At 54.6% G+C, this 55,219-nt stretch carries 56 protein-coding genes and 9 pseudogenes; 34 read left to right on the top strand and 31 right to left on the bottom strand.

The genetic code is table 11. The annotated features are described in order from the left end of the window. Window positions 1–561 carry an LbetaH domain-containing protein gene (locus HKD28_RS09695; protein ID WP_077804060.1) on the top strand — a complete coding sequence of 187 codons (561 nt, stop codon included), beginning with the start codon at window positions 1–3 and terminating at the stop codon, window positions 559–561. 294 nt (window positions 562–855) lie between these two features. On the opposite strand, the gene HKD28_RS09690 is transcribed toward HKD28_RS09695, so the two are convergent. The 3 genes from HKD28_RS09690 to HKD28_RS15725 form a co-directional block, all read right to left on the bottom strand. Continuing rightward, window positions 856–1,158: a ferredoxin reductase domain-containing protein gene (locus HKD28_RS09690; protein WP_063904072.1), complete on the bottom strand. Its 303-nt coding sequence runs from the start codon at window positions 1,156–1,158 to the stop codon at window positions 856–858. Between the two features lie 9 nt (window positions 1,159–1,167). Next, a complete protein-coding gene (locus HKD28_RS09685) occupies window positions 1,168–2,016 on the bottom strand; it encodes an MOSC domain-containing protein (protein ID WP_063904071.1) in 849 nt (282 codons plus the stop codon). A gap of 181 nt (window positions 2,017–2,197) precedes the next feature. Beyond that, window positions 2,198–2,293 (bottom strand): hypothetical protein, encoded by a 96-nt coding sequence (locus tag HKD28_RS15725; RefSeq protein WP_232309402.1) that lies wholly within the window; start codon window positions 2,291–2,293, stop codon window positions 2,198–2,200. A gap of 296 nt (window positions 2,294–2,589) precedes the next feature. Between HKD28_RS15725 and HKD28_RS09675 the strand changes: the two genes are divergently transcribed. The 3 genes from HKD28_RS09675 to HKD28_RS09665 are packed head-to-tail and all read left to right on the top strand — an operon-like array spanning window position 2,590 to window position 4,516. Beyond that, window positions 2,590–3,300 carry a TetR/AcrR family transcriptional regulator gene (locus HKD28_RS09675; protein WP_077804062.1) on the top strand — a complete coding sequence of 237 codons (711 nt, stop codon included), beginning with the start codon at window positions 2,590–2,592 and terminating at the stop codon, window positions 3,298–3,300. Beyond that, window positions 3,297–4,205, top strand: a complete 909-nt coding sequence (locus HKD28_RS09670) for an SDR family oxidoreductase (protein ID WP_077804063.1) — start codon at window positions 3,297–3,299, stop codon at window positions 4,203–4,205. The genes HKD28_RS09675 and HKD28_RS09670 overlap by 4 nt, the downstream gene beginning before the upstream one ends. A 20-nt stretch (window positions 4,206–4,225) precedes the next feature. Then, window positions 4,226–4,516 carry a 4Fe-4S dicluster domain-containing protein gene (locus tag HKD28_RS09665; protein WP_064275570.1) on the top strand — a complete coding sequence of 97 codons (291 nt, stop codon included), beginning with the start codon at window positions 4,226–4,228 and terminating at the stop codon, window positions 4,514–4,516. 156 nt (window positions 4,517–4,672) lie between these two features. Here the strand turns inward: HKD28_RS09665 and HKD28_RS09660 are convergent, their stop codons facing one another. After that, entirely contained in the window at window positions 4,673–5,602 is a 930-nt protein-coding gene (locus HKD28_RS09660) for a LysR family transcriptional regulator (RefSeq protein WP_063904067.1), read from the bottom strand. Window positions 5,603–5,679: 77 nt separating this feature from the next. Here HKD28_RS09660 and HKD28_RS09655 point away from each other — a divergent pair, with 77 nt between their 5' ends. Together HKD28_RS09655 and HKD28_RS09650 are read left to right on the top strand one after the other, a co-directional pair. Next, window positions 5,680–6,624, top strand: a complete 945-nt coding sequence (locus tag HKD28_RS09655) for an MBL fold metallo-hydrolase (RefSeq protein ID WP_077804064.1) — start codon at window positions 5,680–5,682, stop codon at window positions 6,622–6,624. Further along, on the top strand, window positions 6,621–7,586 hold the full coding sequence (locus HKD28_RS09650; RefSeq protein ID WP_077804065.1) for an alpha/beta hydrolase: 966 nt from the start codon (window positions 6,621–6,623) through the stop codon (window positions 7,584–7,586). The genes HKD28_RS09655 and HKD28_RS09650 overlap by 4 nt, the downstream gene beginning before the upstream one ends. Before the next feature lie 134 nt (window positions 7,587–7,720). Here HKD28_RS09650 and HKD28_RS09645 read toward each other — a convergent pair whose 3' ends face one another. Further along, on the bottom strand, window positions 7,721–8,674 hold the full coding sequence (locus HKD28_RS09645; RefSeq protein ID WP_063904064.1) for a GlxA family transcriptional regulator: 954 nt from the start codon (window positions 8,672–8,674) through the stop codon (window positions 7,721–7,723). A 108-nt stretch (window positions 8,675–8,782) separates the two neighbouring features. Between HKD28_RS09645 and HKD28_RS09640 the strand changes: the two genes are divergently transcribed. Then, window positions 8,783–9,247, top strand: a complete 465-nt coding sequence (locus HKD28_RS09640) for a nuclear transport factor 2 family protein (protein WP_077804066.1) — start codon at window positions 8,783–8,785, stop codon at window positions 9,245–9,247. An 18-nt stretch (window positions 9,248–9,265) separates the two neighbouring features. On the opposite strand, the gene HKD28_RS09635 is transcribed toward HKD28_RS09640, so the two are convergent. The 4 genes from HKD28_RS09635 to HKD28_RS09620 form a co-directional block, all read right to left on the bottom strand. Then, complete coding sequence (locus HKD28_RS09635; RefSeq protein WP_077802257.1) at window positions 9,266–10,156, bottom strand: aldo/keto reductase; 891 nt, start codon at window positions 10,154–10,156, stop codon at window positions 9,266–9,268. 14 nt (window positions 10,157–10,170) lie between these two features. Continuing rightward, window positions 10,171–10,623, bottom strand: coding sequence for an SRPBCC family protein (locus HKD28_RS09630; RefSeq protein WP_063904061.1), 453 nt, complete (start codon window positions 10,621–10,623; stop codon window positions 10,171–10,173). Window positions 10,624–10,654: 31 nt separating this feature from the next. Then, entirely contained in the window at window positions 10,655–11,416 is a 762-nt protein-coding gene (locus HKD28_RS09625; protein ID WP_063904060.1) for an SDR family NAD(P)-dependent oxidoreductase, read from the bottom strand. Window positions 11,417–11,586: 170 nt separating this feature from the next. After that, window positions 11,587–12,204: a TetR/AcrR family transcriptional regulator gene (locus tag HKD28_RS09620; RefSeq protein ID WP_063904059.1), complete on the bottom strand. Its 618-nt coding sequence runs from the start codon at window positions 12,202–12,204 to the stop codon at window positions 11,587–11,589. 104 nt (window positions 12,205–12,308) lie between these two features. On the opposite strand from HKD28_RS09620, the gene HKD28_RS09615 reads away from it, so the two are divergent. After that, window positions 12,309–13,523, top strand: coding sequence for an MFS transporter (locus HKD28_RS09615; RefSeq protein ID WP_063904058.1), 1,215 nt, complete (start codon window positions 12,309–12,311; stop codon window positions 13,521–13,523). A gap of 38 nt (window positions 13,524–13,561) precedes the next feature. Here HKD28_RS09615 and HKD28_RS09610 read toward each other — a convergent pair whose 3' ends face one another. Beyond that, window positions 13,562–14,455: an NAD(P)/FAD-dependent oxidoreductase gene (locus HKD28_RS09610; protein ID WP_077804067.1), complete on the bottom strand. Its 894-nt coding sequence runs from the start codon at window positions 14,453–14,455 to the stop codon at window positions 13,562–13,564. An 80-nt stretch (window positions 14,456–14,535) separates the two neighbouring features. Here HKD28_RS09610 and HKD28_RS09605 point away from each other — a divergent pair, with 80 nt between their 5' ends. Next, a complete protein-coding gene (locus tag HKD28_RS09605) occupies window positions 14,536–15,006 on the top strand; it encodes an RrF2 family transcriptional regulator (protein WP_233142702.1) in 471 nt (156 codons plus the stop codon). Window positions 15,007–15,128: 122 nt separating this feature from the next. On the opposite strand, the gene HKD28_RS09600 is transcribed toward HKD28_RS09605, so the two are convergent. Next, window positions 15,129–16,022: a LysR family transcriptional regulator gene (locus tag HKD28_RS09600; protein ID WP_255376062.1), complete on the bottom strand. Its 894-nt coding sequence runs from the start codon at window positions 16,020–16,022 to the stop codon at window positions 15,129–15,131. A 149-nt stretch (window positions 16,023–16,171) separates the two neighbouring features. Here HKD28_RS09600 and HKD28_RS09595 point away from each other — a divergent pair, with 149 nt between their 5' ends. Continuing rightward, window positions 16,172–16,798 (top strand): glutathione S-transferase family protein, encoded by a 627-nt coding sequence (locus HKD28_RS09595; protein ID WP_063904081.1) that lies wholly within the window; start codon window positions 16,172–16,174, stop codon window positions 16,796–16,798. Further along, the gene (locus HKD28_RS09590) at window positions 16,795–17,202 is read left to right on the top strand and encodes a VOC family protein (protein WP_063904056.1); all 408 of its coding nucleotides are present in this window, start codon (window positions 16,795–16,797) and stop codon (window positions 17,200–17,202) included. Before HKD28_RS09595 ends, HKD28_RS09590 begins: the two co-directional genes overlap by 4 nt. Window positions 17,203–17,421: 219 nt before the next feature. On the opposite strand, the gene HKD28_RS09585 is transcribed toward HKD28_RS09590, so the two are convergent. The 6 genes from HKD28_RS09585 to HKD28_RS09560 all read right to left on the bottom strand — a co-directional run bounded on the left by HKD28_RS09585 (window position 17,422) and on the right by HKD28_RS09560 (window position 23,553). Beyond that, the gene (locus tag HKD28_RS09585) at window positions 17,422–18,618 is read right to left on the bottom strand and encodes an MFS transporter (RefSeq protein ID WP_244178138.1); all 1,197 of its coding nucleotides are present in this window, start codon (window positions 18,616–18,618) and stop codon (window positions 17,422–17,424) included. 37 nt (window positions 18,619–18,655) lie between these two features. After that, the gene (locus HKD28_RS09580) at window positions 18,656–19,264 is read right to left on the bottom strand and encodes a nitroreductase family protein (RefSeq protein ID WP_077804069.1); all 609 of its coding nucleotides are present in this window, start codon (window positions 19,262–19,264) and stop codon (window positions 18,656–18,658) included. 489 nt (window positions 19,265–19,753) lie between these two features. Then, on the bottom strand, window positions 19,754–20,584 hold the full coding sequence (locus HKD28_RS09575; RefSeq protein WP_077804070.1) for a phosphoenolpyruvate hydrolase family protein: 831 nt from the start codon (window positions 20,582–20,584) through the stop codon (window positions 19,754–19,756). Then, on the bottom strand, window positions 20,577–21,803 hold the full coding sequence (locus HKD28_RS09570) for a Tm-1-like ATP-binding domain-containing protein (RefSeq protein WP_194268039.1): 1,227 nt from the start codon (window positions 21,801–21,803) through the stop codon (window positions 20,577–20,579). The genes HKD28_RS09575 and HKD28_RS09570 overlap by 8 nt, the downstream gene beginning before the upstream one ends. A 2-nt stretch (window positions 21,804–21,805) precedes the next feature. Further along, window positions 21,806–22,123: a putative quinol monooxygenase gene (locus HKD28_RS09565; protein ID WP_194268038.1), complete on the bottom strand. Its 318-nt coding sequence runs from the start codon at window positions 22,121–22,123 to the stop codon at window positions 21,806–21,808. Window positions 22,124–22,176: 53 nt separating this feature from the next. Beyond that, window positions 22,177–23,553, bottom strand: coding sequence for an aminotransferase-like domain-containing protein (locus HKD28_RS09560; RefSeq protein WP_077804073.1), 1,377 nt, complete (start codon window positions 23,551–23,553; stop codon window positions 22,177–22,179). Window positions 23,554–23,765: 212 nt separating this feature from the next. On the opposite strand from HKD28_RS09560, the pseudogene HKD28_RS09555 reads away from it, so the two are divergent. From HKD28_RS09555 to HKD28_RS09525, 7 genes and pseudogenes are all read left to right on the top strand, one after another. Continuing rightward, window positions 23,766–24,401, top strand: a pseudogene (locus HKD28_RS09555) (transposase); the annotation flags it as partial. Window positions 24,402–24,717: 316 nt separating this feature from the next. Beyond that, window positions 24,718–26,055 carry an IS110 family RNA-guided transposase gene (locus HKD28_RS09550; RefSeq protein ID WP_077804074.1) on the top strand — a complete coding sequence of 446 codons (1,338 nt, stop codon included), beginning with the start codon at window positions 24,718–24,720 and terminating at the stop codon, window positions 26,053–26,055. A 29-nt stretch (window positions 26,056–26,084) separates the two neighbouring features. After that, window positions 26,085–26,519: pseudogene (locus HKD28_RS09545) on the top strand (transposase); the annotation flags it as partial. A gap of 356 nt (window positions 26,520–26,875) precedes the next feature. Then, window positions 26,876–27,145 (top strand): hypothetical protein, encoded by a 270-nt coding sequence (locus HKD28_RS09540; protein ID WP_077804075.1) that lies wholly within the window; start codon window positions 26,876–26,878, stop codon window positions 27,143–27,145. Between the two features lie 357 nt (window positions 27,146–27,502). Further along, window positions 27,503–27,853, top strand: coding sequence for a hypothetical protein (locus tag HKD28_RS15720; protein ID WP_235993401.1), 351 nt, complete (start codon window positions 27,503–27,505; stop codon window positions 27,851–27,853). Continuing rightward, the gene (locus tag HKD28_RS09530; RefSeq protein ID WP_233142707.1) at window positions 27,850–28,155 is read left to right on the top strand and encodes a hypothetical protein; all 306 of its coding nucleotides are present in this window, start codon (window positions 27,850–27,852) and stop codon (window positions 28,153–28,155) included. The genes HKD28_RS15720 and HKD28_RS09530 overlap by 4 nt, the downstream gene beginning before the upstream one ends. A gap of 259 nt (window positions 28,156–28,414) precedes the next feature. After that, window positions 28,415–28,972, top strand: coding sequence for a phosphate-starvation-inducible PsiE family protein (locus tag HKD28_RS09525; protein WP_077804077.1), 558 nt, complete (start codon window positions 28,415–28,417; stop codon window positions 28,970–28,972). Window positions 28,973–29,020: 48 nt separating this feature from the next. Here the strand turns inward: HKD28_RS09525 and HKD28_RS09520 are convergent, their stop codons facing one another. Both HKD28_RS09520 and HKD28_RS09515 read right to left on the bottom strand, forming a co-directional pair. After that, the gene (locus tag HKD28_RS09520) at window positions 29,021–29,362 is read right to left on the bottom strand and encodes a hypothetical protein (RefSeq protein ID WP_099287170.1); all 342 of its coding nucleotides are present in this window, start codon (window positions 29,360–29,362) and stop codon (window positions 29,021–29,023) included. A gap of 75 nt (window positions 29,363–29,437) precedes the next feature. Then, complete coding sequence (locus HKD28_RS09515) at window positions 29,438–29,920, bottom strand: Hsp20 family protein (RefSeq protein ID WP_077804079.1); 483 nt, start codon at window positions 29,918–29,920, stop codon at window positions 29,438–29,440. Between the two features lie 184 nt (window positions 29,921–30,104). Here HKD28_RS09515 and HKD28_RS09510 point away from each other — a divergent pair, with 184 nt between their 5' ends. From HKD28_RS09510 to HKD28_RS09500, 3 genes are all read left to right on the top strand, one after another. After that, complete coding sequence (locus HKD28_RS09510; RefSeq protein WP_167383471.1) at window positions 30,105–30,338, top strand: hypothetical protein; 234 nt, start codon at window positions 30,105–30,107, stop codon at window positions 30,336–30,338. Window positions 30,339–30,674: 336 nt separating this feature from the next. Beyond that, complete coding sequence (locus tag HKD28_RS09505; RefSeq protein ID WP_207728951.1) at window positions 30,675–30,935, top strand: type II toxin-antitoxin system Phd/YefM family antitoxin; 261 nt, start codon at window positions 30,675–30,677, stop codon at window positions 30,933–30,935. Then, entirely contained in the window at window positions 30,932–31,357 is a 426-nt protein-coding gene (locus tag HKD28_RS09500) for a type II toxin-antitoxin system VapC family toxin (protein WP_077804081.1), read from the top strand. Before HKD28_RS09505 ends, HKD28_RS09500 begins: the two co-directional genes overlap by 4 nt. A 4-nt stretch (window positions 31,358–31,361) precedes the next feature. Here the strand turns inward: HKD28_RS09500 and nhaA are convergent, their stop codons facing one another. The 5 genes from nhaA to bdcA all read right to left on the bottom strand — a co-directional run bounded on the left by nhaA (window position 31,362) and on the right by bdcA (window position 35,711). Further along, window positions 31,362–32,570, bottom strand: coding sequence for a Na+/H+ antiporter NhaA (gene nhaA, locus HKD28_RS09495; protein WP_077804082.1), 1,209 nt, complete (start codon window positions 32,568–32,570; stop codon window positions 31,362–31,364). 257 nt (window positions 32,571–32,827) lie between these two features. Next, window positions 32,828–33,688 (bottom strand): NAD(P)-dependent oxidoreductase, encoded by an 861-nt coding sequence (locus HKD28_RS09490; protein WP_077804083.1) that lies wholly within the window; start codon window positions 33,686–33,688, stop codon window positions 32,828–32,830. After that, a complete protein-coding gene (locus HKD28_RS09485; protein ID WP_198945561.1) occupies window positions 33,685–34,608 on the bottom strand; it encodes an alpha/beta hydrolase in 924 nt (307 codons plus the stop codon). Before HKD28_RS09485 ends, HKD28_RS09490 begins: the two co-directional genes overlap by 4 nt. A gap of 87 nt (window positions 34,609–34,695) precedes the next feature. Continuing rightward, entirely contained in the window at window positions 34,696–35,001 is a 306-nt protein-coding gene (locus HKD28_RS09480) for an EthD family reductase (protein WP_077804085.1), read from the bottom strand. Further along, window positions 34,998–35,711 carry an SDR family oxidoreductase gene (gene bdcA / locus HKD28_RS09475; RefSeq protein ID WP_077804086.1) on the bottom strand — a complete coding sequence of 238 codons (714 nt, stop codon included), beginning with the start codon at window positions 35,709–35,711 and terminating at the stop codon, window positions 34,998–35,000. Before bdcA ends, HKD28_RS09480 begins: the two co-directional genes overlap by 4 nt. 69 nt (window positions 35,712–35,780) lie before the next feature. Between bdcA and HKD28_RS09470 the strand changes: the two genes are divergently transcribed. Then, on the top strand, window positions 35,781–36,383 hold the full coding sequence (locus tag HKD28_RS09470; RefSeq protein ID WP_077804087.1) for a TetR/AcrR family transcriptional regulator: 603 nt from the start codon (window positions 35,781–35,783) through the stop codon (window positions 36,381–36,383). Between the two features lie 304 nt (window positions 36,384–36,687). Here the strand turns inward: HKD28_RS09470 and HKD28_RS09465 are convergent. Next, window positions 36,688–36,882, bottom strand: a pseudogene (locus HKD28_RS09465) (transposase zinc-binding domain-containing protein); the annotation flags it as partial. On the opposite strand from HKD28_RS09465, the pseudogene HKD28_RS09460 reads away from it, so the two are divergent. From HKD28_RS09460 to HKD28_RS09435, 6 genes and pseudogenes are all read left to right on the top strand, one after another. Further along, window positions 36,872–37,603: pseudogene (locus HKD28_RS09460) on the top strand (IS701 family transposase); the annotation flags it as partial. The pseudogenes HKD28_RS09465 and HKD28_RS09460 sit on opposite strands and share 11 nt — an antisense overlap. Window positions 37,604–37,776: 173 nt before the next feature. After that, window positions 37,777–38,250, top strand: a complete 474-nt coding sequence (locus tag HKD28_RS09455) for a GlcG/HbpS family heme-binding protein (RefSeq protein ID WP_158093574.1) — start codon at window positions 37,777–37,779, stop codon at window positions 38,248–38,250. 20 nt (window positions 38,251–38,270) lie between these two features. Then, window positions 38,271–39,728 (top strand): annotated as a pseudogene (locus HKD28_RS09450) (carbohydrate porin). 76 nt (window positions 39,729–39,804) lie between these two features. Beyond that, complete coding sequence (locus HKD28_RS09445; protein WP_077804089.1) at window positions 39,805–40,347, top strand: sugar dehydrogenase complex small subunit; 543 nt, start codon at window positions 39,805–39,807, stop codon at window positions 40,345–40,347. A gap of 25 nt (window positions 40,348–40,372) precedes the next feature. Further along, window positions 40,373–41,965 carry a GMC family oxidoreductase gene (locus tag HKD28_RS09440; protein WP_077804090.1) on the top strand — a complete coding sequence of 531 codons (1,593 nt, stop codon included), beginning with the start codon at window positions 40,373–40,375 and terminating at the stop codon, window positions 41,963–41,965. 3 nt (window positions 41,966–41,968) lie between these two features. After that, window positions 41,969–43,378: a cytochrome c gene (locus tag HKD28_RS09435; protein WP_077804091.1), complete on the top strand. Its 1,410-nt coding sequence runs from the start codon at window positions 41,969–41,971 to the stop codon at window positions 43,376–43,378. Window positions 43,379–43,534: 156 nt separating this feature from the next. On the opposite strand, the pseudogene HKD28_RS09430 reads toward HKD28_RS09435, so the two are convergent. After that, window positions 43,535–43,888 (bottom strand): annotated as a pseudogene (locus HKD28_RS09430) (integrase core domain-containing protein); the annotation flags it as partial. Window positions 43,889–43,932: 44 nt separating this feature from the next. Here HKD28_RS09430 and HKD28_RS09425 point away from each other — a divergent pair. Further along, window positions 43,933–44,325: pseudogene (locus tag HKD28_RS09425) on the top strand (helix-turn-helix domain-containing protein); the annotation flags it as partial. 266 nt (window positions 44,326–44,591) lie between these two features. Here HKD28_RS09425 and HKD28_RS09420 read toward each other — a convergent pair. Continuing rightward, window positions 44,592–45,194: a TetR/AcrR family transcriptional regulator gene (locus tag HKD28_RS09420; RefSeq protein WP_159264462.1), complete on the bottom strand. Its 603-nt coding sequence runs from the start codon at window positions 45,192–45,194 to the stop codon at window positions 44,592–44,594. Window positions 45,195–45,254: 60 nt separating this feature from the next. Between HKD28_RS09420 and HKD28_RS09415 the strand changes: the two genes are divergently transcribed. After that, entirely contained in the window at window positions 45,255–46,394 is a 1,140-nt protein-coding gene (locus tag HKD28_RS09415) for an MFS transporter (protein ID WP_206035222.1), read from the top strand. A 38-nt stretch (window positions 46,395–46,432) separates the two neighbouring features. On the opposite strand, the gene HKD28_RS09410 is transcribed toward HKD28_RS09415, so the two are convergent. Genes HKD28_RS09410 through HKD28_RS09405 form a run of 3 tightly spaced genes read right to left on the bottom strand, consistent with a single transcriptional unit; the run spans window position 46,433 to window position 47,738 of the window. Further along, window positions 46,433–46,771, bottom strand: a complete 339-nt coding sequence (locus tag HKD28_RS09410) for a nuclear transport factor 2 family protein (protein ID WP_077804096.1) — start codon at window positions 46,769–46,771, stop codon at window positions 46,433–46,435. Between the two features lie 6 nt (window positions 46,772–46,777). Further along, the gene (locus HKD28_RS15715; RefSeq protein ID WP_235993399.1) at window positions 46,778–47,092 is read right to left on the bottom strand and encodes a transposase; all 315 of its coding nucleotides are present in this window, start codon (window positions 47,090–47,092) and stop codon (window positions 46,778–46,780) included. Beyond that, window positions 47,022–47,738, bottom strand: coding sequence for an IS110 family transposase (locus HKD28_RS09405; protein WP_235993398.1), 717 nt, complete (start codon window positions 47,736–47,738; stop codon window positions 47,022–47,024). The genes HKD28_RS15715 and HKD28_RS09405 overlap by 71 nt, the downstream gene beginning before the upstream one ends. Before the next feature lie 254 nt (window positions 47,739–47,992). On the opposite strand from HKD28_RS09405, the pseudogene HKD28_RS09400 reads away from it, so the two are divergent. Then, window positions 47,993–48,781, top strand: a pseudogene (locus tag HKD28_RS09400) (IS481 family transposase); the annotation flags it as partial. Window positions 48,782–49,179: 398 nt separating this feature from the next. On the opposite strand, the gene HKD28_RS09395 reads toward HKD28_RS09400, so the two are convergent. Next, complete coding sequence (locus tag HKD28_RS09395) at window positions 49,180–49,734, bottom strand: GNAT family N-acetyltransferase (protein ID WP_077804097.1); 555 nt, start codon at window positions 49,732–49,734, stop codon at window positions 49,180–49,182. A gap of 315 nt (window positions 49,735–50,049) precedes the next feature. On the opposite strand from HKD28_RS09395, the gene HKD28_RS09390 reads away from it, so the two are divergent. From HKD28_RS09390 to HKD28_RS09380, 3 genes and pseudogenes are all read left to right on the top strand, one after another. Beyond that, window positions 50,050–51,027, top strand: coding sequence for an LLM class flavin-dependent oxidoreductase (locus tag HKD28_RS09390; protein ID WP_077804098.1), 978 nt, complete (start codon window positions 50,050–50,052; stop codon window positions 51,025–51,027). Between the two features lie 442 nt (window positions 51,028–51,469). Continuing rightward, window positions 51,470–52,076, top strand: a pseudogene (locus HKD28_RS09385) (transposase); the annotation flags it as partial. A 306-nt stretch (window positions 52,077–52,382) separates the two neighbouring features. Beyond that, on the top strand, window positions 52,383–54,362 hold the full coding sequence (locus HKD28_RS09380) for an oleate hydratase (protein ID WP_235993397.1): 1,980 nt from the start codon (window positions 52,383–52,385) through the stop codon (window positions 54,360–54,362). The last annotated feature ends 857 nt before the right edge of the window (window positions 54,363–55,219 follow it).

Here is a 55,219-nt window from a genome sequence, read left to right as displayed (position 1 = left end):
ATGCTGAGACCAAATCCACGTGGTGATTTCCCCGTAGTTTCTGAAAGCGCCTTTATCGACCCGACCGCGATCCTGTGCGGTCATGTGATTGTCGAGGACGATGTCTTCATCGGTCCCTATGCCGTTATTCGCGCCGATGAAGCCGATGAAGACGGCCATGTCGAGCCCATCCGGATCGGGAGTGGGTCGAACATTCAAGACGGTGTGGTCATCCACTCAAAAGATGGCGCGGCCGTGACGATCGGGTCGCGCACGTCCATTGCACATCGCTCGATCATTCACGGTCCCTGCGCTGTTGGAGACGAGGTATTCATAGGCTTCAATTCCGTGATCTTCAACTGCACGGTCGAACGGGGTTGCGTGGTAAGGCATAACTCCGTTGTCGAAGACTGCGTCTTGCCGGAGCAGTTTTATATTCCGTCCACGACAACAATTCATTCGAATACAGATCTATTGACGATTACGCAGGTCACTCAGGATGCGACGGCATTTTCTGAGAGCGTCGCGGAGATGAATGTTAGTCTGGCACACTCCTATCGACGTATAGCCAATCAACTTTAAAACTTCCGTCAAGGGACGCAATTAAAGAGGTACGAACCAATTTTGGCTGAATGGGGACCTTATTCTCCTGGAAAAACCGGAGGGTTTTTAGAGCCCTCCGGTTTGTCGGTTCGGTGAACACCACGGGCGCCAGGAAATCCAGTTGGAACCGCATATCTGGCGATCATCTGCTAAGTGGACACTATCGTACCATGAGCAGTGGCCCACGAGGTTTTGCCTGACACGCCAGGATGTAGCCCGCCTTCTTGTCTGCCGCCGATAGACCGACTTCGCAACCGGTTGTGATGGTGCCTTTTATGAGCTTGACTTTGCAGTGTAGGTTGTGCCCGATAGCGAGAAGCTGATCGGATATTCCTTGGTGTCCGGCAGGTTATCTCCGTGCGACAGAACGCCGCCGAACGATTCACAGGCGATCCGTTCAGGTGAAGTCCCGAGTTCATCACACAATACAAGCGCCGCGGCGACCATAGCAACTGGGCCGCAAATACGCATATGATGATCGGCTATAAAACGGAAGGGAAGCCGTTCACCTACCAGCGGGCGTCGTCTGAACGAACGGATATCTGGCGTTTCGGCTCGCACGTGAATGATATACATGGTGCCCGCTCAGAATCCTGCGGGGCGTTTGTTTTCTTCCAACGCCGTGCATGCCGCTGCATTGTTATACGTTGTAACGATATCGTTCAGTGCGATCCTTGTGTTAACGCCGGTGCGTGCAGACCGAGTATTGATCGCTACACGAAAAAAATGATTAAAGCGCGCGGGATTAGACCATGCCGGCTGCGTCCGGCGCCTGTACTCTGCGAAGCGGCGGGCAAAAGCATTGTCTCTCTGACCAGTTAGCGGATCGCGAGACGGCACGACACAACGCTGACAGGGGTTTATTCCCAACCACTCTGTGCCACCAAGGTGAAACTCGACTTCGTCTCCAAGTCCTCCGAACAGTGCATCTTCCCAAAAAGCCGGGACGCCCCCGATCTCGATATTGGTCCGAAAGCGGGCCCGAACTTGCTCGACTGGCAACCCGAACCATATTCCAATCGTCTCTAGCGTCGCAACGCTGATGATAGTCGGACCAGGCGAATCCGTATCATCAGGATGTCCCGTAGTGGTATCCGCCCGAAGGTGGACTGGAAAACCGAAAAACCGACTTAGCCATGCCTCTATTGGTCTTGCAGTGCCATCAAGATTGAACAGAACAGTAGGCAGACCTCGACCAGAGTCATCTCGTAGGCTTACGGTCCGTTTATCAAGATCGAAACCAGCGCGGATGCGATGAATCTCTGCGTGGTTCTTGCCGTTAACCACACGCCCCTGTGCGTCAAATAGAGCCCAGCACCGGTCGTCTGCCAAGGCCCCGCTAGTAAGAACCCGCGCATTTGTGACTTCCACCGGATCCAATGATTTAATCGGAAAGATCAGAATGCGGGAGATAAACGGAACCGATCTGGTCATTTTTCATAATCTCGCGAGGAAATTTCAGATGTTAGAAACTATGTTGGAGCGGCGGATCTAATACGTCATGGCAGCCTTGTTTTGAGGACTGTATTGGTGATTGCAATGAGACGCCGTACGATAGCGACGATCACCAGTTTGTGTGGTTTACCCGATTGTTTCATGGGTTTGGAAACATCTTTCAGAAGGGTTTATGGCACGCAGTTGCCAATCCTGCCTGAAACAGGGGCTGACGGAGAAATCTTCCTCCCCTTGAAATGACACGTTTTCTATGCATCACGCCATTGTCATGAGCCATTGGTGCAAGTCCGGCCATGGCAGAGGCTTCTGTTGCCAGAATACGATCAAGTCCTGGCATTTCAAACGGATAGTGTTTCTTTTTCTAACTGATCCTGGCCACTCGGCCCCTCTGTTCTGACGTCGACATCCAAGGCTTGAATCACATCAGACCGATTTTCCAAACAGACTCTCAAGCCGTCGATGCCCGCCCGAGCCTGATCTTATACGGAAAAATGGAATAAGCGCTTGAATATAAGTGAGCGTTCACTTACCTTACTTCCGTAAGGAGAACCCATGCCGACCTCACGCCGTTCCAGATTGTCCGCGACTGACCGCAAGCAGGCCATCCTGTCCGCTGCAGCTCCCATTTTCGCCCGGCTCGGTCGGGACGGTGCGACGACCAAGGAAATCGCCAGAGCCGCTGGTGTTTCCGAAGCTTTGCTTTATCGGCACTTTACCAGCAAGGACGTGCTTTATGCGGCGCTTGAAACTCACTGCGTTGAAGCGAATGCAGTTGGCAGCCGTATTCTCGCCGAGGTGACGCCTTCAACTGAAACACTGGTCATGGGTGTCGCCATACTCGTGCACGCAGTGTTTCCCGGTATTGGCGATGCGCAGTCTCACGAAGACACCAAACGCCTTGTGACGGCCAGCCTGCTTGGCGATGGCCAGTTCGCAAAGGCGTTCCTCGACCAGCATGTAAAGCCGTGGGTCAGCGTTTTTTCGCAATCATTCAGGGCGGCTCAAGACGCGGGAGACGTCGAATCTGGCATTCATATCGGTCATGCAGAGATATGGTTCGTCCATCATCTAGCGAATACTTTGCATCTCATCAGCCTGCCCGACATCACGGTCGTTGAATACGGCATCACACGAGACAAGCTGGTCGAGAACACTATCCGGTTTCTGTTGCGCGGGCTCGGCCTCCAGAACGCCGTCATAGACCGGCATTACGACCCGAAAAAACTCAAGATGATCATTATATCAATGGATCAGAAAATATGATGGAACCGATCAGGACTATAGGCGTCATCGGTGCAACGGGGCGGCTTGGCGCGCCAGTTGCAGCGGAACTGGCAAAACATTTTCAGGTGAGGGCAATCGTTCGTTCGCCAGACAAAGCTCGGAGGATACTGCCGCCTAATGTCGAAATCGCCCAGGCAGATCTGCGGGACATTGCGGGGTTGCACAAGGCGCTCGACGGGGTGGATGCGCTCTATCTCAACCTTGCGACCGACACGGCGGATTTGACGCTTCCCTTCTACGAAGAGAGGGAGGGTGTGCGGAACTTGATGAGCGCCATCAAAGGGTTGAATATTAATTATATTGCTAAAATCGGTGCTCTGGGCGCCTATCCTCCCGCGCTCAACACTATCAGACATAACATCGTGCCCAATATTATTCGGATGGAAGGGCACAAAATCATCGCGGATTCCGGTATTCGTCATACGTTTTTCGCGCCGACCCATTTCATGGACCTGCTCCCAAATATGATCAGCGGTCGAGCGCTCCAGTGGATCGGGAATACACACATCAAAATCTGGTGGATCAGCTCCGCCGATTATGCGCGCTGGGTGATTGAGGCGTTTCAGAATCCTGAGGCAATGCCTGTACATTGCCCCGTACAGGGGCCGGAAGCGATCTCCGTCAGGCAGGCGCTGGAGCGGTTTGTCCGAAATTATGATCCGACACTTAAAATTCGCGTGGCTCCACTTTGGATCATGCGGATGATCGGTCTTTTTAATCCGAAAATGAAGTTCGTCGCGCATTTGTTTGCGTATTTCGGGGATCACGAAGATCCGTTCTATGCCGAAAAAATCTGGCAGGAACTGGGCAAGCCCACAACGACGCTCGAGATGTTCGCGCAGGAGCTGCGGCAAAGTCGGCATTTACAACAAGGCGCGAAATGAGCGGGTCAGGGAATAAAGCGATGATCACACCTAAATGTCTGAAAGACGGCCAAACAGGACGGGTCATGCCGGTCGTAGACTTTAATCGCTGTGAGGGAAAAGACGCCTGCGTCGCCGTATGTCCTTACGACGTGTTTGAAGTGCGCAAGATCGATCCGTCCGATTATCGCGATCTTTCATTTGTGGGCAAAATCAAGAGCTATGTCCACGGAGGGATGGTCGCCTATACCCCGCATGCTGATCAATGCCGTGCTTGTGGTTTGTGTGTGAAAGCATGTCCTGAGCGCGCAATCAAATTGGTAAAAATTTGACGTTCATACAAAGATGACTGCGCATTTTTTTCTATAATCAGAATTTCTGCTGATGTAAGTCGTCATGACTCCTCGTGCTTTGGGGAAGCTATGACAGCCTATCTCTTTCTGGAGAGATTTATCTGTCATAGCTATTTTGAGCGCCCATTAAAAATCTCACTTTACATGACTACCCAATACTGATGCGACAGCATCGCGCAGCCATACTGCGGCAGGATCACGATCACTCCGGGCTGACCAGATCATCGATACTGCCGGGATACGCAAGTTCAGTGGAACGGGACGGATCGTTAAACCGAAATGCGCGGCATGTTGCTGAGCGATCCGGCTGGGAAGCGTAGCCAGAACGGGGGCGGCTGCTGCGGCAGCAAGTGCCGTCAGAAAATCTGATGCAGCGAGGACCACGTTGAGTTCCTGACCAATCTGCATCAGTGCGTCTGACAGGCATCCCTGGATGTCATCTTTCAGCGTCATGAGAACATGGGGCAATGCAAGATAACGCTCAACCGTGATTGGAGCATCCGGATCGATCAGCTTCGGGTTGAAGCAGCAGACGAGAGACTGCTCATACAACGATACCCCACAATGGCGTTCCAAACCGAAATCAAAACACCCAACTGCGATATCCAGCGCCCCCGTATCCAGTAATGTATAGACCTCACTCCGAGGAGATCCACGTGACAGCAGTCGTATTCCAGGTGCATGCCGTTGCAAATAGGCCGTCAGTTTAGGCATCAGAAAGACTTCAAGTTCGGACGAAAAGCCGAAACGAAAGATGCGCTGTTCCGTCGCAGGATCAAATTGTTCCTCAGACATCAGGATGTGCTGAGCCTGCCTTAACAACTCCGCAACATGTGACGCCATGGTTGACGCTTTGGCGGTCGGTTGCATGACAGCACCGGTTCTGACGAGCACATCATCGTCCAGTAACATTCGGAGGGTGGCGAGTGCATGGCTCATTGCGGGTTGTTGAATGCGAAGGCGTCGTGCCGCCTTTGTGACGCTGCGTTCTGAAACGAGGGCGTCGAAAGCAATCAGAAGATTGAGATCGAAGGAACGAAGATTGAAATGATCAATGGGTTTCATATTTCAAATCGATTTGTATGATGTTTGCGCGCACCCTAACGTCTGATGCGACGTAAAACAATCGTATTGAGTCAATCATGGCAGCAGCTTTTCAAGTGGGTGACGCCCGTGTCACGCGTATTCCCGAACTTCATTGGGATAACGCGCGCCCTCACAAACTGTATCCGGATATCGACGCTGAGGCACTTGCAATATTCGGTCCGTATTTGACGCCAGGATCATTTAACCCCGTGACCGGTGGGCTCGCGCAGGGAACTCATGCGTGGCTTGTTCAGGTTTCTGGTCTCAATATCCTGGTTGATACCGCCACAGGAAACGACAAGCCGTTACCTGCCGCACCGGCACTGGATCATCTGCATACGTCGTTTCTCGAACATCTTGCAGCCGCAGGCGTACAACCGGAGCAGGTTGATACCGTTCTGCATACGCATATTCATGCCGATCATGTTGGATGGAATACGCGTTTGCACAACGGAAAATGGGTGCCGACCTTTCCGAAAGCCCGTCATGTTTTCTCAGTGATTGAGGCCCGATACGGCGCCAGCAATGACGGTATTGACCCTGCTCCAGACCTACCTCCAGAGATCTTAGGGCGCCCGGACCATCGCCCACTCCCACGTGTCTATACAGACAGCATGCTCCCCGTTATCGAAGCCGGGCTGGGAGAGGCGATTATCATCGACGGTCAAGATCTTCTTGCAGGTTTCTCTTTTCATCCGACCCCTGGGCACAGCATCGATCATGCCTCGATCCGGCTGCGGTCGGATGGTGAAGACGCGTGGTTTACAGGAGATGTCATGCACCATCCTCTGCAGGTTTATCGTCCGGATCTGCGGTCCGTTTACTGCGAATTCGTTCAGCCTGCCGAGCGCTCGCGGCAGTGGTTTCTTGGAGAAGCGGCGGAAAGCGGGAGTCTCTGCTTTACCAGTCATTTCGCGGAAACGGGTGCCGGATATGTCAGGCGTCGTCCAGAAGGTTTTGCATGGGAATTTGCGCAACTAAATGTAGGAGACGCCAGATGACAAATCTGCTTATGGAAAACCTGTTCATTCCGAGTGATACGGACAATATCTCGCTTCATCTGCGCCATAAACGACGTGCAGACATCCAGATATTTGGTTCACAGCGCACTATCTTGCTGATGCATGGCGCGACGTTGCCGGCAGAAAGTCTTTTCGATGTTCCTGTTGGGGAGGGGGCATTCATGGATGTTCTCTCGCGGGAAGGATTTGACGTTTATGCGCTCAACGTGCGGGGCTTCGGAGGATCAACGCGTCCTGATGGAATGGGAGGTGCACCTGAAGCTGCGCTGCCTCAGGTCAGGACCGAAACAGCAGTACGCGATCTGAGTACTGCTGTTGACTATCTTCTCGCAACGCTTGCCATCCCACGTCTTTGCCTGATCGGAATGTCCTGGGGTGGCACGGTTACCGGCGCATATACGGCTGCTCACAATGACAAGGTGGAGAAATTAACGCTGATTGCACCGCAATGGATCAATGACGGGGTTTCTCGTCTGGATCCGGGTGGTCCAGTGCCTGCTTATCGCCGCTTTAATGTTCAGGCATTTCGCCAGCGCTGGCTTGAAGGCGCACCTGAGCAGAAACGCGAAGAGATTCTGCCAGCAGGGTGGTTTGAACAGTGGGCCGCAGTTATTCTTGCGAGCGATCCCGCAGAGCAGGATGGAGTGATCCGGGCGCCTGCGGGTGTCATTCAGGATGTGCGTGACTACTGGTCCGCAGGGAAGGCGTTTTACAGTCCCGAAAAGATCACGGTCCCGGTTCTTCTGCTTCATGCTGAGTGGGATTTGGATGTAACTACTCAGCAGATGGGAAACCTGTTTCCACGTTTTCTCAATGCCCCGTATCGTCGCTGGACGGAGATTGGGGAAGGAACGCATATGGTGGTTATGGAAAGGAACCGATGGCAGGTGCTTGAAGAAATTCTGATCTTCCTGCGGACTGCCCCTCATTCAAAGGGTTAAATTCTAGGAAGTGTCCTGATCTGCCGCGTGTTTGACCTGTTCTAGCGGGATAGACGCGATCCATCATTGAAGTGGATCTCGTCGGGATTGCTTGCAAAACGAGCTGCTTTCTCGTCCAGGAAAAATGAGCACTCTCAGGTCGCCTCGGCCGCAGCATTTCGCCTGATAGCCTGAGGCGGCTGATGGAACTCCCGCAGGAAGGCGCGTCGCATCCGTTCGGGATCATGAAAGCCTGTCATGACGGCGATGGCTTCAATGGGGAGGGTAGATCTCTCCACCTGCTCGCGTGCGGCTTCGAGACGCAGTCGTTCGACTGCTTTTGCGGGGCTCATCCCCACCGCTGCCCGGAAACTGCGAGAAAAATTTCGGGGGCTCATGCCGGCCTGACTGGCCAGAATATCCACGGTCAGGCGCTGTTCCAGGTTGGACCGGATCCATCCCAACAGTTCGGCAAAGCGTTCCTGAGGGCTCGTCATCTCGAGGAGTGCCGAGAACTGGGACTGTCCTCCGGGACGGTGATAGAACACCACCATTTGCTGCGCCGTACGACGGGCAATATCGGCCCCAAGATCTTCGGCAATCAACGCCAGCGCCATGTCGATGCCAGCGCTGATCCCCGCAGATGTCCAGATCAGGCCATCATGAATATGAATGGCATCTGCCGAAACCCGGATTTTAGGGAACTGTGCTGCCATGGCCGGGGCTTGTTGCCAGTGTGTCGTCACACGACGGCCATCAAGCATGCCAGCTTCTGCCAGCAGGAAAGCCCCTGTACACACACTGCAGATACGTCGCGCATTTCTGGCCTGATGCCTGATAAAGTTCAGTAATTCTGGGCAGCTCATAGCCTGCCTGTGGCCTTCGCCTCCGACAACGATAAGCGTATCGAACGACCCTGCCGCCGCGAGCGGAACCGTCTCGATCGTCATCCCGGAAGACGACCGGACCAGACCACCATGGTGGGACAGGGGCGTCATCTCATACGGAGCCGCCCCAAATCCTCCGGCAAGCTCGAAGGCTGCCGTCACTCCGGCAGCGTCGAGCAACTGGAAGTCTGGATAGAGAAGAATACCGATCTGTCTGGTCATGGCTTGAAATGAGGGATCGTTGTCCTTTCGTCAAATGCTCTTTTGGAAAACACTGACAGGTCTCGGATCAACTCGTGATCCGTCCCCGAACCAGAGGCGGAATTCCCAATGTCCCGACCCCCATTGCCTCCCTTCAATGCTGAAACTGCTGTTCAGAAAGTCCGTCTCGCGGAAGATGCCTGGAATGGCCAGGATCCTGAAAAGGTGGCGCAGGCCTATACGACCGATAGCCAGTGGCGCAATCGCCTGGAATTCATCCACGGACGCGAGGACATCGTTGCGTTCCTGACGCGCAAATGGGAGCGCGAGCAGGAATACCGCCTTATCAAGGAACTTTGGGCTTTTCAGGATAACCGGATCGCGGTCCGCTTTGCTTATGAGTGGCAGGATCAGGCCGGACAGTGGTTCAGGTCCCATGGGAACGAGAATTGGGAGTTCGATGAAAACGGGTTGATGCGTTACCGCGCAGCGTCAATCAACGACCAACCCATTTCGGCGACCGACCGTCTGTTCCGATGGCCTGAGGGACGGCGTCCGGACAGTCACCCCGGTCTTTCGACGCTAGGATTGTAACTGTCCGGACGCGTTTCCTTAAGGCGTTGACTGGAACGCCTTGCGGCCTTCTGCGTCCAGCGCCGCGAAGTCTTCATCGGACAGTGTGATGTCGGCAGCCGCGACATTCTGTTCCAGATGGGCGACCTTGGACGTGCCAGGGATCGGAAGCATCGCCTTGCTGCGCATCAGGACCCAGGCAAGAGCAATCTGGCTTGGATGCGAGCCGTATTTCTTCGCCATCGTGTCCAATATGGATCCCGGCCTGGCGAGGTCGCCGGCGGCGAGAGGGAACCACGGGATGAACCCGATGTTCTGCTGCGTGCAGTAGTCGAGTACGTCCTCGCTGGTGCGATCGACGAGATTGTAGCGGTTCTGGACGGTCGCGACCTCGAAGAATTTCGATGCTGTTTTGATGTTGTCGACAGAGACCTCGCTCAGTCCTGCATGACGGATCAGTTTCTGATCAATGAAGGAGCGGACCGCGTCGAACTGTTCGTCTGCCGGGACTCTGGGATCGATCCGGTGGAGTTGCCACAGATCAATCTGCTCGACGCCGAGGTTGCGCAGGCTTTTGTGCACCTGCTGCAATAGATATTCTGGGCGTCCGACCGGTTTCCAGATGTCGGGGCCGGAGCGGGTGAGGCCGCCTTTCGTCGCGATGACCAATCCTTTGGGATAGGGATGCAGAGCTTCCCTGATCAGCCATTCGGAGACGTCCGGACCATAGGAATCCGCCGTGTCGATGAAATTGACGCCGAGTTCTGGGAGGCGCTTCAGTGTGCGGATGGCCTCGTCGTGATCGGCGGGCGGTCCCCATATACCCTGGCCAGTGATGCGCATCGCACCGAAACCAAGCCGGTTGATGCCGAGATCGCCGCCAATCCTGAATGTGCCTGATCGGGAAGCGTTAGAGGGGGACTGGATCATGGGTTTAGGTTCCTTCATGACAATGTCGTCTCTGAGGCCAGTATCTCGGCCAGTCTGTCGAAAGCTGGCTGGTAGATCTGTGTCGGCATCCGGGCCTCCATACTGGCGGCATGTTCGGCTGGGGCCTCGAACTGCCCCCGCCATTGGATGAACGTGTGGTCGCTCTTCGTTATGGGAAGAAGGCTGATGGTAGAGCGATAGTTCCGGACCGGCAGGGCTGATTCAACGATCGAGAACGTGACCGCGTGATCCACGTCGGAGAGTGCCAGAAGCTGTTCGCGGATGAGTCCGACATCCCCCATCTCAACCAAGCGGATTGCGCCGACGCGGTCACCGGACTCATTGCCTTCGATCGCGCAGCTTCTGACGCCCGGCAACCAGCGTCCAAGGGCGCCAAAATTACGGACCAGCCGCCAGACAGAGGGAAGGGATGCAGGAATGATACTACTGGCCATAACGTGGATCATGAGGCTGGCTTCGCTTGGAATTGTGTGGCCCTCATAGCGACTGCCCTCCCGTCACCTCGATGCGTTGGCCATTCATCCAGCGCATGTCGTCCGACAGAAGGGCACGGACCGCAGCTCCGATATCGTCGGGCTGTCCGACACGCCCGAGGGGTGTGATGTCTGCAAGGCTTTTATTGATCGTGGCATCGTCACGGACCAGACCACCACCGAAGTCCGAGGCGATCGCACCAGGGGCGACGGCGTTGACGGTAATGCCTCGCTCTCCCAGTTCTTTTGCCATGTAGAGTGAGATGACTTCGGTAGCGGCTTTCATGGCTGAATAAGGTCCATGATCCGTTAGGTAGAAACGGGTCGCGGCAGAGGTAATGTTGAGAATACGACCGCCGTCCCGAATCAGGGGCAGGAGGGCCACCGTCAGAAGATAGGGGCCTTTGAAATGGATGTTGTACTGGTTATCGAGCTGTTCGGATGTCGCAGCATCGAAGCGAGTGTGAATGATATTGCCTGCGTTCTGAACGACATAACTCAGTGCACTGTGCTCGAACTCATGTGAGAGAAGTGCTCTGACCTGTCCGGAAAAATCCGCGAACGATTCATGGTCCACGATATCCAGCTTCAGCATGCGCAGTTTTGCATTTTGGCCGACGAGGGCTGCTTCGGCAGCGTTCGCCTCGTCTTCGTTGGAGTGATAGGTCCCGATCACGTTGATGCCCGAGGCAATCAGATGTTTCGCGATACTGTATCCGATGCCGCGATTGGCACCCGTGACGAATGCGATGTCCTGTTTGCTCATAACTGGATTCCTTGGCCGAGACACGGCGATGTGTTCCGGAATTTAATTCCGTACTGGATGGTCCATAATATGTGCGCAAAACAGGGTCAAGGAGTTATGGAGTGGTCGATATGGAATTAACGGCATAAGGCTTGGCCTGTTGCAGGCTCATCAATGTCTGGCAGACCGTTTCACGGCGTGGTGAGCAGCGCGTTGGCATCCCATAAGGTCAGAAGCGAAGTGATGGCGGCATCCAGATGTGTTGACGTCATCCCGTCCCGCGCTTCGCATGTCATGCCATGGAAAAATGTCGCGAAAATATCGGGCAGGGCCGCTGTTGTCGCGCAATCGCGCAGTTCGCCGCGGGCAATCGCGCGCTCCACGCAGACCCGGATTCCGGTCCGCGTCCGCTGGCGCTCTGCAGCGAGAAGGGCCTGAACGGCTTCGTTTTCGGGCGAACAGTTACTGGCGCCCGAGACGACCAGACAGCCACAGGGATGCGTCCGGGTCGCCTGCATACGCGCTGAACCGCGCAAAGTCCGTTCAATCGCATCCCGCGGTATCAGGTTTTCGTCCCATAAGGGCGACATCACCTGTCCGTAGGTCGCCAGATAATGCTGCACGACTTCGCGAAACAAGGCTTCCTTCGAGCCGAACGCGGCATAGAAACTTGCCGGCGAAATATTGCCCATGCAGGATTTGAGCTGTGTCAGGGAGGTCGGTTCGTAGCCCTGCGCCCAGAAAAGCGTCATGGCGGCATTGAGTGCTTTGTCCCTGTCAAACTCCCGGGGACGCCCTGTTCGCGCCATGGTATTGCTCCTTTTGAAAGATTTTCATATTAAGTGATCCAGAAGTAATTGCCAAGAATTTACGCTCTCATATATAGATCATTCGATCCATATATGAGAGCCGCATGACCTCCAAGACGATACCCCTTCGCAGAAGTCCCGATGACAGATTACCTATGGCCGGCTTACTCGCCTTGGCGATGACTGGCTTCATCTGCATTATGACTGAAACTCTTCCTGCAGGTTTGCTGCCTGAGATCGGGGCTGGGCTGCATGTTTCCCCCGCCTTGGCAGGGCAGATGGTCACGGCTTACGCCTTGGGCTCCCTGAGTGCTGCGATCCCGCTAACATTGGCCACACAGCGCTGGCGGAGAAGGCGGGTTCTACTGCTGGCGATCATTGGTTTTGTAGTTTTTAACTCCATCACAGCATTCTCGACGGATTATGACCTGACCCTCGTGGCGCGATATGGCGCGGGTGCAGCGGCAGGGCTCGCCTGGGCCCTGCTGGCCGGCTATGCACGCAGAATGGTGACACCCGCTCAGCAAGGACGTGCTCTGGCTATCGCCATGGTTGGCACGCCGATCGCGCTTTCTGTAGGTGTTCCGGCGGGCACTTGGCTGGGCGCGGCTGTGGGATGGAGACTGGCCTTCTGGATCATGTCGGGTGCCACCTTGCTGTTAATTGTCTGGGTTCTGGCGAAGGTTCCTGATTTTCCAGGCCTTGCACATCATGAGCGCCAGCCGTTCGGTCATGTCCTGCGAACACCGGGGGTGCGATCTGTTCTGGGCGTCGTGGTAACATGGATGCTCGCGCATAACGTTCTCTACACTTATATCGTACCGTTCATTACACCGGCAGGGCTGGCAGGAGAGGCGGACCGCATCCTCCTGCTTTTTGGCCTTGCTGCCCTTGCAGGCATCTGGCTCACCAGTTGCACGGTCGATCATGCCCTCCGGCTTTCTGTTCTGGTCAGTCTGGCAATATTCGCTGCTGTTGCAGTTTTTTTTGCAATTGGATCAGCATCGCCTGCGGTGATCATGATTGGCGTTACGATATGGGGTCTGACTTTCGGAGGGGCCGCGACGTTGCTCCAGACGGCTCTGGCTGATGCAGCCGGGGAGGGTACAGATGTTGCGTTATCGATGAATGTCGTCGTCTGGAACAGCGCCATAGCCGGCGGTGGCCTGTTGGGTGGTGTGTTGCTGGAAACGTGGGGAGCTCTGTCATTCCCCTGGATTGTGATGGCACTCGCTGCTGTAAGCTTCCTGATCGCATGGCAAGCCCGCTCCTATGGGTTCCGACCTGGCCATCGGCTCGGGCATGGAAAAGAAAACTGAGTATTCGATGACAAGCAGCGGATTGCGTTACCGCGTGATCACGCCCTGGCTAAAGATTGGTGCGCCGCTATACCTGCCAGGACACCCGACGCTGCTGCGACCGTTGCATTATGCATCGGGCTAGCCGCATCCCCAGCTACATAGACCCCGGACACAGAGGTTGCGCCCCAGGTATCGACCTTGATGAACGGACCGGTAGGTCCGTTTTCCAGAATACAGCCCAGATCCTCGGCAATCGGGCTGGCAGGTCTGGTTTTCGGTACCGTGAACACAGCTGCGACTTCAATGAGCCGTCCATCCGCCAGCTTCACGGCATCCAAACCAGGAGCATCTCCGATGAGAGAAATGATTGGAGTACGTTCGATCACGACGCCGCGCTTGTTAAGCAACATTGCCTGCTCTGGATCAGGCTCGTAAATTCCCTGAGTGAAGTAAGTTGTTGGCCCCCAATCGGGTATTAATGTTGCCTGATGGATTGACATTGGGTTTGTGGCGATAATTCCAAGCTGATGATTGCGGACCTCATATCCGTGGCAATAAGGACAATGAAGAACGGTCTTGCCCCATCGTTCCGCTACACCAGGGATATCGGGCAAAGTATCGGAAACGCCAGTAGCGAGTATCAGCCGCTTCGCCTGAAATTTTGCTCCGTTGGCTAGAGACACAGTAAACGTCTTGCCATTCCGTGCCACCTTCTGCGCGTCGTTCTGCAAGATCTGCGCAGTTGGATATCGCCGTAATTGTGCAGTGGCTTCACGCATAATGGTGTTCGGCGCTTTGCCGTCCTGGCCGAGGAAACCATGAGACGCGTCTGCGAAGCGGTTTCGCGGTAAGCCAGCATCGATCAGCAAAACGCTCATGCGAGCCCGTGCCAGCTGAATAGCTGCCGCTTGTCCGGCAAAGCTGCCGCCTATCACGATCACATCATACATGGTTAAATCCTATTCAACTTCATATGTAATGTCTGAAGTTACATATATGCATATCAGCTTTTTGCAACTCTTGATGTGACATGATAGAAGAGCCTAAAGGGCAGGCGATGCAACTGGACGGGCGATTATCGAGAATGATGCATTTGCTGATCCATATGGATCGCGCGAATGGGCCCATCACCTCCGGTGAAGCAGCGGAAATGCTGCATACCAATCCGGTTGTTATTCGGCGTACGATGGCAGGCCTGCGGGATGTGGGGTTCGTTCGTTCCATCAAGGGGCACGCTGGCGGGTGGACGCTTCTGAAGCCGCTGGAAAGTATCTCGATGCTTGATGTCTACAAAGCCGTGGGGCAGCCACGTATTTTCGCAATTGGCCTGGCCGACCCGGCGCCCGATTGCCTCGTCGAGCAGGCCGTAAATGCGTCAATGACGAGCGCACTCGAAAAAGCTGAGGCGCTTCTGATTGCTCAACTAGGCGAGGTCACTCTTGCAGCAATCGCCAAAGATTTTGACCGGCGCTTTTCTGCGTCTTGTGCGAGCTCTCCCTGAACCAGGGTAGTCTGCCGCTTTAGAGCTCAAAAAGCTTTGCAGTTACTCGATGGAATGAAGCTCAAACGTAAAGCCGCACAATGCATAAAAATGGTAGCGGCTGTTTGCAGGGGACCCTTCTTCTATGTGAGGTGTGCTTTGAGAGACCTTTTTGCCATAAACCTGTCTTTCATCGCGGAAACAAACGTTCGAACATTTACGGACTGACGTTCTTTGGCAGGGAACAGGATGAAGACCGGAAGTACTGAGGCGGGGGTGTCAGTCAAAATTCTTCGAAGCTGCCCATTTTCAACAAATTGGTGAGTTTGGTAGGATAATGCCGTGACGATGCCTAGATCTTCGGTGGCGGCTGTGAGAGCCGCATCGACACTGTTCACGAAAAGCCGGGGCGAGACTTTTATCGAAAAACCAGATTTCCCGCCCTGTCGCCACTCAGAATATCCCGCTGCATATTCATTAACCTCAATGAGGCTATGCGTTGCGAGATCCTCAAAGACCTGTGGCTCTCCGTGTTTCTTCAGATAAGCTGGGCTGGCAACAAAAATTTTCTGGACCTCTCCGATTTTCTGCATCTTCAGGGCGCTGTCTTGTGGAGGCGCAATCCGGATGGCGAGATCAACTCCTTCTTCCACAAGATGAACAACCCGGTCTGTCAAAAAAAGCCTGATGTTCAATTGCGGCCAGGCTTTTAAAAGTTCTGTGACAACGGGAAGGACGTGTACCCGTCCAAAAATAACGGGGGCGGTAATCGACAATACTCCTTGGGGAGCAGTCCTCGCACCTTGCGCTATAGCAATCGCACCATCTAGGTCGAAAATCGCTGCCCGACACCGAGCCAGAAACACCACGCCTTCAGTGGTCAGATGTACAGAGCGGGTTGTACGGTTGAATAAGGAGATTCCGAGAGCTGTCTCGAGGCTTCTCACCGTCCGTGTTACCGTTGTTGCGGAAAGACCCAGCTTTCGGGATGCTCCGACAAAACTGGCGTGATCGGCCACGGCCATAAAGATCCGCAATGCCGGAAGGTCGATCAGATCTCTCTCCTGTAATCAACAAATTATAGCCACAAAACGTAATAATGAAGTGCGCTTTTGGTAGATTATCGCACGCTTTGTTGCGTGAGAAGACAACGTATCTGTTCAACCGTTTTTTTCGGGAGTTCCCCATGAAGCTCTATTATCATCCCCTTTCGGGGCATGCGCATCGGGCGCACCTCTTTCTCTCTCTTGTCGGCTTGCCTCACGAATTGACGCTTGTCGACCTTGCCGCGGGTGAGCAGAGAACTCCGGAATTTTTAAGGCTGAACGCCTTTGGAGAAATTCCCGTTCTAGATGATGACGGGACTATCATTGCGGATTCCAATGCCATCCTTGTTTATGTCGCGCGAAAAATGGGGCCATCTCATTGGCTGCCAGAGGACCTAGTAACAGAGGCGGAAATTCAACGCTGGCTGTCTGTTGCGGCAGGAAAAATCACATATGGATGCTGTGCTGCGCGTCTTGTGACAGTCTTTGGAGCCCCCTTCAATCCGGAAGAGGTCATCCAGCGTGCTCATGACACACTCAAAGTGATCGAGCAAACCTTGCTGGGCCGGACCTGGATCGCAGGAACCCAAGAACCGACAATCGCGGATGTCGCGCTTTACAGTTATGTCGCGAGAGCTCCGGAAGGAAATGTTGATCTATCAGAATACAAGGCCATTGGTAGATGGTTGCAGCGCACGGAACGCCTGGAGGGATTTGTTCCATTCGCGAATATTGTAGCGGATTTAAAAACAGGAGAGGCGCAATGAACTTCTCTCATCTGAGTCTAGATCATGTAGGCATTCGTGTGACGGATCTCGCCGTTTCCGAACGGTTTTATGCCAAATTTGGCTTCATCCGTGATCCAGAAGAATACGCTCCAGCGGTGAAAGCCTGTGGTCTACATCACCCATCCGGGCTTCGTATTCATCTTATTTTTAATGGTGTGTCAGACCCGGCTGGTAATATTCTGATGGATGTTCCTGTCAAATATCCAGGATACACACATGCGGCATTTATTATCGAAAGTATGGTGGGTCTTGTGGCCTGGCTGAAACAGGAACGGATTACGATCACAGAAGGCCCAGTGCATATGGGGCATGACAGACGCGTCGTCTGTTTTATTCGTGATCCAGACGGGAACGTTTTGGAATTTAACGAAATTCTCCAGTAATTTGTCTTTCTGGAACTCTGAATTTGATAGCCGAATGAGGACACCGATAATAAAATTCAGCCGATATCACTTAGATCGAGTACTACCAAGGTAGATTGTTCGACGCATACGCTGAACGAATGAATCAAGAAGGTCGACGCCGGTAAGCAGACTAGTCTTGAATTTCTATCTGTTCGTGCATTTTAAACCAGATCAGGGACGGAGAGAATGGAGCAGGGTTCATGAGGCGGCATGCCTACCATTCGTGGCGGCAAAGAGCGCGAGGGAGGCGAGGCACATGAGCGTTCCTGCGATCGCAAAGCCCCACCAACCTGCAATGCTGTAGAGTGCGGCCCCGCAAGACGATCCGAGCGCACCGCAGACGAACACACCGCCCATATAAGCAGCATTCAGGCGTCCGCGCGCAGTGTCGTTGAGACTGTAAACCACGCGCTGGCTGATGACCTGATTGGTTTGCACCCCACCATCCAGCAGCAGCGCAAGTACCGCGAGGACGATAATCCAACCTGCAGCGACGGCCCAGCCCGAGGTGAGAGACGTTGCGCCTACGAGTGCGATTGCGCTCAGTGTCGCCGGACGGGTCAGTCCGGCGTCAGCCAAGCGTCCTGCGAGAGGAGCGGCCAGTGCGCCGCCTGCTCCCGCGAGTGCGAAGAGGGCAATCTTGCTCTGGCTAAAGCCGAACTGGGCATGAAGCAAAAGCGGAATGGCGGTCCAGAACATGTTGAAGACAGCGAAGACGAGACCATGACAGGCGATGCGAACCCTTAACGTCCTGTATTGGACCAGAAGATGCATGATCGACCGCAAGAGGCTTCCGTAAGACATGCGACGGGTTGGGGCCTGAACGGGCAGAACGCGCGCCAGCCCAAGACCCGCGAGCATCATGACGACAGCAGAGACCCAGAACACGGCTCGCCAGCCGAACGCGGCCGCCATAGCGTTTGCGACGGGCCGCGAGAGCATGATCCCCGACAGCAGACCGCCCATGATATTGCCGATCGTTCTGCCACGTTGACCGGGTTCCACGAAATGCGTGGCGAGCGGCAGCAGAATCTGCGATCCCACGGAACACAGACCGATGGTGACGGAAAACAGCATGAATGTCGCGACTGAGGTGCTGAGCGCCGCTCCGATCAGACTGACGACAAGCCCGGCAATCGTTAGGAGGATCAGACGACGGTTTTCGGACTGGTCGCAGAGCGGCACGATCAGGACCAACCCAGCCCCGTAGCCGAGTTGGGTCAGCGTGACGATACTTCCCGCCCATGTGGAGGAAATGGCCAGTGCACTCGTGATGGGGCCGATCAGAGCCTGCGCGTAGTAGATGTTCGCGACCGTCAGGCCGCACACCCCGGCGAACAGTCCGGTTATCGCCGGTGTCAGGCGGAATGTCGTGTGAGCGGTAGCGTTTGTCACGGGCGGCCTTCTGGCAACTTTTGAGGCGAGTGGCGGCTCAGAACGTGTTCCTGAAAATGATCTCGTCTGTCGGAAGGATGCCGCCGGTCGGGTGAGGGGACTTGGCACATTTACCGACCGCGACGAACATGACGATTTCATGGTCCTCGGGAAGATTGATCAGCTTGCCCACTGCGTCGAAGTCGAAACCGTCCATCGGGCATGTGCCGTAGCCCATGCTTTCGGCCTGTAGCATGATGGCTGCCGCTGCCATACCGCACGAGCGCATGCCTTCGTCGCGCTGGACCTGTTCGCGTCCACGATAATACTGATCGATCGCGCCGGTCATGAATTGCTGCACTTCGGTGGAGGCGTTTTCCCAGTAGCGCGTGGTGGATTTCTCCCACGCCTTGATGTCAGCGCAGAGAACCAGAAGCACGGAAGAGTCGGTAACCTGAGCTTGATCCCATGCGACGGCGCGGATCTTGGTGCGCAGTTCTGGATCGGTCACGGCGACGAAGCGCCAATTCTGGATGTTGAACGCCGTTGGCATACGGCGGGCGAGACCGAGCAGTGTGTCGAGTTCAGCGTCCGTCATGCGGTGGTCGGGATCGAAGACTTTGGTAGCGCGGCGTTGCAGAATGGCACTGGCGACGTCGAGGGGCATGACATTTCTCCTGTTGTGTGGCTCTGTTGTACAATTTACCCTGTCAACGCGGAGAGGGCATTAAGGGTGCTTAGGCTTATGAGACGGCCCGTCTGATGGGTGTTCCATCGTTCCCCTTGGCCCGTCCGGGATAGCCGTAGGCCTACAGAGTTTCATTTCGGGTGATGGCATCTTTGCTGATGCGAGGCGCCATAACACTACATTCTTTTTGGGAGGTATGATCTACCATGTATCAGGGCTGGTAATGGTTTCATGAGATCGCCTTGTGTCATACACACTACCAGCCGTGACGCTGACTGGCGATCTCTTCATCGTCGGGGATCTGTTCCCGAGACTGGGGCCGGAGCATAGCATCACTGATATCGCTTCCTATCATGTCTATGCTCCTGATTTATATGGCTATTCATGGAATTTTTCAAATGTACGGAAGGAAAAAGAAAGGCATGTTTAAGACATTACTATTTCCTAACATGCCCTTCAGGAAGAATACTAGCGCGTCATAGATTTAAACAATTGTGTCTGTTCGACCAGCGCGCGTTCGGTTGGCAACCGTTCCATACTCGATGCACCATAAAATCCATGGCAATCAGGGCAAGCCTTGAGGACTTTCTGGGCATCTTCAGGCATTGCAATCGGTCCGCCATGGCAAAGAACGATGACGTCGTCTCTCACACTTTTGGCAGCATCCGTCATCTGGTTGATCAGCGTTATACAGTCGTCCAGTGTGAATGCTGTTTCTGCACCAATATTGCCACCAGTTGTCAGGCCCATGTGGGCAACCAGAACATCCGCGCCCGCTTTTGTCATGCTGACAGCTTGCTCTGGGTCGAAGATATAAGGGGTCGTGAGCAAATCTTTCTTGCGGGCCCGAGCGACGACATCCACTTCCATAGCATAGCTCATGCCGGTTTCTTCAAGGTTTTTTCGGAATGTACCGTCAATCAGCCCGACTGTCGGGAAGTTTTGTATACCAGAAAAACCCACCCTGCGTATTTCGTCGAGGAATACATCAAAGTCCACAAATGGATCGGTACCATTCACGCCGGCAAGTACTGGCGTGTTTGGGACAACTGGCAGCACCTCACGTGCCATCTCCATAACGATCTGATTGGCGTTGCCATAAGCAAGCAAGCCCGCAAGTGAACCGCGTCCAGCCATGCGGTAACGACCGGAGTTATAAATGACGATCAGATCGATGCCGCCCTCCGCCTCACATTTGGCGGAAAGACCTGTTCCTGCTCCGCCCCCAACGATGGGGCGCCCTTCTGCGATAAGGCCGCGCAAACGACCAAGAATAGTTTCGCGTGCAATGCTAGGCATTGAATTCGGTCTCCTTGAACATTGTCTGAAATTCGTCCGCCATTGCCTGAGCAAAAGCAGAATCATTGAGCGCATATGGCAGGCGTATCAGCCTTCGCCTTGCGCTTTCGCGCAGCATCCCTGATAACGCCGCGACGAATGCTTCATCGGCTTCGGGATCGAAAAAGACCTCTCCAGCCGCATCAAGTAAAGAAAAGCCGCCTTCCGGTATAAAGAATGCGACGGGGCCTTCGCAGTGATTCAGGCGTTCGGCAATCATTTGCCCCATCTGACGACATTCTTCGGCTGATGTACGCATCAGTGTGATGTGTGGGTTATGCTCTACCAGAACACGATTTCTATAATTTTGTGGAACCGTATCTCGGGCAGCGAAATTGACCATGTCGAGACCACCGCAACTGCCGACATAAGGCACTTTAGTGCGTTCAACTGCGCCGAGCCGGTCTTCTCCACAAGGAAAAATACCATTCGCAATGAGGTCGCAGAATTCCGTTGTTGTAACGTCAATTACACCGCGTATGACTCCACGATCAATAAGCTGTTCCATCGAACGACCACCCGTGCCGGTGGCGTGAAACACCAAACAGTCAAACTGATGATGCAAGGTATCAGTCAGGTGTGTGACGCAGGGTGTCGTTACACCAAACATCGTCAAGCCAATCGCAGGGCGTTGGTCTTCGGGTTCATGCGTCGCAGAACGCACCATACCGGCCATGGCATTCGCTGCGTTTTCGAGCACTCGCCGCGACACACGGTTCAGCCCTTGCATATCGACCACGGAATACAGCATTGCTATATCGGATCCACCAACATAAGGCGCAACGTTTCCAGATGCCACGGTGGACACAAGAATTTTTGGAATACCGATGGGCATTGCCTGCAAAGCAGGTGCTACCAGTGCGCTGCCTCCAGACCCCCCTAGTGCCAGTACTCCTGCCACATCAGGGCGCGAGGAGAGATAGTGCAACAACGCGTCAGACATTCCTGCAATTGCTGGACCTCTGACATTCCCGAATACGGCATCGGGCCCACGCGGGTGGCATGATGCGACGTCCCATGCCACGACATCGGTGGCTTGAATGACACCGGTGCAATTGTGTCCTGTGGAGACATCGACAACTCTGGAGAGCACACCACGTTCCGACAATTTGGTTTGCAGATAACGGAGTTCTGCGTCCTTGGTGTCTCGCGTTCCGATGAGATAGACGTATTTTGCCATCGTCAGGCCATCCGGGGACACGGCTCAAGCAATGTGACCGTCAGTGGTCTTTCCAGTCCTGCCGTAAACGTCTCTTTCATGGCCAGGAAATGTGCCGTCTGCTCATGAATTAGAAGCGCGTCGAGACTCTCCCACTGTTCGATAAACACGAGATGCTGCGGGTTGTTTTGGTCACGCTTGCAGTCATAGGAGATATTGGACGGCTCTAAACGCGACGCGATAACGCATGCCGCAACTGCGCCGAGGACGGCATCTTTGTGTTCAGGTCGGATGTAGATTTCGGCAATGATAGTAAGGACATTTGTTGATGGGTCTGACATGCTTTCTCTCCGCCGCCTGACTGTTCTTGTCAGACTAACGCGGAGTGACACTTTCAGCCTAAGACTATAGTGTCGCGTGACACTTTTCTTTCTACTAGTTCGCATGCCTGACGTATGCGCGTCAGCGCTACGGTCAGATTTTTGAAGGATACGGCACCCAGGGCGAGCCTTACGCCTGTTGTTTGAAGGGTGTCGCAACTGGCAAAAGCGCTCGGTGGTGCGATTGAAACACCGAGTGCCTTTGCGTTTTCAGCGACGTTTTCTGCTGTGGATGCATCCATGGGCAGCCAAAGGTGAAAGCCGTCTCCACCCGGTTCTGTCATGCGTTTGCCCAATATATTACGGGCAAGATTCCGTCGTCTTGCGGCTTCGGCACGTAAAGATTGACGGACGCTGCTAGCCGTTCCATCGCTCAACCACTGAGCCATCATCGCATAGGACAGGGGAGCGATCATCAGGGATGATGCAAGCAGTACTGGAAGTGTCTGCGCTGCGAATGCAGCTGGGGGGGCAAGCGCGCCTATGCGCAAACCTGGACTGATGATTTTTGACAGACTGGAAACATGAAAAGTCCGTTCCGGAATGAGCGCCGCGAGAGTGTGGTTTAGCTTGCTCTGTCCAGCATAGACACCATCTTCGATGACCAGAGCATCGAACCGGCGGCATAACTGGGCAATGGCATGTACTCGATCGCTATCCATGCAAGCGGTGGTTGGATTATGCAGGGTGGGCGTTACATACACTAATGCCCGTCCAGTTTGGGGTGACGATAAGGCGGCTTCCAGCCCATCAGGCATCATCCCGCGCGCATCCATGGCAATACTTTGCAAGGTTTTTCCTCCGCGACGCACTGTGTCCAGCATGCCGGGGTAGGTCACCTCTTCGGTTATAATGCTGCCCACATGTGGGCGCGCGACGGTGAACGCCACGCTGAGTGCCTGTTGCGCTCCACCAGTCAGTAACAGATTTTCCGGATCGATTTCGATACCGCAACCTGTCAGCCAGTGCGCCATAATTCGACGGTGTTCGATATGTCCAGCAACAGGTGGATAAACGTTAAAAAGGGCGGCGTCGACGGTACGGGCCAGACGTGACAGGGTGCGAGCGAGTGCTCGGTCACTAAACATGGGCGGGGGCATATTGGTGGACATATCCAGCAAAATCGACCGATCATCCGCCCGTGCTGCAACGAAAGATCCACGCCCATGCTCGGCCCGCACTAATCCGCGTCTTTCAAGAATGGCATAAGCGCGCGTAACGGATCCAATGCCGATGCCCAGACGCCACGCGAGGTCACGGTGTGCTGGCAGTCGATCGCCAACAGACAAAATACCATGGAGTATGTCTGATCCCAGCACGTCGGCTAGACGCTCTGCTGACGATCCGGTTCCGTCTGGGAGACGTGCATTCCAAGGTGACTGGCTTCGCATTGTTTTGCCTAATTAATTTTAGAAAGCTCAATAGTGGGGGAATACCCCGCTCTGGATGGCAGATGGAGGGTGGTTAGGACTATTCTATCGTATCGTCCCGCCCCCGCGAAGCCAGAAGCCAATCGTCAGGGCTACCTGGAGGGTTCGAAAAACCCTCTGGTTTTGAGTCTGTCTCTGTGATTCCATTTCTCCTGCATTGATTGAGGGAGAAGATGAAGCAGGCTGGTTTCTTTGACGTTGAAGAGCGGCTTGCGCGATTGAGCGGGCTTGGTGATCAGCTTGAAGCGTTCTGCCCTGATCTGGAGAAGGCCCTGGCCTATTCAGATGGAAGCAAAGGCGGGCGACGGCCATTTGATCCGGTGCTGATGTTCAAGATCCTGGTGATCCAGACGCTGAACAATCTGTCTGATGAACGGACGGAATATCTCATCAACGACCGGCTGTCGTTCATGCGTTTCCTTGGTCTGGGGCTTTCAGATCGGGTGCCTGATGCCAAAACAATCTGGCTGTTCCGTGAACGCCTGACACAGGCGGGGGCCATTGAAAGACTGTTTGAGCGCTTTGATGCGACCCTGCGGAACGCAGGCTATCTGCCGATGTCGGGTCAGATCCTGGATGCAACGCTGGTGGCTGCTCCAAAGCAGCGCAATACTAATGCCGAGAAGGTAGATCTCCGGGCAGGACGTACCCCCGAAGACTGGCAGGACAAGCCGTCCAAGCTGTCGCACAAGGATCGCCATGCGCGCTGGACGCTGAAGTTCACGAAGGCGAAGCGGCAGGATGATGGAACCATGCCATCCAGCGATCTCGCCATCCCGTTCTTTGGCTACAAATCCCAGGTATCGATAGCGGGGCCGGGTTTGATGCCATGGAGAAAGTCGGAGAAGCGCAGGCTTCGGAGACGTGGTTGTGGATCAGACCCGGTTCCCAGCATGCCGGGAACCGGGTCTATACTCTCAGAGCGAACCAGGCCGGTTCGGGGCTGAAGTCCCTGAGAGATCCGCCGATCGTCTCGTCTTTTGTGAAGCATGAACCCGGTCCGGCCGCGCTGACGGGGCAAGAGTAACAAGATTGTGGCGTCTGCTTTGAGTGAAGTTGATCGGCCACGAATGACACACCTGACTGTGACCGTAGCGTTGGTTCCCTCACCAGAAAGGACCGACCATGACATTCCGTATCATTGGTATTGATCTGGCCATTCGCGGAGATCACCTCGCTCAGATCTATGACGATGGCCGCCCTAATGGCCGTGCAATTCGTTTCAGGCACGATCAGCCCTCACTCGCCGCTTTTGTTCAGACAGCCGTGATGGGGCTGAGAGCGGATGACCACATTCAGGCCATCATGGAGCCAACCGGCATGAGCTGGTTTCCTGTTGCCCACCATCTTGCAGATGCTGGCGTCACCGTGGCTCGTGTCAAGGGAAAACGGGTCAAGGCTCTACGCCGTTACCTTTCCGAACACGCCAAAACGGATATGGCTGATGCCCAGATCCTGGCGGCCATACCGTCATTTGGTGGACCACGTCTTGATCCAGTCCACATTCCGGATCCGCAAAGCCACGCTCTTCAACGTCTAATCAAACAGAGAAGCCGCTTTCAGAACGAGATCGCGGATGCCAGGCGGCGCCTGCTTGATCTCATTCGTTGGGCATCCCCCAGGCTTGAAGCAGTCTTGCCCGACTTAGGAACACGGCTCTCTTTGGCCCTGTTGCAGAAATGGTTTCACCCCTCGGATGTTTTGAAGGCGCGTCGTACGACATTCGCCAAATATGTTGGAGCTCATGCGGGAGGGAACCATCCGCGCAGTGGGCCCTTTGTGGAAACGCTGATCACAGGGTTACGTGAAGCGGCGCAATACGCTCAAGACCTTCATGGGACACACATTGATTTTTCGGAACTACAATTCCAAATCGCGACGGGAATTGAGAATGTTCTGAAGAAAATCCAACCAGTTGAAGATTTTGAGCAGCATATTGCAGATCTCTATAAACACCTCGACCCACAGGCTCTTCTGCTCAGTGTTCCGGGTGTCGGCCGTCATCTCGCGCCAACCCTGATCGGTATCTTGCAGAACATTGAGCGGTTTCATTCCGAAAAACATTTACGGTGGTTCTGTGGCCTGTTTCCCAGGAGGGCTGATAGTGGTGGTGTGGAGCGAGCGGGCCAGACCCTGATCCAGGGTGGCAATAACCGCATCAAACATGCACTTTATCTTGCTGCTGATACGGCACGAAAAACAGATCCTGAACTGGCAGAACTTTATTGGAGGCTGATGACGGCGAAAGGTCATCATCACAAACAGGCTTTATGTGCCGTTGCCAATCGTATTGTGAACCGGATCTTCAGCGTTCTCAAACGAGGAAAGCCTTATGAAGTGCGCGACAGGGAGGGAAACAGCATCACCCTCTGTGAAGCAAAAGCTATCACTCTGGAGCGCTATACTGTCGGAGAAAACAGTAGAGCAGGACGTCGTTCCAATCGGATCGAAAAGAACTCCTGAAACCGGAAAAATTGCTTGCGCTCTCGGTACAAGATCACGTCTCCATCGACCGGAAGTATCGGTTCATCCGGAAATGGAAGACGACGGATGCCGTTGCCAGCGATGGCGCGCGATTGAGAGAGGGGCTGCTGGATAAAACCAATACGGCCTCAAGCGTCTGGGCAGACACGGCCTATCGCTCCAAAGCCAACGAAGACTTCATGGAAAAGCAGGGCTTTGTCTCCAAGGTTCACAGGAAAAAGCCGCATCTCAAACCTATGCCCCGGCATATCCAGAAATCGAATGCCGGAAAGTCTGTGATCCGATCTCGTGTCGAGCATGTCTTTGCCGATCAGAAATCACAGACGGGACTGCTGATCCGAACTGTCGGTATCACCCGGGCCACCATGAGGATCGGGCTCGCCAATATCGTCTATAATATGCGCCGTCTTCTCTTCCTGGAGCGAATCAGCGCGAGCGCGTAGTCATCCAGCAGGGGACAGCCCCTAATCCGTTCAAAACACAAACAGAAAACGCCCCAAAGAACCGTCAATCAGATTGCCAAAACCCAGAAATCACGGGCCAAGCACATCAATCAACGGTTCTTCGATCCCTCCATCTGCATTTCGTGCCCTCTTGACGAGGCAAGCATCTCTTCCAATTTTTCTTTCGCTGGACGCCATCGGGTCCGGCATAGGCTCTGTGAGCCAGACAACTGAAGTCCATGTTGCTTTAATCGGAGGATGTGGATGTCGACACTGAAAGGACTTTATTCCCGCTATCGCCGCTCCTTGCGCACAGCCGCCCGGAGATGGCGCAACCGACTGGAGGGAGGCGTATCATGGTAACGCGCCCCCTTTTTGGAGACGATCCGCTAGCTCCGCGTGTCCTCTCCGTGCTCCGCCGCCTCGGTCATGACGGACGTGGCGTGATGCTGACGTCTCTGGTGGCCCATACCGGTATACCGGGGATCAGACTTCGCTCTACGCTGGAATGCCTGGTCCAGGCGGGCACGGTCACCCCTGCCGGGTGTGATCCTCTGGCTTCTGATCTCGCGTTCCGTGTCCCCATGCGGGCAAGAGCCGCACCGCCAGTTCCGATCGCGGCGTAAGGCACAACCGCGCCGGGTAGATCAGAAACGCCTTCTCCGAGCGGAAGCGCCATCTTTTCTGGAACGACCGCACGAATGAGAGGGTGGAGCGGGGCCTTCCATCGGAGGTCCCGCGTTTCTGCAGATGAAATCAAAAGCAGCGAGAACAGGGAGATGTCGAGTTTTATTCATTTTCTCAACCTGAAGGCGCTTCAGCACTATTGGAATAACCATCCCCCCGTGCCCCGTTCACGGGGGACAATGCGGCCAGTTTGGTCGCACTCCGCGGGAAAGACGGAGCGAGCGGAACAGACAGCCAAGCAACCTCGGCACCTTCGGCAGCGGGAGAGGCCACATGTCGCTGTCGGTCTCATCCTCATGCTGCTGGTCGGAATGGTCTCGCCGACATCAGCTCATGCACCGCAGGGTATGCTGTCGTGCGAGACAGAAAAGCAGCCGGTAAACATTCCATCCATGCCACTGGCCCGCGCCATAGAGATATTGAGCCGGCAGACCGGGTGCCCGGTCCTAATCGACCCGATCCTTATGGACGGCAGGACCTCGGCAGCCGTCAAGGGCGCCTATACGCCTCAGGCCGCCCTCCTGCATCTGTTCGGATCCGTGCATATCGACGTCACCGCCACTGTTTCTGGCTTGAGCGTCAGTCCTCTGGATGCGACGGCTCTGACATCGGGTGACACGCGGTCCGGCCTGAGGAGTGCACCATGACTCTTCATACGGACAGGCCGAACAAAATTATGTCGCTTCCGACCGTTCAGATCAGCACAGAACTGGCGGTCCTGCTTGCCCACTATCTCAGCTACGAGGAAAAAGACCGCGGATACGGCGGCCTCATGCATCGGGCGGCTGACCATCTGATTTACCACCTGGTATCTCGCTGGAGAACCGCGCCAGACCCGGAAGCGACGACCCGACCAACGCCGTGGTCCGAAAACTCCTGCCTGTCGCTGACCGCACGCACATGGCCAAGGCCTTGGGCTAGTCGTTGGGAGACCTCGAAAATCAACTGACATTGGCCTTGCCAAAGGCCGTGCGAGATCATGCCAGAATATTGTCCTGTTGTCTGCCATGCTGGCACCGGATGTAAGCCGGAAGGGCCATGAGCCCTTCCAGAGACTGATTCAGTCCGCAGGGGAGTTCGCATCCACATCCGAGGGATCAAGCGGTTCGACCAGTCCTTTTAACTCTGGATCAGTGGAACTGCTCTAAAAGAAAAACCAGACCCAGGGCGTGGGAACTATAACGCAATTCATAGATGGGAAAACGGCTATGGAAGACCTCTCCATGAAACGTTCCTGGCAGAGCAGGGACTGGTCCCACTTCATCAAGCTGTTCAGGGGCCTGACATTCTACGAGCGTTTTGAACAGGCGATCATTCTGACCCTGATTGCGCTCATCATGCTGGTCACCGCCATCGCGACGATTCATCTGATCGGCGCGGTATGGCATCTGGTCGTCGATGTCGGAATCGATCCGATCAACCAGACGATCTTCCAGGCGATTTTTGGCGCGATCTTTACTGTTATCATCGCCCTTGAATTCAAACACTCCCTGCTGGTCGTTCTTGCCCAGCATGAGAACGTCATCCGGGTACGGACCATCGTCCTGATCGCCCTCCTGGCGATTGCCCGCAAATTCATCCTGCTGGATCTGCATGATGTGACTGCCATGGAACTGTTCGCTCTCTCGGCGGCTGTTCTGGCGCTGGGTGCCGTCTACTGGCTGGTCCGCGAGCAGGATGCGCGTGTCGCGCGCGATGCCAGAGAACAGGCGCATCTTGAAGATAATCCTGCGGCCCGCTGTGAGCCTGAACGGTCTTCATCCTGAAGAATCGAAGTAAAGGCGGTCTATAACGCCGCCTTTACTCAATCCCCACTATGTCTCGTGCGATGAGGACGTCTTCTTCGCCGTCTCTGGCCCTGACGGTGCCAGATGATCTGTGTCGATGGGCCGGAACGGCGGAATGGGTTGTCCGGGAGAGTAGACCGGTCCCTTGTAGTTCTGATCCAACTGGCTTGCGTTCAAGCTGTCGACCAGCATATCACCTGTGCCGTCTTCGTAATGAGTGCGAGCCCCGGTTTCGGGGATTGTGGACGTTCCCTCAGTCGCCCTTGCATCGAACGATGTTGCAGTCGTCCGGACAACATCACCAGCATGTGCGCCCGACTGGCTCAGTAGAGACAAGCTCAGAGCAGCGCACGACAGAGATATTTTCATCCTCTTCATGCTCATGACCTTTCGAGATTCTCCCTCGGCCGGATGAATGGCCGGGGGAGAGTTTTCGTCACGCCATCAGGCTGCCTCTTTCCGCGCCTCAATCTGGGGCACGGCTTCCTCCGCACGTGCTGTAGAGGACGTAATCGCGATACGACGCGGCTTCATCGCTTCGGGTATCTCACGTTTCAGAGTAATGGACAGAAGTCCGTTCTCGAAGTGCGCATCGGTGACTTTCATATGCTCGGCCAGATCGAAGCGGCGTTCGAATTCTCTGCCCGCAATACCCCGATGGAGATATTCGGTGGCGCTTTGCGGCTCCGGCGCCTTTCGACCTGTCACGACAAGAGTATTGCGCTCCTGTGTGATCGTAAGGTCGGCCTCGGCAAGTCCGGCAACCGCCATGTCGATCCGGTAATCATCCTCACCGGTCTTGACGATATCGTAAGGCGGCCAGTTATCGACCGCCGGAATCCGGCTGGCGAGATCAAGGGCGTTGAGCATTCTGTCAAAACCCACGCTCGAACGGAACAGGGGAGCAAAATCAACGGTGGCTCTCATAGCCATATCCTCCTTTGAGCAACATGGACACAAGATCAAAACTGATAGTTCTGTCTGCCGACCCCTTCGGCGGCCGGCAGATTCAATCTGGGCACTCCGTGCATGGTGTCAAGAGGTATCAAAAATGCAGAAAGGCAGGTTTGGGCGTCCTCAATCGTTCGCGTGTTCAGAGTGGACCAGAACAATGCCTGATAGTATCGGATGGAAGTTGCTGGCCGTGGCATTCGCCGCGACCATGCTGATTGCCGCTCCGGCGGAGGCCTGGCCGTGGATTTATGCTGGACCACCCATTGTCGTTCCACCACCAGTCCTGGTCGCGCCGCTAGCTGTCAGTTGGGGTGGGCGGTCTCCTTCAGAAGGCTTATCAACCGCCGGTATGGCACATCAATGCCGCAAGGAGGCCTTCCACCCCATCTGACATGTCTTGTTCTATGATACGTTCTCAGAAGGGGCTGCTTTTATGCAGCCGAGCGGAGAATGCACTCGGGTGGGAGGAAACTCCATCAGCTCATGGTGATTGCGGACTGTCCGCTTAGGAGCTTGGCGAATGGGGGCTTGTATGTCCGGGATGAGGGCGACTACAGCCCGTCTGCTCTGTTGTTGATGAGCCGACAGGCTGTTTAGGGGGGGAAGCGGCAGGTCGGCTATGCACGCAGATATGACAAAAGCGGACACGAAACTTTGTGCTGCGATCTGGTTGCGCTTAATTTGTCTACCTTAGAATAAATCTCCGCGCTATGAAGTGACTAGTTTAATGGTCAGGAGATTCGATGTGCAAACTGTGAATTTGGTGGACGCAAAAGCCCACCTCAGTCGTTTGGTCGATCAGGCCATGCAGGGCGAACCCGTTCGCATTATGCGTCGGGGGAAAATCGTCGCACAAATCGACAAAGTCACATGCAAGCGCAAGCCTGTTGATTTGAACGCTCTGCGCTCGCTTACAGCCAATATGACAGTCCAGGCTGTGTCCGCGCGAGAAATGGTACGGGATATGCGAGACGAGGCACGATATTGAGCGTTTATATCGATACGTCCGTTCTGGTTGCCGCGCTGACCAACGAGGCAGAGACAGACCGGATGCAATCATGGCTTTCCAGTCAGGATCCAGACGAATTATTTATAAGTGATTGGGTCGCGACTGAGTTTTCTTCCGCACTTTCAATCAAACTACGGAGCGGTCAGATCAACGTTGCTGACCGTGCAAATGCGTTAGCCCTCTTTACTCGTCTGTCCGCTGAAAGCTTTCAGATTTTGCCCATAACGACACAGCAGTTCAGGGCAGCGGCGCGTTTTTCTGATCAGTATGCGTTAGGGCTGCGTGCAGGTGATGCCTTACACCTTGCCGTCTGCGCCGATCACGGAGCAACGTTATGCACTCTTGATAGACGCCTCGCTGAGGCAGGTCCTAATATAGGCTTAAAAACAAAGCTACTATAATTTGTCAGGAATGGGGGGGTAGCCGGTTGTGTTGGGATAAGAAGCGTAACCAAAGCCATCCCATCAGGGCAGACAGAACAGAGCCAGCAAAGATGCCCATCTTAGCTGGTGTCACAAGATCTGATCCGGAAAATGCCAAGTTTGCGATAAACAGACTAATCGTGAACCCAATGCCGCATAGCAACGAAAGCCCAAACAGCATCCCCGTCGGCGTTTCAGCCGGAAGCGTGGCGATCTTCAGGCGGGTCGAAAGCATTGTTATACCAAAGATGCCGACCGGTTTGCCAACAATCAGTCCTAATATAATCCCGAGCGGAGCAGCCTCCAGCATCATGTCCGGATGAACGCCAGCTAGTGAAACACCCACGTTCATGAAACCGAACAGCGGTAGAACGACCCAGGTAACGAAAGGGGTCAACGCAGAAGATGTCCGATCAAGTGGCGTAGCTTGTCTGGCATCCATTCCTGAGGTGACTGCTGGAAGGCATAGGCCGGTGATGACTCCAGCAAGCGTCGGGTGCAGGCCGGCATCCAGAAGCGCCACCCATAACAGGACGCAACCGATGCCGTAGCTCCAGAGAGTTCTGATCCCAATCCTGTTCGCGCCGACCAATGCGGCAGTCACGATCACGACCGCGATAAGCCCCGGCCAATACAGAGCGCTCCCATAAAATAGGGCGATCACCACAATCCCCAGCACATCGTCGAAAATGGCAAGCGCCATCAGCCAGGCCCTGGCTCCCGGCGAGACATGCCTTCCAAGAGCAAGGATGATTGGCAACGTAAACGCGGCATCCGTTGCAACAGGAACGGCCCAGCCGCGTGTCGCTTCCGGATGATCGCATGTTACCAGCAGATACGTAAGGGCCGGCACGATCATTCCCCCCAACGCTCCGATAAGCGGAAGGGCGATGCTGCGTAGTGATGAGAGGTGCCCGGAAACAATTTCCTTTTTGATTTCGAGAATGACCACCAGAAAGAATAGGGTCATGAGTCCGTCAGAGACCCATGCATCAATGTTTTCTGGCCCCCGCTCTCCCAAGATGGGTAATTTCATGGGCGTTGTTATCAGGGTGCCGTAACCCGACGCCCATGACGAATTCGCCAGGACAAGACCCAACAGGGATGCCAGCAGGAGAACAGACGCCCCACCTGCGGGAGAGGCCAGAAAACGTCGGATATGCGTTGTGGACGGAACAGAAAATTCGCTCATTCCTCTTTGTTGAATGAGGCAGGCTCCCACACAAGCCTGTAGCGATGCGCTACCTTGTCATAATGTTTCTATTAATGCCCGCTTTCCGGATGGCCGTTTAACGCGGCTGATGTTCGGCGTGTAGGCGTAAGCGGACCTGCTGCTTACGCCCTCATCTCGGACATGCAAAGCGCCGTAGAGAATTTCCAAAAGCAGACATGCTTTCTGTATGCCGTCTAACTACCGCTCATACGCCTGACTATGCATCCCATAATCTCTCAGGAATTCTTATCTGCCTCACCCAATGTCTGCGCCGCGACGATCGACCAGTCCTTTTCTCCATGCCCAGCATCAATGGCTTCTCCCATCTGTCCGAAGATCGCAGCCAGCATTGGCAGTTCACGACCGGTCGCAGCACCCGCTTCTGTCGCAAGCCTCAGATCCTTGAGGCCGAGAGCCGCACGGAAGCCGGGTTCGTAAACCCGGTTCGTGATATTCTTCGAGTAGACCTGATAAGATCGACTGCCAAACAGCGTATTTAGGATCAGATCAAAAAATACCTCGCGTGCGACACCATTAGCCTCTGTCAGCACAACTGCCTCCGCCATCGCCTCAATCGCCATGGTAATCATCATATTACACGCAATCTTAGCCGCATGAGCTCCCCAAGGTTTGTCCCCCATCGGCCAAATACGTTTGCTCAAAACCTCGAATACGGGCACGAGCCTGGCCAAATGTGTTGGATCGCCACCCGTCAGGATCTGCAACGCGCCGTCTGCCGCAACATCCGGCCTGCCAAGAACAGGGCTTGCCACAAATGCCACCCCGGCTTGGTTGTGCAGCGCCGTCAGCTCGCGCGAAAACGCGACCGAAATCGTGGACATCATCACATGGATCACACCTGATTTTGCGCGTGACAGCAAATCTGGATCGACGATTACGGAGCGAACAGCCGTATCATCTGACAATATTGTCAGTACGACATCGCCCTCGAAGGCCTTATCCGGTATTTCCAGCGTGGTCACACCTGCAAGCGTGCGGCCCGAGCGAGTCCAAGCGGAAACGTCATGGCCGTTGCGGACCAGATTGGTGGCCATAGCACGACCCATCGCACCGAGGCCGATAAAGGCTATCTTCATGCTAACGCCTCTGTGTTCGGCGCAAGCCATGCCAGTACTGGAGCCAGTGCTTCGTCAGAGTTTTTCTCGTAAATCAAGCCATGTCCGTTGCCGTGCACGCCATAATCCGGCAGGTGCATCAACTCGGCTGAAGCCCCCGCATTATTCAAAAATGCAGCAGTGGGCAGGCTTGCGGCGGCAAAGTCGCTAGCCTCGGCGGTCACGATCAGGATCGGCAATCCGACCAGAGACGGCAGGCGATACGTACCTGGCTCTGCAGCTTGCAGGACCGTTGCATCGCTCACAGGCGGTTCGAACGCCAGTGGCGCGGCAGCAGCGCCCCACGTCATCGGTCCGATGTTGGGAATGGTCGCAAAAGGCGGCCCCATTGGCTCGATCGCAACGATACCCCGCACGAGATCAGGTCTCCGATCAGCGACCAGCCAGCCATCCGGGCCGGAGGCAGAATGCGTCAGCAGGATCGCAGGGCCAATTTTATCCAAAAGGGCTGCGGTCCGGTCGGCATCCATCGTCTGGGAGACGCACAAATCAGCGGGCAATGGCCCATAACCCGCGATAAAATCGTCCATTGCCGACTCGTTATCCGCAGCAAACGGCCATTGTGTATGGCGCGGATTGGTACCAGGGAAATAGATCTGACGGCCGCCTTCATAGGAAAACGGCGGTCCCATTGCCCCGGTGATGTCCGTATGCAGGGGCGAACGCCCGTGCCCCGGCCGGTCGATCACTAGCACTGCATAACCTGCTTCAACCAGACGCTGCGCCCATCCCGCTCGGCCATCGGGCGTATCGAACCATTCCGTCCCCTGAAACCCGCCCCCATGCATCAAAACGATCGGGTAAGGACGTGTAACGTGTTCGGGTGCCTCCCACTCCACATACATCGGTGCACGCTGATAGGTGCGGCCAGATTGGACCACGCGCTCGCCTGGTATCCAGAAATGGCCTCGGCGAATACTGCGTAGCGGTGCATTCGACCATGGGTGATGAAAATTCATATCAGAACCTCAGAGAGGCAATACGCGCAGGCGCAGTGGTTCAAGATTGGTAAAGCGAGGCACATCCGCCATGACGGCCGCAACTTCCCGACTGCTGAATGCGACCTCGATACTGGCTGAATCGGTAAAGCGGCACTCGCAGATCGCGACAGTTTCGGAAGTGTCCTTCGCTGGGTAGAATGCTGCGAGCGACACAAGCCCATAGGCACCAAAGGCATTCCTCACCAGCGGCAGGTGGCGCTCCACATAGTATACCCGGTCGAAACGATCGGCTGGTGTGCCGCGATAGATCACATATAAGACCGCTTCATTCATGCGCCGAACCCGCCGTCAATCGTGTGCATGGCGCCCGTGATCCCACTCGCATGCGGACCTACGAGATAGGCCACCAAGTGTGCCACATCTTCTGCTGTGCCGTGCCGTTTGAGCGCCATCTCGTCATGCATCGCCTGCACGAGGGGACCGTCATGAGGATTCATGTCGGTGTTCGTCGGACCCGGTTGCACCACGTTAACCGTGATATCACGCGCGCCAAAATCTCGTGCCAGACCACGCGCAAGACCCTGCAATGCCGATTTACTCATTCCATAAGCCGTAAGACCTTCGAACGGCATTCTGTCTCCATGCACAGAACCTATCAGGATAATCCGGCCGCCCTCACTCATCTGACGCGCAGCTTCGACGGATGCGAAATAAGGGCCGCGAATATTGACGTCGATCAGATGGTCTACTGCATCCGGCTCCAGCGTTAGCGGGTCGCCTGGCAACAGAAGGGCGGAATTATAGACCAAAACATCAAGCGGCCCTATCTCGCGCAGGAGGGCAATCGTCGCATCGCGGTCTGAAGCGTCGCTGCGGATCGCGTGTGCGCCAGTACGAGCCGCGACTGCCTCCGCAGCTGTCTGCGATCCAGCCCAGGTGAATGACACGTCGTCGCCTTCTGCAGCAAAGCGCGCGACGATCGCCGCCCCAATTCCACGACTGCCGCCGATGACCAGAATTTTGCGTGTTGCCGAAGCCAACATTAGGAGCTCCTTGAATTTGTTGATTGATCGCTACATAATTCATTAAGCACTAACGTCAAGGATTTTTGAGTGACCGATCATTTATTATCAAAAGGAGCGCGTGGCCGCCCCCGCCGGTTCGATCCAAATGCCGCTCTCATCACCGGGCGCGCATTATTTCACACGCACGGTTATGAAGCGCTTGGTATTGCCGCCATTACCGAGGCACTCGGTATCCGGCCGGCCAGCTTCTATGCTGCGTTTGGGAGCAAGGCCGCCTATTTCGAGCGAATTGCAGAAGCGTATGTGGCCGAAGTTCTGCCGCTGGAGGCCTTCTTTCGTGATGACTGTCCGATTGTCGACAGTATTGCCGAGCTGCTGGGCGAAGCCGCACGCACATACACGACCTGCAGTGATCAAGCAGGGTGCCTGATCCTTGAAGCGTTGCGGGCCGATCGTAGCGGCGAAGGAAGGCGCATCGCTATGCGCGTTGCTCAGATCCGTCGTGAAAAGCTGCAAGCCTTCATCGCCCGCGGGGCACCAGCGGTAGCATTAATCGCAACCGACGTCGTGACGGTGACAATGGCCGGCATGTCGGCTGCTGCGCGAGATGGTGTCAGCTGTGTATGTCTGGAGCAGGTCGCAGCGGTTGCTACGGTCGGCCTACGTTCACTTATCGAGGGAAGCGCGTAGGCAGTTGATCAATAGTGATGATATGGTGATATGTTCGCAATCCCGACTCTACGAACTGATCTCAGGCTGACTTTCATTAAACTGCCTATCTGCTCAGTGATGTAGGAGCAGACAGGCGGCTTACGCCTTCAAAGCGGTCGTTCAGACGGTGTCTGCAACTTCCCAAAATCGGACGCAGCTAAATTTAGGATCTGACAGGCGATGGATTCTGCGTAATGTCGGGCAAACTGTGCATCCCAACCTTGGACTACCGCATTTCTCATTTTCGTCGTGGGCCTTCCTCTCTCTATAGACGGGCGTCGGTCGAAATCCGTGCCGGCAGGGTGAAGACGACATGGAAATACCCGACCGGCAGCAGATCGGCCTCCCGCTCGGCCAGCCATGTCCGCGCGGCGTTCACCTGACAGCGCGGACAGTGACGGTTGCGGCAGCTGTTATAGGCGATCCGCCAGTGTCCGCAGTACCCGCAGGGCGCGACATGCCCACCAGCGGCGCATGTTCCTGATGATATCCGCTTTGCCACCAAACCGGCGCTGGCAACTACGATGATCGGACGTGCGCTGGATGCCGACATATCGTTCGCTTGGGTCGCGGGCGACAGCGTGTATGGTGTCGGCGATTTGGAAATGGCTCTACGCCGCACGGGCAAAGGTTTCGTGCTGGGCGTGAATGCCAACCACTGGTTTTACTCCTGGCGACCTGACGTGATGTGGGTCGCCGAGGCCCGCGAGATTATCAACACCCTGCCTGACGAAGCCTGGGTCCGGTGTTCGGCCGGGCACGGTACCAAGGGCGAGCGATGGTATGACTGGTTGTATTGCCCGATGGCCGATCTCCACGCGTCGGAATATGCTGACACCCTGACCGGAACATGGACCCGAGGCCTGCTGGTCCGCCGCAATCCCGCTGATGGCGATCTGCGCTATTTCATAACCTGGTGCCCCCAGGGGACGCCGCTTGAAACGCTGGCCCGCGTTGAAGGCGCGCGCTGGCGGATCGAGGAAGGCTTTGAGACCGCCAAGAACGAATTTGGCCTTGACCACAACGAGACCCGTTCCTGGCACGGCTGGCACCGCCACGTCTCTCTGGTCATGCTCGCCCACGCCATGATGGCCGCCGTGCGCTCCCAGGCGAACGTCCTTGCGCTCAAAAAAAGACCGCTTCCAACGCGCAAAAGCTTATCCAGTGGTCAATTCAGGAAATCCGTCGCCTCGTCGTGAAAATCACCCAGGCCCAGATCCGGGTCCCGCATATCCTCCGGTGGTCCGTTTTTCGACGAGCCCATCAGGCTCAGGCATTAAAATAAAAACGCAACTGTGTGCTGATCACGGAATTTTCAAGCGTCGTATTATGTTCAATGTCGTATGCAGAGCGAATCGAACATAGGAATGTTATGAAAAACAACTTTTTTGTTACCTCATCTATCTTAATCGCTACGTTCCTTGGCTCTGCAAGCCAGGTATTGGCTGTTGAGCAAAAGCCAGCACTCGAGGACGCAGATGTTTTGAAGATGGCGTCGGCCGCCCGCAAAGCTTTAGCCGAGCAGCACATTAATGGCTGTATCGTTATCGCGGACCCTGATGGCGTTCCTCTCTATGTCGAGCGTCAGGTGAATGCTACTCCCAATTGTCTCTCTGCAGCATTAGGAAAAGCCAAGTCGGCCGCCATTTTCAAGACAGACACCAACGTGTCCTATGAAGGGCTGGTCAAAGGAGAGGTTCACAATCTCGCTGTGCCGGATCTCTCAAGCAACCCAGGTGGTGTTCCGCTCTTCGTCGGCAAAACCGTCGTCGGCTCCATTGCCATAAGCACTCCCGATGGCTCGAAGGATCTCGCAGTCGTCCATGCCGCTGCTAACGCTCTCTGACGCGCTGGAGTTGTCTTTGTATGAGCTCTAACCGTCTTTGGCGCTGCTGCCTCGCTGCCGCTGTAACACTGCTTGCGAGTTCGTCCGCAGCTTACGCTGATAATGCGACCAACACCCAGAGCTCGCCTGCATCTGTGAAAATGACAAACCTGCAGCAGACTATCCCCGGTTTTCTGCAATCGCCCTATGGGGCCCCATCATTCGGTGCACCATATGGGACGACGCACGCCCTCGGAGACTGGGGCGGGATACAGCCTTGGCTTCAAAAGCACGGCGTTTATGTCGCTCTTGCCCTGTACGAAGGGATTTCCGGAAATGTATCAGGAGGTCGCAAGAAAACTTACACCGTTGCAGGTCAGGTTGGCAGCACCGTCGATATCGACTTTCGCAAGCTTTTTGGAACCGGTCAGTGGTCAGATGATTTGTGGCTGCACACCCTCATCGTCAATGGGCACGGAACCAATCTCAGCCGCTCCTTTGGTGATAACGGCAATCAGGTTCAGCAGATCTACGGTGCGCGTGGAAACGTCGTTGCCCATCTCGTCTGGGCATATTTCGAGAAATCCTGGTTCAACCATAAAATCGACCTGGCCACCGGCTGGATCCCGACCGGGACGTTTTTCAACAATGCCCCTTGGGTGTGTAACTTCATGAACGTCTGGATGTGCGGAAACGTCACGCCGACGAAGTACCTCGTAGGCGGGCGGGACTGGCCTTCTGGCAATATCGGTGGGGTGCTGCGCCTGATGCCCAATCCTCATGTTTATGTCATGGGAGGTGTCTTCGCCGTCTCGCCACATTCATATAACGGCGGTATCTCCGGCTGGTCCTAGGGACAATCCAATCTGGGCAAACTTTCAACGGAAGCTGAAATTGGCTGGATTCCTGAATTCGGACACGACAAGCTGATCGGTCACTACAAGGTTGGAGTGATGTACGACAACTCGCGCTACAACAACCTGTATGAGGACATCAACGGGCGGCCATGGGTTGTCACGGGTCTGCCCGCTCGCAAACAAAGCGGTCAGACGTCTGTATGGGTCATGGCAGACCAGATGCTGGTTCGACACGGCGATGGCCCATCCAACGGCCTCGTCTTCGGTGCTCAATACGCCTACGCAGACGGTAAAACCTCACAGATCAACCACCATATCGTCGCGGCGCTTATGGATACAGGGCATCTGTGGGGCCGCCCGGAGGACGGTATCGGCATCGCTTTCCAGTGGGCCCATTTCTCCCGCAGTGCGGTTTTGTCCCAGCAGGCTGCTCTTGCCAACGGTTTGGCGCTGGTCGGTGCCAATTTCGGAACGCCATACGGCATTCAGGGCCATGAGACCATTTATGAAGCGTATTACACCTATCATGTCCGGACCGGTGTCACCCTTCAGGGCGACTTCCAGTACGTCAACCATGTCGGTGGAACGACGGTTTTTAACGACGCTGCTGTACTGAGCAGTGCTTTGAATGTTGCCTTCTAGGGAAGACGGGATGTTGAGGGTGTTAAAGCCTGCGTCACTGTCAGAACGGTATTTCAGAACTTGAGGATCTATCTCTATGCGCTTCACAAAAAAGGGTCTCTCCCGCCGGCAGGTTCTCGCAACCTCGTTGACGCTTCCAGCTCTCGGCAGCCTTCCGGGCTTTGCGCGCGCAGCCGGTCTCGTCACCCTTTCGCAGTTTCATGACCTGTGTGGAACCCTGACAGGAAAGTCAGGACTCAATCTTGAAATTTCCAACAGGATCCTCACAGCCCTGACGGCCCTGGACAGCAGCTTCCCCCAGAAGGTCGGTAGCCTCATCAGCGCCATGAAGACCTATGGTCTGAAGGACATGTCCGATTTCAAGCAGTTTGCTGAGCAGAATGCGAATCAGGCTCCTGTTGCGATGAGCATCATTTCCGCATGGTATCTGGGCTATACGGGCACACCCCTCATGGACGCCACGCCCGCCGTGGGCCATCCTGTCGATGACGCAACCTTCGTCACCTATGTGGGCGCCCTGATGTACGCGCCGACAGCCGACACAACCGTCATCCCAAGTTATTCCCGTGGTCACACCAATTACTGGGTGAACCCACCCGCCAGCCAGAGCGCTGGTTGATTGCTGATTTCAGGTAGGTAGAATCATGACCACTCAATACGATGCAGACGTGATTGTCGTCGGCTCAGGCGCAGTTGGCAGCAACGCAGCCTATGAACTTCTCAAACAGGGCAAGTCTGTCATTGTCCTGGAATCCGGCAGGTGGATCCCGCGTTGGAAAATCGTTGAGAACTTTCGTTCGTCTCCGCGGAAAGGCAACCATAACGACCCCTACCCGAACCAACCCTGGGCGCCGACATCTTTCTCACCCGATTATATTGAGAACACAGGTAGCTTTAAATTCCTTCCCGGAATGCTCCGCCTGGTCGGTGGTACAACCTGGCACTGGGCAGCGGCCACCTGGCGCTTCCTGCCCAACGATATGAAGCTCAGGACCCTTTATGGTGTCGGGCGCGACTGGCCTATTTCCTATGATGAACTGGAGCCTTATTACGGACGCGCCGAGTTCAATCTTGGTGTGGCCGGCAGCGACACGCAGGATCAGTCCGGGCAGGGCGGAGCAGGCCAGTTTCCACACCGCTCCACACCGTATCCAGTGCCTCCCGAAGCGGAAACCTACTACTTCCAGCGCATTAAGGCCCGCCTGGCTCCGGAAGGGTTCAACTTCATCCATGAGCCCAACGCACGCACCAATCAGCCCTGGGATGGTCGCCCTGGCTGCTCAGGCAACAACAACTGCATGCCCGTCTGTCCCATCGGGGCCATGTATTCCGGCGATGTCCATGCTAAGCACGTCGTAAAAATGGGCGGCAAAGTTATCGAGGACGCCACGGTCTATAAGCTCGAGAAGGGCTCGGACGGCAAAATTGTCGCAGCGCACTACAGAACGTCCGATCACAAAGACATCCGCCTGACTGCACGGTATTTCATCATCGCTGCAAACGGCCTGGAGACCCCAAAACTTTTGCTCATGTCTGATGTTGCCAACTCGTCCGACCAGGTCGGGCGCAACATTATGGACCATACTGGCATGGGGCTGCAGTTCCTGGCAGACGAACCGCTGTGGCCAGGTCGCGGGCAGGTTCAGCAAGGTGGCATCTTCAACTGGCGTGATGGTGAGTTTCGTCGTGAACACTCTGCCATCAAACATGCCTTGACCAACACCGTGCCAAACAGAGCCATCACACAGCATCTTCTGTCCCAGGGTATCGTGGGACCTGAACTCGATGAAAAAATCAAGGACTGGGCGGCACGTTGGGTGGATATCTCCTCGGTGTTCGAACTGCTTCCAAACCCTGAAAACCGCATTCAGCCCTCGGCGACCCGCAAGGACGCGCTGGGGATTCCGACCATGACCGTCCACTACAACACCGATGATTACATTGAGCGCGGAGCTGTCAAAGCCAAGGCAGATTACGCAAAGTTCGTTCAGACGATGGGTGGTACAGTTATTAACGACAATACCGGCTGGCAGAACCGTGACCACATCATGGGAACCGTCATTATGGGTAATGATGCCAAGACCTCGGTGGTCGACAAGGACTGCCGGGCCTGGGACCATAGTAACCTGTTCATGGCGACAACTGGCGTCATCCCGGCTTGCGGTGTCGTCAACCCGACCTTGACAGGCGTAGCCTTCGCCATTCGCGCTGCCGATATTATCGCCAAGGAAGTCTGAGTCATGACACGTTCTCTCATCGCTGGTCTTGGCCTTCTCACCCTTGCCGCCATCCCGCATTTCGCGATGGCTCAGGATGGCACTGACGATTTCATTAAAAAGGGAGCTTACATTGCCCGCGCGGCAGATTGTATGGCCTGCCACACCAATCCGGGTGGCAAAGATTATGGTGGCGGTTACGTCATTTCTTCACCGCTGGGGGACATCATTGCCTCCAACATCTCGCCTTCAAAAACCTACGGTATTGGCAACTGGACCGAAGGCCAGTTTGCTCAAGCCGTTCGTGAAGGCGTCGCCCCTGAAGGTAATCTTTACCCGGCGATGCCCTATACCTCATATTCCGGTATCAGTGATGCTGACATTCACGCGTTATATGTGTATTTTATGCAAGGTACCGCGCCTGTCGATGAGGCCCCGGTCAAGAAAACGAACCTTCCCTTTCCATTTTCCCAGCGCTGGTTGATGGCGGGATGGAACGTGCTGTATGCGAGCGGAAAGCCCATGCCCGCCGCAACCACACAAGAGGGGGGCGCCAAGCGCGGTGAGTATCTGGTCAACGTGTTGGCTCATTGTTCGACTTGTCACACACCGCGTAACATTGCCATGTCTGAAGACCAGAGCCGCTTTCTCGGCGGTGCGGACCTCGGGGGGTGGCACGCACCAAATATCACCTCGGATCCTGTCAGTGGCATTGGCGGATGGAGTGACGAAGACATCAAGTCCTATCTGCGTGACGGCAGTGCTCATGGCAAAAGCCAGGCGGCAGGAGGCATGGCAGAAGCGGTCGAACACAGTCTGCGTCACCTCACTGATTCTGACCTGACCTCGATTGTCGAGTACCTGCGTACCGTCAAGCCTGTTCGGGACCCGAACCAGAAAGCTCCGGGCTTCAGCTTCAGCACGCCAAAGCTCGCAGACCTCGCAAAGCTTGACGCACCGATCGACCGCAGCCCTGATGCGATGACACTGGGAACAAGCACCAATGGTGCGGAATTGTACACCGGTGCGTGCGCCTCGTGCCATCAGTTGAACGGGCAGGGGACACATGACCAGTTCTATCCTTCACTGACCTCGAACACCATTGTCGGTGGTCCAACGTCTCAGAACCTGGTTATGGCCATCCTCAAAGGCGTGGACCGTGCCACCAACAACGGAACCGTTGCGATGCCAGCCTTCGAAGGCCAGTTGAACAACGAGCAGGTTGCCGCTGTTGCAAACTATGTTCTCTCCAGATTTGGGAATGACGCCTTGCATGTCAGCGCTAGCGATGTCGAACTGCTCAAACGTGGCGGCCCCAAGCCCTTTATAGCACGCTACGCTCATAGCATGAGTGTTGCAGGAATAGCTGCTGCAGGATTGTTTGTTTTGATTATCATTTTTCTTCTAGCTCGCCGCAAAGTGGCAACGCGCTAAGGGACGAAGCTGGAGGGACCGAAGAACCGTTGGGTTGATGTGTCTTGTTTCTGATTCGCGGCTTTGGACGTTCTGATTGACGGTTCTTTTTGACGTACCCCGTTTTTTATGGCTTTGGGTTGATGGGATGACAAGTATCTCGTGGGCGTGCCCCCGAGATACTTGTCTGGCAACCTGATCCGGTGTTCTGCCACCCAGTTGGAAATGGGGGCGCACCGTATTGTAGTCTTTCCCGCCAGTCAGCCAGAGCCTGTCGGGCATGGCTGAGAGACGTGAACAGCGTCTCGTTGTGGCATTCATCCTTCAACCGGCCGTTGAAACTTTCGACAAAACTGCTCTGTTGCGGTGTCCCGGGGGCGATATAATGCCATTCAACCTTCATCTCATCCGCCCATTTCAGGATGGCATGGGATGTGAACTCCGTACCGTTGTCACTGACAATCATGAGGGTTTGCCATATCTTTCCACCAGGGCCGTCAGTTCCCGCGCCACACGTCCACCTGATAATGATACCGAAGGCTGTTCTGATTCAGTCCTTGGACGGAGGGTCGGGTATGGCTAGAGCGATTGCTTTACGGACGGATTATACGGCTGATGCGCTTCGGTGGCTGGCCGCTCGTACACGGGATGCGAATGTTGCAAGGCGCCTTTTGTCTCTGGCTGCGGTGCGTGAGGGTAGCAGTCGAGGCGAAGCGGCGCGGATCGGTGGCATGGACCGGCAAACCCTGCGGGACTGGGTGCTCCGGTTCAATGCTGCAGGCCCAGCCGGCCTGCGGTATCAATGGTGCAATGCCTCTGTCTGCCGCCTGACGGCGGACCAGCAGGCGGAGCTCTCGGCATTGATCGTCGCCGGACCTGATCGTAACCGAGGCTGTGTGGTCCGTTGGCGCAGTATTGATCTGAAGCGGGTGATTGAGAAGCGTTTCGGTGTTTCATATCACAATCGCCAACGCTATCCTCAAAACTGGAGTGCCATGGCGCATTAGCTCCGCCGCTTAAACACAGTTGCTAGAGACTGAATCAGCAAACGGTCTGATCGACTTCCGCAGAACTTCAGCAGATATCCTCGCTCATATTGCAGCCGCTTTGTTCCACGCGCTCATCCGCCGGGATAGAGTCTTCGGCACGATGGCTCCCATTCAGGCGATACGGTCAAACATAGATGAATAAATTCAAATAATTTTATCTGGACGCTGTCCACATGGTGAATGAACTATTTCAATAGTTCCTCTTCACGAGGCTCTTTTGAAATACTTTTCATAATGAGCCTCGTAAGGCGCTGCGCGAATTCAGCATCAAGTTTGCCTCCCAGAAGAAGGTGATACCAAAATGCACCATGAAACGCGGCGACCGCCATTTCCACATCGGCATCTTCCAGGATTTCTCCGTTTGCAATGCCGTCACGAAAAATGGTGGCGACGATTTCCGCTCTTGGCTCAACAAAACCGGCCCGGAAACTCTTTAGAAATTCGGGATCGTCCTGCGCGGACGCAATCAGGTTCCTGATCGCAGGTCCATCCTGCTGCAAGTTCCTGAACACGTTGACCAGAAAATGCAGCAACCGCTTCTCGGCGCGGCCGTCCGATAGAACGTCCGCATCACCAGCGCTTTCCAGGAACGCGGCCAGAACGAGTTCAGCCTTACTCGGCCATCGGCGATAGAGCGTCTGCCTGCCAACACCAGCCTCTGTTGCAATCATCTGGATGCTGACACCGCAATATCCGTGTTGCAGGACGAGCTGCCGGGCTGCCGCCAACAGGCTTGGCCCAACTTTATTATCGCGCGGGCGCCCCGGAGAGCGAGTAGAGGTTGTCATTTTCGTCATTGCGGTACGCCGGTCTCGTATATATTATGATACCTTGGTCTCGTATTTAGATTGCCCAAACAGGAAATGTCCATGTTAAAGCGAAGGGGCGTCTTTGCTCTGCTCTGTGTCGCATGTCTGACGATCATGGTCGGCTGCGTTATCGTACCTGGCCTGCCCGGCATCGCGACGGCTCTCGGTCTCTCCCAGGAAGCAAGCTGGCTGGTCACCTTGCCCTCACTCGGCGTAGTGATCTTTGGCCCCTTTGCCGGCCACCTGATTACACGCCTTGGCTCTCGCCAGGCCTTGCGTATTGGCCTCGCTCTGTACGGAGCGCTCGGGCTGGCATGTATATGGCTGAGCAACGCAGTATTGATCTTTTCTGACCGGCTTTTGCTCGGGGGAGCAACAGCGATCGTGATGGCTTCGGGCACAGGGCTTTTATCCGATTTTTTTGAGGGACACGCGCGGCTCAAGATGATCGCACTCCAGGGCATGGCCATTGAACTGGGAGGCGTTATCTTCCTGTCTCTGGGAGGACTCCTCGCCAGTATGGGATGGCAATGGCCGTTTTCGCTCTATCTGATGAGTTGGGTCTTTCTCGTCCTCGTCGAACTGTTCGTACCGTATCCGCCAGTCAAACCCGTTGCGTCACCCCAAACAGAAGCAGATCGAGGTTCTGTTCTGGGCAAACTGGCGCGAATATATATAGCCGCTCTCCTCTCCATGACCGTGTTCTTCACAGCGATCATCTCCTTGCCCAGACGGCTGGAAGGCATTCACTTCTCCGAGGCGCAAACAGGGTATTTTCTGTCATTCGTCTCTCTTGTCGCTGTAGGAGCAGCGTGGTTTCTCCCAAAAATCTGTCGGCGTATCGGGGAGCAAAACACTTTGCGGGCGGGCTTTCTGGCCTATGCAGCCGCCCATGCACTTTTTGCTTCCATGATGACGGCAGTCCCGATGATTGGCGCTGCAATCATGCTCGGGACCGGTTTCGGACTGACAGTTCCCCTCGTCAATCACCTGACGATCGAACGCACCCACTCTGTCGAACGCGGCTCAGCACTTGCCTACCTGTCTGTTGCCATTTTTATGGGGCAATTCCTGTCATCGTTTTTGGAATATCTCCCTGGCAATATAAGTTCTGCCTTCATAGCCGCCATTATTCTGGCTTTGGGCGGCGTTGCTGTCTCTGGTCGGCCATCGTTGTAAGAAACTGACCAACCTGCGGCGTTTTGCGACACCATCAACTATCCGTCGATCGGGTCTTCGTTCTCTTCAGATCCCAATGATCTGCGATACACCCCATTCAAACCCCTGCGCAGCAGCTCCTGCTGCTCAGCCGACCCGTCGACGGGCAGAAGGGTGCGCCTGGCAATCATCCAGCGACCTTTGTGCCGTTCAAGCTCCCAACGGTTCACGACCACGCGGTGAATGCGGTATCCCGTCGAGGCCCCATGATTTGGCAGTTCGCGTCGATGACCTTCATGGTCAAGATGAATAATCATGAGGTAGGATGTGACAATCGCGACGTCACCCCGCAGATCGATAAGCGGCAGACCAGTAAAATGGGCAAGGCCGCCTAGCAACTGTGTTTAAGCGGCGGAGCTAATGCGCCATGGCACTCCAGTTTTGAGGATAGCGTTGGCGATTGTGATGAGGCGCCGTGCGATAGCGACGATCACTAGTTTATGTGGTTTACCCCGCTCTTTCATGCGCTTGGCAACAGCTTTCAGAACTGGATTATGGCAGGCAGCTGCCAATCCTGCCTGGAACAGCACGTGGCGGAGAGATCTTCTTCCCCCTGAAATGACCCGTTTCCCACGCATCGCGCCACTATCATGAGCCATTGGCGCAAGTCCGGTCATGGCAGCGGCTTCTGTCGCTGTCATGGGGCCGAGCTTTGGCATTTCTGCGAGAAGCATGGCGACTGATACCGGGCCCATACCAGGAATGAAACGGAGAGGCTCTGCTATGGCGGAGAGTTCTTCTGCCTTTGCGATAACGCTTTTCAATCCGTTGTTCAAGCTCGCTGATCTGGCTTTCGAGAAATGCTTTGAGACTGCTGTCCATCTCCTCCAGTTCAGCGCTCACACCTTGCTTGCGGCGCGCCGAAATCTGGGCAGAAAGCCGTTTACGTGCCTCCACCATCTGAGCTCTGCGCACCGTCAGTGCCCGCAGAAACTGGAGCTTCTCATCCGGCAGTGTTCGTCCTGCTTCTGGACGAAAAGCCATAAAGCGCGCAATCAATTCCGCATCGATCTGATCGGTTTTCGCGCGTTTCCCCATGGCGAGTGCGAAAGCTTTGATCTGTGCTGGAGGCAACTGGACGGCATTGAGTCCCATACTGATGAGAACACGCCAGAGTGCCCATTCCTGTCCACCGGTGGCTTCAAATCCAACCGTGAGACCGTCCGGCATACTCTGAAGAGTTTCCAGTAATCTGGCATGGCCATCAGGTGAATTCTGAAAACGAAATCTCTGCTTTTCTGGCAGGCAAAAGCCATCAAGCCAGTCTCGAGACACATCTACTCCAATGACCGTTTCCGAAGACATATCACTCTCTCTCTTTCTTATGTTCGCGGTCCCGGAACCGGGCCGCCGTCAACTGTTCGAGACGGTGAAGAGAGGCGAGATCAGCCTGCTAGAAAACGTGGTCAGGCTACCAGGTGTTAAGCGCTGTATCTCACCTCATGAACGACCCTGGCCAGGGTCGTTCATGAGGCCATCATAACAGGCTGGAAACACATAAGGTGTTTAGTCCCGGGGTTTGATGGTGTGGTATTTTCACGCGAGTGGAAGGAAGCCTTATGGGACAGATACGTCATGGCAGCGCCACGACCACGCACGCCGTGCGAGCAGCAATACAGCGATCGCAGGCTTCGCTCGCGACGCTGAGCAAGAAGTTCGGGGTCAACCCGAAAACAGTTGCAAAGTGGCGGAAGCGTCAAACGGTTGAGGATCAGAAGACAGGTCCCAAAGAGCCGCGATCCACAGTTCTGTCCGAGACGGACGAAGCAATGATCGTGGCGTTTCGCCGGCATACGTTGCTGCCGCTGGATGACTGCCTTTATGCCCTGCAGGCCAGCATTCCCCATCTGACACGCTCGGCCCTGCATCGCTGCCTGCAGCGCCACGGAATATCCCGGCTTCCGGATATCGAGGGAGACAAGCCCAGACGACAACGTTTCAAACGCTATCCCATCGGCTTTTTTCACATCGATATTGCCGAGGTCCAGACTGCTGAAGGCAAGCTGTATCTCTTCGTCGCCATCGATCGGACCAGCAAGTTCGCTGTCACACAACTCGTCGGGAAAGCCGATCGGAAGACCGCCTGGGAATTCCTCGAATATCTCCTGAGCATCATTCCTTACCGGATCCATACCATTCTGACCGATAACGGCATCCAGTTCGCTGATCAGCCCCGTAACCGCAATACGGCCTGGTCTCGCCCCATGCGCTTCGACATGATCTGCGAAGCTCACGGGATCGAACATCGTCTGACGAAACCCAATCATCCCTGGACGAACGGTCAGGTTGAGCGGATGAACCGGACAATCAAGGAAGCAACCGTCAAACGCTTCCATAATCCAACCCATCAAACCACGGGACTAAACACCTAGATGATTTGGAGAGTCTTAAGTAATCAATTTTTCGTTTGAAGCGAAGGAGACTAATCAACGATGTCTGCTTGTTTGTAATAGGATCTAAAAGCAGACCTTTCGCTTCCCCCCCCAAAGCCGCTGCACAACCGATAAAGGATTGTGGGTCTATGCGGGGGTGTAATTCCTCACGCCCGGAATGGCAGAGGCGATGAAACCATCTTTTCCAGAGTTGTTTTTGTCCGAGGACAAGGGCTCCAAATCAGCACATAGGAAGAGCATTTTAGAGACGATTTCATGCATACTACCCTATGTCCGATAATAGAAATTAACGGACATAGGGGGTGGGGAGGGGTCTATTTTTTGGAAAATTTGTACAGACCTGCCAGCTAAGACTAAAGCTTTAATTTTTTTTGCATTCGTATCAGTGGAACGTTCACTCCATCCCCTGTGGCTTCAACTCTTTCTAAAGGGTAATAACCGGAGGCGATGTAGAGGGGTTCTCCACTGAGAGTGGCCATGAGCTCAGCAGTTCTGAAACCATGATCTGCTGCAGCTTGTTCGCACTGCTTCAAAATAAGACTGCCGATCCCTTTTCGCGTGAACGCGGGGTCGGTGTACATTGCCCTGATCCTCGCAGGGTCTCGTTCAGGATTGAGTAGAATAGGATCACGAAGATCGCTGCTGTGATCACCTCCGTAAAGCGTTGCGCGCTTACTCCATCCTCCGCATCCCGCTAAAACCCCGTCATATTCGGCTATGAGATAGGATCCGTCTTGAACCAATTGGGTATCCAGACCCATGACGGCGTGACTGGCGATGATTTGCTCAGGAGTGAGAAATCCTACCTGTAATGCGTCGATAGATCTGTTGATGAGATTTTTTAACGCAGGAAGATCGCTGCTCGTAGCCCAACGTGTTCGAATCTTTCCTGCAGCGTAAGTCGTCATAATGGTCCTAAACTGGTCTCAGCCGAGCATTCATGGCTCGAACCTCATCAAAAATCTATTTTCTAAAACGTAGCTCTAAAGAAAAAAACCTATCAATCGGATGCATATCCTGCGGTGCTGAGGCAGACTACCGTCGGCTCATGAGAGATATCGTTGATTTTTCTATAGACCGTATCCTGTAGGGTGGCAGGAACAGTATTCCTTTCTGAGATCGGAGAAGAACATTCTCGAGTTTTAGAAGGTTGGCCCTTTCTGCTTGGCACATCCCACAGTTCACCCCACCTGTATGGGCAAACTGCTGACAGGGCGTTGCACATGATTCCACTTTCAATTCTCGATCTCGCGTTCATCACCGAAGGCAGTTCGGCGACCGAGGCGCTTCATCGGAGTGCGGATCTTGCGCAGCATGCGGAAAGTCTGGGCTTCAAGCGTTTCTGGCTGGCTGAACATCACTCAATGGCGGGCATTGCCTCCGCTGCGACTGCGGTAGTAATCGGCTATGTCGCAGGCGCTACGAAAACCATCCGGGTGGGTGCAGGCGGGATCATGCTGCCAAACCATGCCCCGCTTGCTATTGCCGAGGCGTTCGGCACGCTGGAAAGCCTTTATCCGGGCCGGGTCGATCTTGGGCTTGGACGCGCGCCCGGCTCCGATCAGGCCACAATGCGCGCGCTGCGTCGTGATCCGGCCTCCGCTGACCGCTTCCCACAGGACGTGTTCGAACTGCTGCGTTATTTTGAAAAACCGGAACAGGGTCAGGCAGTCTTTGCCGTTCCGGGCGCGGGGCTGACTATACCGGTCTGGCTGCTGGGATCGTCCTTGTTCTCCGCTCATCTGGCCGCCATCATGGGACTGCCATTCGCATTCGCCAGCCATTTCGCTCCTGATCTGATGGAAGAGGCTCTGACGCTGTACCGTGAGCGGTTTGAGCCTTCGGAGCGACTGCAGTCACCTTATGCCATGCTGGGCATCAACGCAGTCATCGGAGAGACGCAGATCGAAGCACAGCAGGCGGCAACATCTCTACAGCAGCATTTCATTGCTCTGCGTCAGGGACGTCCTTCGACTTTTCCTGCACCTCGGTCAGTGTCCTGGAATAGTCAGGAACAGCGTCTCCTTGACAGCACACTGCGTTATACCTTCGTAGGAACCGCAGAAGACGTCACAAAAAACATTTCCGCTTTCGCAGAGCGGTACAGGCCTGATGAACTCCTGATCGGTACGCCGTTATATTCTCAGGAGGCGAGGCGAAAGACCCTCAGTGGCATCGCGCACCATTTGATGGAAAAATAATCCCATACCTGAGCACACGGGGCGGCACCGCATGGGTTGTTTGTTATAGATGGTGGTGAAGCCGAACGCCATGACGCACATGGCCTTGTTTTTGTAGCATTGGGCAGCCACCACTAGGTCGCATAATATTTCTTATGCCAACTAGACTTCGTTTTTCTGAAGGATTCAGCTTTACTGTGGAATTTCGCAAAGCAAAATCGCTTCTTGACGAGAATGGCACTTTGGCTCATCCAGAAGGAGTCTCAATCCCATCTGGATACCGCAAACCTTTAATAATCGATCGCCGCACTGCTGAGCATTCTTCAATGCGTCGGATGCTTTCACCCAGAATAAATTGCTGATGGGGTATTTCGAATGCCTGGCTTCTCAGTCAGTCGCGACACCATACATCGTATGGCATCGAGTGTGTTGGGAAGCGTCCCGTGGAAGAGGATTTCTCCCGATCGCCCAATGGAAGCGCCAGGCGATTGAATGTAGGGCGGGGGCGCTCTCTGGCAAGCGGGCATCCAAGACGACAATCAGTCCGGCCGACGTGGAGAAACTTCATGCGAAGATCGATCAGTTTCTGGAGACGCCGTATTACGGGGTGCGGTAAAAGACGAGGCATCTTTGCCGTCTCGGACATGATGTCTGTCGGGCGCAAGCGCGTTCGCTGGCTCATGGCGACGATGGGTCTGCGGACGATCTACCAGAAACTACGCATGACGATATTGCATCCGGCACATCGGAAATATCCGTATTTTCTTCGAGACCTGGTGGTTGATCGCTCCAAACAGGTGTGGTGCTCGGACATCACCTGCATCCCAATGCGCAAGGGTTTTCTGTATCTCATGGCAATCAAGGACTGGTCGACGCGTAAGGTTCTGTCCTGAAGGCTGTCGAACACGATGGATGCTGAGTTCTGCATGGGGGTGCTGCAGGAAGCTCTGATCCGCTCCGGCGCGCCGGAGATCTTCAACACAGATCAGGGGTCACAACTCACGACGCCTCGGTTCACGGACGTGTCGCAAGCGCGCCAGATCCGCATCAGCATGGATGGGCGGGGCCGCTGACCGAACGAGCGCCCGATGAGGCGTATCATTAGAAGCAGCCCCCACGGGGTCCGGGATTAACCCTGGATCCCGTGGCCAACAACAACGCCGTCAATCTGGCGACCTGACAACAACCAATTAAAGCTTATCAGGTCCATAAAACTGTCCGAAAGGACGGGTCGACCTCTCTGCGCGATCGGTCTCTGCTTTTAAGCGGCTACATTCTCGAAGAACACGTCAAACCATATCTCCATGGCCGCGTAATTTATACAAACCGGTCCTTCCCAATTCCGGTGTGGTTCAATCCTTAGGTATTGGAATATCATGATGACGCGTACTGCCGATGGAAACAATAGACATCCCTTTATCGTAGAGGCCGATACCACAAGCGGATATTGGTCGAACCATCCCGATAATACGCTTCCTCCGCCCGATATGATGGGCGCCTATATGCGAAATCGGCCTTACCCCGCGAATCAGATCGAAGGTCGTAAGGGATGGATCATCGGCAGTGGAATTGCCGGCCTGGCCGCCGCTTTCTACCTGGTGCGTGACGGGGCCGTGAAGGGAGAGAATATTACTATTTTCGATGCGCTCGATATTGAAGGTGGTTCGCTTGATGGCGCTGGCAACGCTGAAGATGGTTACATCATTCGCGGTGGCCGCGAGATGAACTGGAACTACGACAATCTCTGGGATATTTTTCAGGATATCCAGGCAATCGAGCTTCCGTCGGGATACAGCGTCCTCGACGAATATCGCCTCATCAATGATAATGATCCCAATTATTCGAAAGCCCGGCTTATGCACAAGCAGGGACAGATCCGTGATTTCTCAACCTTCGGCCTTTCTCGTTCACAACAGTGGCAGTTAATTCGCCTCTTGCTGAAACGTAAGGAGAATCTCGATGACGTTACGATAGAGGATTATTTCAGCGCAGACTTTCTTCAAACCAATTTCTGGTTCTTTTGGCGTTCAATGTTCGCGTTTGAGAATTGGCATAGCTTGCTTGAGATGAAATTGTACATGCATCGTTTCATTGACGCGATCGACGGCCTCAATGACATGTCTGCGCTCGTTTTCCCGAAGTATAACCAGTACGATACTTTTGTACGTCCTCTCGTTGAGCATCTTAAAAAGCAGGGTGTAAAGTTCGAATTCGGCGCACGTGCCTACGACCTCGAGTGGCGGGATGAAGAGGGGAAATGTACTGTCACAGGCATTAGAATGCTCAACCATGGAGCCGCCGACCTTATCTCGGTAAACGAAAAAGACCTTGTATTTGTCTTGACTGGATCAATGACCGAAGGAACCGCGTATGGCGACATGAACCATGCCCCCGTTCTTCAGCGTGGTCGTCACGATCCAGGCAATGATAGTGACTGGGCGTTATGGAAAAACATAGCTAAAAAATCGTCGTTGTTTGGTAATCCTGAGAAATTCTATAACGATATTGGCAGGTCGATGTGGGAATCTGCCACCATCACCTGCAATCCTTCACCACTGGTAGATCGAATAAAAGAACTCTCTGTCAACGATCCTTATTCAGGCAAGACCGTAACCGGAGGGATCATTACCTTCACTGATTCCAATTGGGTCTTGAGCGTCACCTGTAATCGCCAACCACATTTCCCCGGTCAACCCGGTAATGTATTGGTTCTTTGGGCGTATGCTTTGCTTATGGACAAGGACGGCAATTGTATCAAAAAGCCTATGCCTGCCTGCACTGGCCGCGAAATCCTTCAAGAGCTTTGCCACCATTTGGGCATTACAGACAATCAATTTGAAGCTGTGTTAGCCAATACAAAGGTCCGTCTGGCGCTCATGCCCTATATCACCGCGATGTTCATGCCCCGGAAAGCCGGTGATCGGCCACATGTAGTACCGCAGGGTTGCACAAATCTCGCGCTTATGGGGCAATTCGTGGAAACTTCAAACGACATCGTCTTTACAATGGACTCTTCTATTCGGACAGCCAGAATTGGAGTTTATACTTTACTGGGCTTACAAAAAAAGGTTCCTGATATCAGCCCGGTACAATATGATGTTCGTAATTTAATCAAAGCTGCCCGAGCGATCAATAATGGAAAACCATTCCTGGGTGAATATTTATTACATCTCTTACTTAAAAAGACTTACTACGCCCATATTTTACCACCACTTCCAGATCGGCGACAGGGATTTCGCGAAACTGCCGACGCCGAATTGAAGGGTTTACTCAAAAAGAGCGCTCAGACAATCAATACCGTGGGCAAATGGCTGCAAAAGGCCCGGGAAGAGATTATAGAAAGGATTCGAAAATAACATCATTTCGAATGGTTAGAGCTTTGGTCAGATCTCAGAGACATAGATGGTTTTCTGGGCCAAAGCCTTAATCTCCCGACCATCACCGGAATGGGCTTTGTCATTGCAGGCCTTCTGGTCATGAACTTCTTATCAATGTCAGCGGGTCACTGACCTCAATATATTCCTTCTCTTGGAGCTTTCTATGATCAATCCTTTGCCCCCACTTCCTGTCCTGTGCGCCCTTCTCTTCCCAGTCTGCGCTTTTGCGCAAAGCTCCCACGACTGGTTGCCGGAATCTGGTGTTAAATCGCCTTACAGTCCACTTGCCGTCCCAACGACACTTCACCCAGTCACAGCTTCCCTAAACAGTCTACTAAAAACAGGATATCGGATCACCACAACCACAAGCTATGAAGAATCTGGGGCGCTCTTCACGCTTGAGAATCATGGTCAGACTATTCTCTGTGTGCTCACCCCTCCTAATCCGCAAACGGACCAGAATGTCCCAACATCACGCTGTTGGGCTTTGTAAAGACTGTTATTCCGTAAGAATATGATGCCACCAGATCCACTTTATTCAGTATAGCCCGAAGAAAATTCTTCAGATCCCAAGACCAAATATTCTGCTCCCAAGCCTAACAATTGATTTTATTCTCTAGTGGAAAGTTACGAAACACCTATACACTCTTAGTCATGACGCTCTCATCCTTCGCCCCCTGACCACTTGGCCGAAGTCCTGCCTGTTCTAGAGCAGCGGTCCTAGACCCGGGCAACGCTGGTGCTCGCCCTTGGGAGAGGACATGGAGGCCATCCGGACCCTGAGCAGGCGGCACTTACTGCCCTTTCAGTCGTCTCGGTGCCGTTGGATTGGTGGC

The organism is Gluconobacter cadivus, assembly GCF_015244745.1.
GTDB lineage: Bacteria > Pseudomonadota > Alphaproteobacteria > Acetobacterales > Acetobacteraceae > Gluconobacter > Gluconobacter cadivus.
Note: the sequence above shows the minus strand (reverse complement) of the source record. Positions and strands in the feature narration are given on the sequence as shown.

Excerpts from the sequence above, each read along its gene's own strand:
- HKD28_RS09695 (WP_077804060.1), top strand. The coding sequence starts at position 1 with ATGCTGAGACCAAATCCACGTGGTGATTTCCCCGTAGTTTCTGAAAGC.
- HKD28_RS09690 (WP_063904072.1), bottom strand. The coding sequence starts at position 1,158 with ATGTATATCATTCACGTGCGAGCCGAAACGCCAGATATCCGTTCGTTC.
- HKD28_RS09685 (WP_063904071.1), bottom strand. The coding sequence starts at position 2,016 with ATGACCAGATCGGTTCCGTTTATCTCCCGCATTCTGATCTTTCCGATT.
- HKD28_RS15725 (WP_232309402.1), bottom strand. The coding sequence starts at position 2,293 with ATGCATAGAAAACGTGTCATTTCAAGGGGAGGAAGATTTCTCCGTCAG.
- HKD28_RS09675 (WP_077804062.1), top strand. The coding sequence starts at position 2,590 with ATGCCGACCTCACGCCGTTCCAGATTGTCCGCGACTGACCGCAAGCAG.
- HKD28_RS09670 (WP_077804063.1), top strand. The coding sequence starts at position 3,297 with ATGATGGAACCGATCAGGACTATAGGCGTCATCGGTGCAACGGGGCGG.
- HKD28_RS09665 (WP_064275570.1), top strand. The coding sequence starts at position 4,226 with ATGATCACACCTAAATGTCTGAAAGACGGCCAAACAGGACGGGTCATG.
- HKD28_RS09660 (WP_063904067.1), bottom strand. The coding sequence starts at position 5,602 with ATGAAACCCATTGATCATTTCAATCTTCGTTCCTTCGATCTCAATCTT.
- HKD28_RS09655 (WP_077804064.1), top strand. The coding sequence starts at position 5,680 with ATGGCAGCAGCTTTTCAAGTGGGTGACGCCCGTGTCACGCGTATTCCC.
- HKD28_RS09650 (WP_077804065.1), top strand. The coding sequence starts at position 6,621 with ATGACAAATCTGCTTATGGAAAACCTGTTCATTCCGAGTGATACGGAC.
- HKD28_RS09645 (WP_063904064.1), bottom strand. The coding sequence starts at position 8,674 with ATGACCAGACAGATCGGTATTCTTCTCTATCCAGACTTCCAGTTGCTC.
- HKD28_RS09640 (WP_077804066.1), top strand. The coding sequence starts at position 8,783 with ATGTCCCGACCCCCATTGCCTCCCTTCAATGCTGAAACTGCTGTTCAG.
- HKD28_RS09635 (WP_077802257.1), bottom strand. The coding sequence starts at position 10,156 with ATGATCCAGTCCCCCTCTAACGCTTCCCGATCAGGCACATTCAGGATT.
- HKD28_RS09630 (WP_063904061.1), bottom strand. The coding sequence starts at position 10,623 with ATGATCCACGTTATGGCCAGTAGTATCATTCCTGCATCCCTTCCCTCT.
- HKD28_RS09625 (WP_063904060.1), bottom strand. The coding sequence starts at position 11,416 with ATGAGCAAACAGGACATCGCATTCGTCACGGGTGCCAATCGCGGCATC.
- HKD28_RS09620 (WP_063904059.1), bottom strand. The coding sequence starts at position 12,204 with ATGGCGCGAACAGGGCGTCCCCGGGAGTTTGACAGGGACAAAGCACTC.
- HKD28_RS09615 (WP_063904058.1), top strand. The coding sequence starts at position 12,309 with ATGACCTCCAAGACGATACCCCTTCGCAGAAGTCCCGATGACAGATTA.
- HKD28_RS09610 (WP_077804067.1), bottom strand. The coding sequence starts at position 14,455 with ATGTATGATGTGATCGTGATAGGCGGCAGCTTTGCCGGACAAGCGGCA.
- HKD28_RS09605 (WP_233142702.1), top strand. The coding sequence starts at position 14,536 with ATGATAGAAGAGCCTAAAGGGCAGGCGATGCAACTGGACGGGCGATTA.
- HKD28_RS09595 (WP_063904081.1), top strand. The coding sequence starts at position 16,172 with ATGAAGCTCTATTATCATCCCCTTTCGGGGCATGCGCATCGGGCGCAC.
- HKD28_RS09590 (WP_063904056.1), top strand. The coding sequence starts at position 16,795 with ATGAACTTCTCTCATCTGAGTCTAGATCATGTAGGCATTCGTGTGACG.
- HKD28_RS09580 (WP_077804069.1), bottom strand. The coding sequence starts at position 19,264 with ATGCCCCTCGACGTCGCCAGTGCCATTCTGCAACGCCGCGCTACCAAA.
- HKD28_RS09575 (WP_077804070.1), bottom strand. The coding sequence starts at position 20,584 with ATGCCTAGCATTGCACGCGAAACTATTCTTGGTCGTTTGCGCGGCCTT.
- HKD28_RS09570 (WP_194268039.1), bottom strand. The coding sequence starts at position 21,803 with ATGGCAAAATACGTCTATCTCATCGGAACGCGAGACACCAAGGACGCA.
- HKD28_RS09565 (WP_194268038.1), bottom strand. The coding sequence starts at position 22,123 with ATGTCAGACCCATCAACAAATGTCCTTACTATCATTGCCGAAATCTAC.
- HKD28_RS09560 (WP_077804073.1), bottom strand. The coding sequence starts at position 23,553 with ATGCGAAGCCAGTCACCTTGGAATGCACGTCTCCCAGACGGAACCGGA.
- HKD28_RS09550 (WP_077804074.1), top strand. The coding sequence starts at position 24,718 with ATGACATTCCGTATCATTGGTATTGATCTGGCCATTCGCGGAGATCAC.
- HKD28_RS09540 (WP_077804075.1), top strand. The coding sequence starts at position 26,876 with ATGGTAACGCGCCCCCTTTTTGGAGACGATCCGCTAGCTCCGCGTGTC.
- HKD28_RS15720 (WP_235993401.1), top strand. The coding sequence starts at position 27,503 with ATGCTGCTGGTCGGAATGGTCTCGCCGACATCAGCTCATGCACCGCAG.
- HKD28_RS09530 (WP_233142707.1), top strand. The coding sequence starts at position 27,850 with ATGACTCTTCATACGGACAGGCCGAACAAAATTATGTCGCTTCCGACC.
- HKD28_RS09525 (WP_077804077.1), top strand. The coding sequence starts at position 28,415 with ATGGAAGACCTCTCCATGAAACGTTCCTGGCAGAGCAGGGACTGGTCC.
- HKD28_RS09520 (WP_099287170.1), bottom strand. The coding sequence starts at position 29,362 with ATGAAAATATCTCTGTCGTGCGCTGCTCTGAGCTTGTCTCTACTGAGC.
- HKD28_RS09515 (WP_077804079.1), bottom strand. The coding sequence starts at position 29,920 with ATGAGAGCCACCGTTGATTTTGCTCCCCTGTTCCGTTCGAGCGTGGGT.
- HKD28_RS09510 (WP_167383471.1), top strand. The coding sequence starts at position 30,105 with ATGCCTGATAGTATCGGATGGAAGTTGCTGGCCGTGGCATTCGCCGCG.
- HKD28_RS09505 (WP_207728951.1), top strand. The coding sequence starts at position 30,675 with ATGGTCAGGAGATTCGATGTGCAAACTGTGAATTTGGTGGACGCAAAA.
- nhaA (WP_077804082.1), bottom strand. The coding sequence starts at position 32,570 with ATGAGCGAATTTTCTGTTCCGTCCACAACGCATATCCGACGTTTTCTG.
- HKD28_RS09490 (WP_077804083.1), bottom strand. The coding sequence starts at position 33,688 with ATGAAGATAGCCTTTATCGGCCTCGGTGCGATGGGTCGTGCTATGGCC.
- HKD28_RS09480 (WP_077804085.1), bottom strand. The coding sequence starts at position 35,001 with ATGAATGAAGCGGTCTTATATGTGATCTATCGCGGCACACCAGCCGAT.
- bdcA (WP_077804086.1), bottom strand. The coding sequence starts at position 35,711 with ATGTTGGCTTCGGCAACACGCAAAATTCTGGTCATCGGCGGCAGTCGT.
- HKD28_RS09455 (WP_158093574.1), top strand. The coding sequence starts at position 37,777 with ATGAAAAACAACTTTTTTGTTACCTCATCTATCTTAATCGCTACGTTC.
- HKD28_RS09445 (WP_077804089.1), top strand. The coding sequence starts at position 39,805 with ATGCGCTTCACAAAAAAGGGTCTCTCCCGCCGGCAGGTTCTCGCAACC.
- HKD28_RS09440 (WP_077804090.1), top strand. The coding sequence starts at position 40,373 with ATGACCACTCAATACGATGCAGACGTGATTGTCGTCGGCTCAGGCGCA.
- HKD28_RS09435 (WP_077804091.1), top strand. The coding sequence starts at position 41,969 with ATGACACGTTCTCTCATCGCTGGTCTTGGCCTTCTCACCCTTGCCGCC.
- HKD28_RS09420 (WP_159264462.1), bottom strand. The coding sequence starts at position 45,194 with ATGACAACCTCTACTCGCTCTCCGGGGCGCCCGCGCGATAATAAAGTT.
- HKD28_RS15715 (WP_235993399.1), bottom strand. The coding sequence starts at position 47,092 with ATGCCAAAGCTCGGCCCCATGACAGCGACAGAAGCCGCTGCCATGACC.
- HKD28_RS09405 (WP_235993398.1), bottom strand. The coding sequence starts at position 47,738 with ATGTCTTCGGAAACGGTCATTGGAGTAGATGTGTCTCGAGACTGGCTT.
- HKD28_RS09395 (WP_077804097.1), bottom strand. The coding sequence starts at position 49,734 with ATGACGACTTACGCTGCAGGAAAGATTCGAACACGTTGGGCTACGAGC.
- HKD28_RS09390 (WP_077804098.1), top strand. The coding sequence starts at position 50,050 with ATGATTCCACTTTCAATTCTCGATCTCGCGTTCATCACCGAAGGCAGT.
- HKD28_RS09380 (WP_235993397.1), top strand. The coding sequence starts at position 52,383 with ATGATGACGCGTACTGCCGATGGAAACAATAGACATCCCTTTATCGTA.